Origin of the sequence: Arthrobacter sp. NPDC058288 (assembly GCF_042880995.1) — a bacterium.
Lineage (GTDB): Bacteria > Actinomycetota > Actinomycetes > Actinomycetales > Micrococcaceae > Arthrobacter.
Genome location: NZ_JBHVYH010000014.1, coordinates 1 through 51,913, shown reverse-complemented (window position 1 = coordinate 51,913; position 51,913 = coordinate 1). Strand labels below are relative to the sequence as shown.

Sequence of the window (51,913 nt, the reverse complement as noted above, 5' to 3'; positions counted from 1 at the left end):
ACCTCCGTCATGGCCCTCGCCGTGGTCATGATGCTCCCGCCGGTCATCGTCTTCGCCACCCTGAACAAATACTTCAGCGTCGGCGGCATCGGCGGCTCCCTCGCCGGCCGCTAACCAGCGCCGCACCCTTCTTTAGAACAACCGCAAAGGAACGACATGTCTTACTCACTCCAGCTCTACACCCTGCGCAATGCCATCCAGGAGGACCTGCCCGGCACCATCCGGAAGGTCGCCGAGATCGGCTTCACGCAGGTTGAGCCCTACAACTTCGTTGCGACGGCACCCGAACTCGGTGCCGCGCTCAAGGAGAACGGCCTCACTGCACCGTCCGGGCACGCGCCGCTGCTGAGCCAGGACCAGGACGAGATCTTTGCCGCCGCGAAGGAACTGGGCATCAGCACCGTCATTGACCCGTTCCTGCCGGCCGAGCACTGGCAGAAGGCCGAGGACATCAAAGCCACCGCAGCTAAGCTCAACGCGGCGGCGAAGAAGGGCGCCGAATACGGCATCCGCGTCGGGTACCACAACCATGCCTGGGAGCTGGAGTCCATCATCGAGGGGCGCACGGCACTTGAGTATTTCGCTGACCTCCTGGACCCGGAACTGGTCCTGGAAGTGGACACCTACTGGGTTGCCGTGGGCGGGCAGGACCCCGTGGACATCCTGGCAAAGCTGGGGGACCGGGTGAAGTTCATCCACATCAAGGACGGCCCGGCCACCACCGACACCAAGGCGCAGCAGCCCGCCGGCCAGGGCAAAATCGCGGTCTGGGATGTCATCAGCGCCGCGAAGTCCCTGGAAGTGGGCGTGGTGGAGTTTGACGACTACTCCGGCGACATCTTCGACGGCATCGCCCAGTCCCTGGCGTACCTGAACACCGGAGCCAACACCGGCGCAAGCGAAGGAGCCCGGGCATGAGCACCTCTTCCGCGAAGAAAGGCCCGGTGGGCGTCGCCGTCATCGGTGCCGGCAACATCAGCAAGCAGTACCTGGACAACCTGACGGTGTTCCCGGACCTGAAGGTCCATGTCATCGCCGACCTGTTCGAGGACGCCGCGGCCGCGCGGGCGAAGGAATACGGAATCGCCGAATCCGGCGGGGTGGACGCAGCCCTGAACCATCCCGACGTCGAAATCATCGTCAACCTCACCATCCCGGCCGCGCACGTGGAGGTGGCAACCGCCGCCGTCAACGCGGGCAAGCACGTCTGGACCGAGAAGCCGTTCTCGCTGGACCGGGAATCCGGACTCGGACTGCTGAAGGCGGCGGACGCCGCGGGGCTGCGGCTGGGCTGCGCCCCGGACACGTTCCTCGGCGCCGGGCTGCAGACCGCACGGCGGATCATCGAACGCGGCGACATCGGCACCCCGCTGACGGCCATGACCACGTTCCAGACCCCGGGACCTGAATCCTGGCACCCGAATCCGGCGTTCCTCTTCCAGTACGGCGCAGGGCCCCTGTTCGATATGGGCCCGTATTACCTCACCGCGCTGGTCCAGACCTTCGGGTCCGTGCGCAAGGTGGCGGCGATCGGTTCCAAGGCAAAGGAAGTCCGGGTCATCGGTTCCGGCCCCAAGCTGGGCGAGGAATTCACCGTCGAGGTCCCCACCCACGTGTCCGCGATGGCCCAGTTCGAAGGCGGCCAGTCCTCGCACAGCGTCTTTTCCTTCGAGTCGCCGCGGCAGCGGATGGGCTTCGTGGAGATCACCGGCACGGAAGCCACCATTTCCCTTCCGGATCCCAACTACTTCGACGGCGACGTGCGGCTCTGGCGCGCGGGCGATGAAGAATGGACCGTCATTCCCGCCACCGGCCCGTCCAACGGCCGCGGCATGGGTGTTCTGGACATGGCCCGTTCCATCCGGGCCGGTGTTCCGCACCGCGCCACGGGCAACCTCGCCTACCACGTGCTGGACACCATGGTCTCGATCTCCGAATCCGTGGAATCCGGCACCTTTGTCAACGTCGAAAGCTCCGCCCCCGCGTCCCCGGCCCTCCCCGAGGACTGGGACCCCACCGCTTCCACCCTCTAGGAACCAGGCAATGAACTCCGCAGAAAGCACGGACGGCACCAACCCGGACAACCCGCCGCTGGGTGTGGCGATGATTGGCTACGCGTTTATGGGCAAGGCCCATTCAAACGCGTGGCGGAACGTGGTCAGCTTCTTTGATGTTCCGGCCTTCGAGCAGAAAGTGCTCGTGGGCCGGGACGCCGGGCAGGTCGCGGCGGCCGCCGCGAAATACGGCTGGGAAGAGTCCGCAACGGACTGGCGCTCAGTCCTGGACCGGGACGACATCCACATCGTGGATATCTGCGCACCGGGCTGGATGCACGCCGAGATTGCCGTCGCGGCGCTCGAGGCCGGCAAGCACGTCCTGGTCGAGAAGCCGCTCGCCAACACCCTGGCCGAGGCCGAAGCGATGGCGGACGCTGCCCGGTCCGCCCGGGAACGCGGCGTGCAGTCGATGATCGGTTTCAACTACCGCCGAGTGCCCGCCCTGGCCCTCGCGAAGGAGCTCATCGCTGAAGGCCGGCTGGGCACGGTCCGACACATCCGGGCCGCGTACCTGCAGGACTGGCTGGTGGACGCCGACTCCCCCATGACGTGGCGGCTGAACAAGGAAACCGCCGGGTCCGGGGCGCTGGGCGACATCGCGTCCCACGCGATCGACCAGGTCATGTTCCTCCTCGGCGGCACGGTCACCGAGGTCTCCGGCCGGCTGCACACCTTCGTCTCCCACCGCCCCGGGGCGGAGGGCCCGGAAGAGGTGACGGTCGACGACGCCGCCTGGGCCACGCTGACCCTGGACTCAGGGACCATCGCCTCCGTGGAGGTTTCCCGGATGGCCACCGGACAGAAGAATTCCCTGAAACTGGAGATCTACGGGGACAAGGGCTCCCTGCTGTTCGACCTGGAAGCCATCAACGAACTCGGCTTCCTGGACGCCACCGTCCCGGTCCGGGAGCAGGGGTTCCGGCGCATCCTGGTCAACGAACCCGAGCACCCGTACATGGCCGCCTGGTGGCCGCAGGGCCACGTGATCGGCTGGGAACACACCTTCACGCACGAAATCCGCGACTTCCTCGCCGCGATCGACGGCGGCACCGCGCCGTCGCCGTCGTTCGAGGACGGACTGGCCGTCCAGCGCGTGCTGGCCGCCATCGAAGAATCCGCCAACGCCAAATCCTCCATCATCCAACTGACCGCGTCCCCCGTCCCCGCCACCGAAGGAGCCTGACATGCCCCGCCCGTACACCCTGTTCACCGGCCAGTGGGCTGACCTCCCCTTCGAGGAAGTCGCCCGCCTGGCCTCCGGCTGGGGCTACGACGGCCTCGAAATCGCCGTCTCCGGGGACCACCTGGACGCCTGGCGCTGGGACGAACCCGGCTACGTCGAGTCCAAACTCGCCGTCCTGGAGAAGTACAACCTGAAGGTCTGGGCCATCTCCAACCACCTCAAGGGCCAGGCCGTGTGCGATGACCCCATCGACTTCCGCCACGAAGCCATCGTCGGATCCAAGGTCTGGGGCGACGGCGACCCCGAAGGCGTCCGCACCCGCGCGGCCGAAGAAATGAAACACACCGCCCGGCTCGCCAAAGCCCTCGGCGTGGACACCGTCGTCGGGTTCACCGGCTCCTCGATCTGGCAGTACGTCGCGATGTTCCCGCCCGTCCCGGAGAAAGTCATCGAGGCCGGCTACCAGGACTTCGCGGACCGCTGGAACCCCATCCTGGATGTCTTCGACGAATGCGGGGTCCGCTTCGCCCACGAAGTCCACCCTTCCGAGATCGCCTACGACTACTGGACCACCGTCCGCACCCTCGAAGCGATCGGCCACCGGCCCGCGTTCGGGCTGAACTGGGACCCGTCCCACTTCATGTGGCAGGGCATCGACCCCGTCTCCTTCATCTGGGACTTCAAGGACCGGATCTACCACGTCGACTGCAAGGACACCAAGCTCCGCCCCACCGGCCGGAACACCGTCATGGGCTCCCACCTGCCCTGGGGCGACCCCCGCCGCGGCTGGGACTTCGTCTCTGCCGGACGCGGCGACGTGCCCTGGGAATCGTCCTTCCGCGCCCTCACCGCGATCGGCTACAACGGCCCCATCTCCGTCGAATGGGAAGACGCCGGCATGGACCGCCTCCACGGCGCCCCCGAAGCCCTCGCCGCGCTCAAGAAGTTCGACTTCCCCGCCTCCCAGACCAGCTTCGACGCCGCCTTCAGCAGCAAGGACTAGGTCATGCCAGGAATTGAAACGCCCGACGGCGGCGATGGTTTTGTCCCGCTGTTCGACGGCACCACCTTGGCCGGCTGGCGATCGGTACCCCGTGTCTACGGCACCGAGTATCCGGGCGGTCCGGCCCTCTTGGAACGCTTTGCCGACCTTGGTTTGACCCCGCCTGTGGAACCCGAGAAGCACCCGGCCCGCTGGTTCGTGGAGGACGGCGTCCTGGTCGGCGAGCAGGACTCCCCCGGCAGCGGCTACGGCGGCTACCTGGTGAGCGAGCATGCGTACGGCGACTTCGAACTCGTGCTGGAAATGCGCCCCGACTGGCCGGCAGACACCGGCGTGATGATCCGGCGCCGGCCGGATACGTGGGAAGGTTTCCAGGTCCTGGTGGACCACCGTCCCTCCGGCGGCATCGGCGGGTTCTTCGGCAACGGGCTGGCGAGCTTCTCCGCCGTGCCCTTCGCCGTCAACGTGGCCACGGACGCCGACGGGCGGCCCACCGGTTTGATAGCGGACAACCCGGCCACGTCGGTGGAGCCCGTCACGGAAGAAAAGCGTGCACGCCTGAAGCACGCCGCCGACGTCGAGGACTTCCTCAGCGTCTGGCGCTGGAACGACTGGAACGAACTCCGCATCCGCTGCGTCGGCGCGCTGCCGGTCATCACCACCTGGGTCAACGGCCTTAAGATCGCCGAACTGGACACCGCTACGCTGGACTCGCCGCACTACAACCCGGCGGATGTCCTGGCAGTTCTCGGCGAGCGCGGGCATATCGCGTTGGAAGTCCACGACAACGACTCCATGTTCGGGGAGGCCCGCTGGGGCAAGGGCGCGCAGTGCCGGTGGCGGAACATCCGGATCAAGGAGCTCTGAACATGCTGCGTACCCTTCAGCCCGGCCAGCGCTGCGAGGTGTGGATAGCGTCCGCCACGGGCGAATCCGAACTTGTCTACAGCACCGACGAGCTCCTCCTCGAAGCGCCGAACTGGACCCTCGACGGCTCGGCCCTCATCCTCAACGGGGACGGGAAGCTGTGGAGCTTTGACGTTGCCGGCCGGACAGTCGACCAGGTCCCTCTGACCGGCATCCCCGACCTCAACAACGACCACGTCCTGGCACCCGACGGCCAGGCGATCTACCTGTCGGCCAACGACGGCCACATCTACCGTGCAGCTTTGAGCGGGGATCCGGCGGCGCGGGTCACTCCCGACGACGGTTCGTTCCATTTCCTCCACGGCGTGAGTCCCGACGGCGGCGAACTCGCTTATGTGGGTATCGAGGCGGGCGACTTTACGCAGCCGGGCCGCCTCAGGACCATACCGTCCGACGGCGGCGCTACCGCCGGGGTTGATGTCGGCCCCGGCCATTGCGACGGACCGGAATACTCGCCAGACGGAAAGTGGCTCTACCTGAACACGGAGTCCTTCAGCTCTCTCCCCGGCCACGCCCAGCTTGCCCGCGTGCAGGTTGACGGAAGCGGTTTCGAGCGCCTCCTTGAGAGCGAAACCGTCGACTGGTTTCCCCATCTCTCCCCCGATGGCGAACTGGCCAGCTACATCCGCTTCCCCGGCGGCACGGAGGGGCACCCCGCGGACCTGCCGGTCGCCGTCGTGCTTGTCTCCACGAGCGACTGGACCGCACCGCTTCACATCTGGCCTCTCTTCGGCGGCCAGGGAACCCTCAACGTTAATAGTTGGTCGCCGGATTCCAGGCGCTTTGCGTTTGTGGCGTACCCGCTGGCCAACCCCGACTCGCCAAAGGACAGCGTTCTTGACTAATCAACCCACCGGCACGTCCGACGGAGCAATCCGCTGGGGCATCCTCGGCACCGGATTCATCGCGGGGCTGCAAGCGCAGGACCTGAACGAGAACAGCTTCACGGTACAGGCCGTCGGGTCACGCTCGCTCGACTCCAGCAAGTCGTTTGCAGAGCGGTACGGCGTGGCGACCGCGCACGGCAGCTATGAGGACTTGGTGGCAGACCCGTCGGTTGACGTGGTCTACATCGCCACGCCGCACCCGTTCCACCATGCCAATGCCTTGCTGGCGTTGAATGCCGGCAAGCATGTGCTGGTGGAAAAGTCGTTCACCATGAACGCCCGCGAAGCCCAGGACATTGTTGACCTCGCGGAATCCAAGGGGCTCGTGGCCCTGGAAGCCATGTGGACCCGGTTCCTCCCGCACATGATCCGCCTCCGCGCCATCATCCAGGAAGGCACCATCGGCGAGGTCCGGAAGGTGGTCGCCAGCCACAACCAGAGCCTGCCCAAGGACCCTGCCCACCGGCTGAACGATCCTGCACTGGGTGGCGGAGCGCTGCTGGACCTCGGCATCTACCCGATCTCCTTTGCGTTCGACATCCTGGGCACTCCGGAGACCATTCGCGCCAGTGCCTCCATGACCGCGACGGGTGTGGACCGGCAGACAGCGGCCATCTTTGAATACGCTGGCGGCCGGCAGGCAATTGTGGACTGCGAACTGGACGCCGCCAGCGCCAACCGGGCCATGGTCATCGGGACCGAAGGGTGGATCGACATCGAATCCACCTGGTACAACCCCGTGCCATTCACCGTTCATGCGCTGGATGGCAGCGTTATTGAACGGTACGAGCAGCCCGTCAACAGTCGCGGTATGCAGTACCAGGCTGCAGAACTGGAACGCCTGATCCGCGCGGGCGATACCGCCGGCACCATCCTTCCTCCAAGTGAATCAGTCGCCGTCATGGCCGCCATGGACGAAATCCGCCGCCAGATCGGGCTCAGCTACGACGCCGACGCCACCCCCAACGGGACTTCCCTTGACTGACACCGACTCACCACGAATCACGGAACTGCGCCGGCACGAGGAAGAGCTCGTCTTCCCCGGCTTTGACCATCACGACGCCTGGCGCCTCGGCTCGCTCATCGCCAACCGCGCCATCGCCGAGGGCCATTCCGTGGCCATCGATATCCGGCGCCACAACGTGGTTCTCTTCCGCTGTGTCCTGCCCGGCGCCACCGCCGACCAGGAGGAATGGATCCGCCGCAAGTCGGCAAGCACCCTGCGTTTTGAACGCAGCACGGCCCTGATGTCCGAGGAGTTCGCGGCCAAGCGCTTCGACCCCACGCAGGGAGGGTGGCTCACGCCGGAGGACTACACGCTGGCTGGAGGCTCCTTCCCGATCCGGGTCCGGGGCACGGGCGTCGTCGCTGCAGTCACGGCGTCCGGACTGTCCTCGGACGACGACCACCAGCTGGTGGTCGACAGCATCAGGACCTACCTCGCGGAGGTCGCGGACTAGAGTTTTGGACATGACGCACACCATCCGCAAAGCAACAGCGGACGACGCCGGCCGGCTGGCCGGGCTCGCCGCCGTCACCTTCCCGCTGGCCTGCCCGCCGCAATCCTCCCCGGACGACATCGCTGCGCACCTGGCGAACACCCTCAGCGACGCGAACTTCCGGAGCTATCTGGCGGATCCCGGCATCACGGTCCTGGTGATCGATTCCGACGGCGACCTCCGCGGCTACAGCATGCTCGTGGACCGTCCGGCCGGCGACCAGGACGTAGCGGCCGCACTGACCATCCAGCCGTCAACCGAGCTCAGCAAATGCTATGTGCACCCGGACCATCACGGGCTGGGCGCCGCAGCCGAACTGATGCACGCCACCCTGGAGGAAGCCGCAGCCTCAGGTGCCCGCGGAATGTGGCTGGGGGTCAACAGCCAGAACGCCAAGGCCATCCGCTTCTACGAGAAATCAGGATTCCGGAAGGTCGGCACCAAATCGTTCAACCTGGGTGCCACGGTGGAACACGACTTCGTGATGGAGCGGCCGCTCGGCCACCCACCAGCCCGAACGGACACTTAAGCCCCCTCCCGGCGCGGGCAGTGAGCAAAGCTACATGCCCGCCGGGGAATGGATGGCGCGGGAACAGGGTTGTCGCCAGCATGAAGATTGAGATCTGGTCCGACGTCGCCTGCCCCTGGTGCTACATCGGCAAGCGCCGGTTCGAAGCAGCCCTGGCCGAATTCCCGCACCGCGATTCCGTGGAGGTGCAGTGGCGCAGCTACCAGCTCGATCCCGGCCTGCCCGAGCACTACGACGGCACCGAACTGGACTACCTCAGCACCCGCAAGGGCATGGCACCGGCGCAGGTCTCACAGATGTTCGAACACGTGGCGGAGCAGGCCAGGGGCGAGGGACTCAACTACCGGTTCGACGCCGTCGTGGTTGCCAACAGTTTCACGGCCCACCGGCTGATCCACCTGGCTGCCGCCCACGGCAAGCAGGATGCCGCCAAGGAGCGCCTGCTGAGCGACCACTTCGAGCACGGCAAGGACATCGGCAGCCGCGAGTACCTCACCTCCCTGGGCCTGGACCTGGAGATCGACGCCGGGGAGCTGGACGAGCTGTTCACCACGGACAAGTACGCCGAGGACGTCCGGTTCGACTTCGAAGAGGGCCGCGCCCTGGGCATCAGCGGCGTACCGTTCTTCGTCATCGACCGGAAGTTTGGACTGTCCGGCGCCCAGCCGTCGGCGATGTTCAGCCAGGCGCTCAACCAGGCGTGGCACGAGAAACAGCCCCTCGTCATGGCCGGCACGGCCGCCCAAGGCAGCGAGGGAAGCGAAGGAAGCGCGGGAGCATGCGGCCCGGACGGCTGCGCCGTATGAATAGGTTTACTGACAGATCACTGTAAAGTGTCTGTATGCCTAGGATTTCGGCCGCCACGAATGCTGCCCAACGAGCCGAGACCCAACGCCGCATCCTGACCGGCTTCGGCGAACTCCTCTTCACCCACGGCCTGCCCGGGCTGACCATGACGGATGTTGCCCGCCATGCCGGCATCGGACGCACTGCCGTGTACAACTACTATGCGGACATCGAAGAGTTGCTGATCGCCTACGCGCTGGACGAAACCGAGCGCTTCCTCGATGGCCTGCGGGAGTCCCTGCAGTCATTGGAGAACCCGGTGGAACGCCTGGCGCTCTACGTCCGCGCACAGGTGGAGGACCTCAGCCGCCGCCACCTGCCACCCGGCCCCGCCATGGCCGCCGTGCTCTCGCCCGCATCCTTTTCCAAGCTCGCTGACCATGTGGGCGAACTGAGCCTCCTCCTGCAGGACATCCTGCGCGATGCAATGGCGGAGGGCTACCTGCCCCCGGCTGACATCGCGCAATTGGCGCAGCTCATCCACGGCACGCTGTCCTCCAGTGCCGCCCGCGGGGACGGCACCCCCGAAGCGGTGCTCCGCACCGTCCGTTTCATCCAGCTGGGCGCGGGCGCACGGTTCGACGACGACGGCCGTCCCGTGAGGCTCAGCCAGCCGTAGCCGGCCTGCGGGAACCGGCCCGGCTCAGCCTGCTTTGGGGATCACCGGCCACTTGGCGCTGTCCACGATCCGGCGGCTCTCGCGGGGGCAGCTGAGCTGGCCGGGCGTCTGGTCCACGAGGCCCGGCGCGACTAATTCCTTGAATTCAGTCGTCAGGATCACATCCACGCTGCCGTCCGAACGGCTGTCCTGGAAGTAGTCCGACTTGGGAAGGTTCCGCTGCACGCTGAAGGCGGCCGACTGGCCCGCGGCCCCGGAAACCACCGCGGCCACACCCTTGTAGCCGGACTGGGTGTTATCCACGGCGGCAACTGCGAACTTCCTGGCCAGGAACTCGTCAGCCACGGAACGGGCCAGGCCCGGCCGGTTGGTGGCGTTGTAGACGTTGAGGCTGACCTTTTCGTTCGGGGTGTAGTCGAAAGTGGTGGTGGGACATGCGGAAACGGCAGACTGGCTACGCTCCGCCGTCGGAATCTTGATCTGTCCGTTCATAATCGCCAACGCAACGATGATCGCGGAGATGATCAGCCCCACCAGCAGAACCAGCACCACGCCGTGAAGGATTCGCCGGCGCATCCGCACGGGGTCTTCCGCGGTGTCGTCCGGCTCAACGAAGGTGGCCCTGAGCTCCGGCCCGGAGACGACACGGTGCCCGTGCAGGACGGTGATGTCCTTGGGTTTCCTAGCCATCTATCACCAGCACACGGGCATGGATTGCAGTGCGCTGATGCAGTGCGGTCCGGACGGCACGGTGCAGGCCGTCCTCGAGGTACAGGGTTCCGCGATACTGCACCACGTGGGGAAAAAGGTCGCCGAAGAACGTGGAGTCCTCAGCGAGGAGGGCCTCGAGGTCGAGGGTGCGCTTGGTGGTCACGAGCTCGTCGAGCCGGACGGGCCGCGGCGGCAGGGCAGCCCATTCCTTCGGGGTGTTGTAACCATGGTCGGGGTAAGGGCGTCCCTCGCCCACAGCTTTGAATATCACCCTGCAAGCCTAAGGATGTTGCCCGCCCAAGGGAACGAATGACCCCGCACAGTTCCAAGGTTGTAGCCAAACAGTGACCATTGGCTGCTGCGGCGGCGCAAGGCAACATTCTGCGCCTTGGCAGCCCGGACTGAGAGAATGGAGCCATGACTGCATCCGAGAACCAGGCCGGCGCGTCGCCGTCGGCTCCTCCCCTTGCCCTCCTGCTCGACGTCGACGGCCCCGTGGCGAGCCCGGTCACCCGCAACGTCAAGCCGGAGATCATCGCGGACATGGTGGCCCTGGCCACCGCCGGGATTCCGGTCATCTTCAACACCGGCCGCTCGGACGCGTTCATCCGCGAACAAGTGATGGAGCCCATGATCGCCGCCGGAATGCCCGCGGGAACCATCATCCACGCCATCTGCGAAAAGGGTGCGGTCTGGTTCAGCTACACAGCTGCCGGGCCCGGACCGGTGCACGTGGACCACGACCTCGCCGTTCCCCGCGCCTACGGCGATGACGTCCGCCGGCTGGTGTCCGAGGACTATGCGACACACATGTTCTACGACGAAACCAAGCGCGCCATGGTGTCCGTGGAACAGCATATCGACGTGGCCAGCGAGGATTACCTGGGCGAACAAAAACTGTTCGACGCCGACGCCATGGAGCTCATGGCCCGTCACGGCCTGGGCGTGGTCCGGCTGGACCACCACGCTCCCGATTCGGACGACCAGATCGACTACCGGGTGGACCCCACCATCATTTCCACGGACATCGAATCGGTGCGTCTCGGGAAGGACCTGGGCGCCAGCCGTGCTGTCGAGCTGCTCGCGGCGCAGGGTATCCGTCCCCTGGCGTGGCGGACGGTGGGTGATTCACGCACCGACTACGCCATGGCCGACTGGCTGCACCACAACGACCATGAGGTGAAGCACGTGGACGTCCGCCCGGCGGACGGGGTTCCCGTCAAGCCGTACGCCGTCCTGACGGCCGCCGACCTGGGGCTCGCTGAAGATGTGATCCACGACGACGCCGGCGGCGCGTTCATGCGCAGCTGGCGGGAGGCTCTGGCCGGCTAGGTCCGGATTAGTCGAGTTTTTTTGCGCGGGTTATCATGCAGGTAGGACCTCTATAGACAACAGCTCGGAGAAACACCATTACAGACGCACTCGTTCAGGATGAGATCTACTACGGCGGTCAGGCTTCCGACGACGGCAGGAGCCACGCCGAAGTTACGTCGCCGGCGGCTGTCGCACGGCTGAAGAACCGCCCCGATGTGGTCCGCCACCGAGGGCGCTACGCGCTGATCAACGACACCCGCACGCCTTACCAGGCCATGGTGGAGGACCTGCTGTTCATCCGCAACGTCCTTGCCAACGCCGGCTTGGACTACCTCCTGGTGCGCGGCAACAACCACCGCCCGGTCATCGCCCTGGACTGGGAGAACCGGAAGAAGCTCCGGGCAGCGCTGGTGGAAGCCTGCCGTGACGAGCCCGTCTACTCGATGACAGTTGATGCCAAGAAGAAGTCCTCTGTCCTGGTGGCCGATGGCGAGCTCTCCCCGAACCGTCAGGCCCGGATCTTCCGGCTGTACCGGCCGCGCGTGGAGCCCAACGGCGGTTTCGAATTCGGATCCTCCGCGGGCGTGCAGATCGAACTGTGGAGCTTCGAAGGCAACCAGCTGATCCTGCCGATTGAAAACTCCCTCACCCGCCGGACCATGCTCACCACCGACGCCGTGCGCGGCACCGTGGAGCGTTACGGCCACACCTGGCCCACCATCGAGAACATGTTTGCGGACCACGCCAGCGACATCAGCTTTGACATCGATATGGTGTTTTCCTGGGTGGACGGCAGTTCCCCGGAGTACATCGCCGCTCGGCGGGCCAGGATGGCCGGCATCGTCGTGGGCGAAGGCGATGACCATGAGGCCCGCTACCGCCAGATCGACGAACTGAAGTACGCCCTGCGCTCGGTGTACATGTTCGCTCCCTGGGTGCGGCGGATCTTCATTGCCACGGACTCCCCGGCGCCCGCCTGGCTGGCCGACCACCCCTCGGTGACCATCGTGCGCAGTGAAGAATTCTTCGCGGACCCCTCCGTGCTGCCCACGCACAACTCCCAGGCCGTCGAGTGCCAACTGCACCACATCGAAGGGCTCTCTGAGCACTTCCTGTATTCCAACGACGACATGTTCTTCGGCCGTGCGGTGGGACCGGACATGTTCTTCACACCCGGCGGGGTCACCAAGTTCATTGAGGCGGAAACCCGCATCGGGCTGGGCGACAACGACGCGGAACGCAGTGGTTTCGAGAATGCCGCGAGGGTGAACCGGAAACTCCTGTGGGACCGGTTCGGCCGGATCACCACCCGCCACCTGGAGCACACTGCCGCCCCGCTGCGCCGGAGCGTTGCCGCCACCATGGAGCAGGAATTCCCGCAGGAGTTCGCCAAGACCGCGGCCAGCCGTTTCCGGGCAGCGGACAACATCTCCGTGACAAACTCCTTCTACCACTACTACGCGCTGCTGACCGGGCGCGCGGTTACCCAGACGGCAGCAAAGGTGAGGTACATCGACACCACGATGCGGTCCGGCCTCAATTACCTGCCCAAGCTGCTGTCCAAGCGAAACATGGACTTCTTCTGCCTGAATGACGGCAGCTTCCCCGAGGTGGAAGCCGAGGAACGTGCCCAGTTGGTCACTGACTTCCTGGAGAAGTACTACCCGATCAAGGCGCCCTGGGAAAAGTAGGGCTCCTCAACCCAGGGCAGCGCTCCTCAACCAGCGCAGATCAGCATCCGGAGCCCGGAGCCCGGAGCCCGCACTGATCATCGGGACGCGCTGATCATGGGGATGCTCTGGGTCGGCGGGTGCCCCTGGGTTTTTGCCTGCCTCGGAATACGGATGCCGGCAGCGGCCAGGCGGCGCTGTGTTTCGGCTGCGCTGACGACCTCGCCGACCTCGGCTGCGCTCCCGACGGGCACCACGGAATGCACGATCGTGTGCTCATAAACGTGCACGAGGTTGAAGGCCTGGCCGCCGTCGACAGGGCGGGTACCACCCACGGGTACGTTCAGGTCCTGGGTGTAACAGGTGGCAGAGGCCACCGATACGGGGATGCCGGCGAAGGTGGCGGTGGTGGAGTAATGCAGGTGTCCGGCCAGGATGCTGCGGACGTCCGAGTTGCGCAGGACCGCAGCCAGGGCCGGCTGTCCGCGCAGCTCCACCAGGACTGCGAGGTCCAGGATGGATGGCACCGGAGGATGGTGCAACGCCAGGATGGTGCCGTCCGGCGCGGGAGTGGCGAGTTCCGCGGCGAGCCATTCCAACTGTTCCTGGCTGAGTTCACCATGGTGGAACCCCGGCACCGAAGTGTCCAGGGTAATCACCCTCAGGCCGTTGATGAAGTAGCTGCGGTCCACCGGCGCATTGTTCCCGGGCTGGTCGAACAGGCCGGTGCGGAAGTTTTCCCGGTCATCGTGGTTTCCCATCGCCCAGATGACCTGCGCGTTCATCGACTTGCAGGCGGGTTCAACGATCGCGCGGAGCTTTGCGTAGGCCTCGGGTTCGCCTTGGTCGGCCAGGTCGCCGGTGAAGATCACGGCTTCCGGACGGGCCCCTGAGGCCTTGACTTCCTCAAACAATTGTTTCAGGCGGGCTTCGCTGTCCACTGCGCCATAGAGATGATCCGGACCTCCCAACAGGTGGGGGTCGCTCAGGTGGAGTAGAAAATGACGTGGCCGCGGATGTTCGGCCTCGATGAGCTCCATTACTGCCTTCCTGGTTGGGTGGAGACTGTAGCCCCCAACTTCCCTCTCAGTAATGTCTATCCAACCAGACATTCGGCAAATAGTGTGCAAACTCCAGTGCTCATCTTTGGAAAAACGGCAAGAACAAGTAGTTCGGCGGCCACATACCCGACTACGGATGTGGCCGCCGAACTTGGTTACTCAAGTACTTTGCTGCTAGCTCAGGTAGCCGTTGGGGTTGAGGACGTACTTAGTGGCCGCACCGGCGTCGAACTCGGCATACCCCTTGGGCGCGTCTTCCAGGCTGATCGCCTTGGCGTTGACGTTCTTGGCGATGTGCACCTTGTCGTGCAGGATCGCCATCATGAGCCCGCGGTTGTACTTCATCACGGGGCACTGGCCGGTGGTGAAGCTCAGCGACTTCGCCCAGCCGGTGCCCAGGCTGAGCGAGAGAGCGCCCTTCTTGGCCGCCTCGTCGATGCCGCCCGGGTCGCCGGTGACGTAGAGCCCGGGAATGCCGAGCGCGCCGCCGGCCGCCGTGAGTTCCATCAGCGAATTCAGCACCGTGGCCGGAGCCTCCTTGGCGTCGTGACCGTGGCCCTTGGCCTCGAAACCGACGGCGTCAACGGCACAATCCACTTCGGGGACCCCGAGGATCTGCTCGATCTGCTCTGCCGGGCCGCCCTGGGACAAGTCGACGGTCTCGCAGCCGAAGCTCCGTGCCTGCTTCAGCCGGTCTTCGTTCATGTCGCCCACGATGACTGCCGCAGCGCCAAGCAGGTGGGCACTCGTGGCGGCAGCCAGGCCGACAGGACCGGCACCCGCAATGTAGACCGTGGAGCCCACGCCGACGCCGGCGGTGACGGCGCCATGGAATCCCGTGGGGAAGATATCCGACAGCATGGCCAGGTCGAGGATCTTGTCCATGGCCTGGTCCTTGTCCGGGAACTTCAGCAGGTTCCAGTCGGCGTACGGCACCAGGACGTAGTTGGCCTGGCCGCCCACCCAGCCGCCCATGTCGACGTAGCCGTAGGCGCTTCCCGGCCTGTCGGGATTGACGTTGAGGCAGATGCCGGTCTTGCGTTCCTTGCAGTTCCGGCAGCGGCCGCAGGCAATGTTGAACGGAACGGAGCAGACGTCCCCCACCTTGATGAACTCGACGTCGGGCCCGACTTCCACCACTTCACCGGTGATTTCGTGGCCCAGGACGAGGTCCGGGGGCGCTGTGGTGCGGCCGCGAACCATGTGTTGGTCGGAACCGCAGATGTTGGTGGCAACGGTCTTAAGGATTACGCCATGGCGGACCGAGCGGCCCACGTTGGCTGGGTTGACGCCCGGCCCGTCCTTGAGCTCGAAGGTGGGGTAGTCGATGTCTATCAGTTCGACTTTTCCCGGGCCCTTGTAGGCAACGGCTTTGTTCCCTGTCATCTCTTTCCTCCTGGTTCACGGGCACCGAAACGGGCGCCCAGTGTGATTCACGAAGTTCTGATCCGCCCTCCGAGGCAGGCATGGACCGGCCGTGTCGTCCGGCGATGCTGCAGCTGGAAACGCCGCGGCCGTGCAGGACAGATTGGAGGGTTCGGCCAGTCTAGGCGGTAAGCATACTTAGGGATAGGGGCCGTTGGGCCCTAGCTGCCGCCGTCGTGAATCATTCGCGCGCGTCAGGCGAGGGCTTCCTCAATGGCAGCGATGACCTCCGGCGAGTCCGGTTCCACGGTGGGAGCAAAGCGGGCCACCACCACGCCGTCGCGGTTAATGAGGAACTTTTCAAAGTTCCACTTCACAAGGCCCGGGAGCAATCCGTTCTTGAAACGTGTGAGCTCGGCGTACAGCGGGTGTTGGTTTTTGCCGCGAACATCGGCCTTCGCGGTCAGCGGGAAGGTCACGCCGAAATTCCGCTCGCAGAATTCGGCGATTTCGTCGTCGCTGCCCGGTTCCTGCCCGGCGAACTGGTTGCACGGAACACCCAGGATTTCGAACCCCTGGTCCTTGAACTTTCCGTAGAGCAACTCAAGGCCGCCGTACTGCGGGGTGAAGCCGCATTGGGAAGCTACGTTGACTACCATCACCACGCGCCCCTTGAAGCGGCCAAAATCGGTTTCGGTGCCGTCGTTGAGGGTCAGCGGAATGGAATGGATCGAATTCACGGTGGGCTTCCTTAAGAAACTGGTCATGGCTGCTATTCGTTGACAACGGCCAAGTGTATGGGTTGGTGCCCGGGTGAATTTGGGTGGCGGGATCCTGTCAGGGCGTCGGCGTGGGTGTCGGCGTCGGCGTGGGTGTGGCAGTAGCGGTCGGAGCGGGTGTGGCAGTAGCGGTCGGAGTGGGTTTCGCTGTCATAGTCGGTTCGGGGTCGGCCGTGGGTTCCGGCGAAGGGGTCGCGGTGGCCGTGAACGTGGGTTCCGGCGCCTCCGTGAACGTGGGATCGCTCGTGGGCTCGGCGGTGCCCGTCTCCGTCGGCGACGTTGTCGCAGTGGCCTGCCCGGTCCGGGTCGGCGCTGGCGTCTCCGTCTGCGACGGTGAGGGCGACGAGGTGGCAGTTGAGGTGGCGGTTGGCGAAGGCGTGGCGGTCGCCGTCGAGGTCCCCGGGGCAGTGGCGGATGCGCTCGGCGTCGGAGCCGGAGTGGCCGACGCGGCAGGAGTCGCAGTGGCCGACGGCGTTGCCTGAACGGGTCCCTCCGTCTCCCCGCCCGCCACCGTGTGCGAGTTGTCTCCGGAAACCGGGATCGCCCAGGTGGGATCGCCCTTGGGGGCGTCCCCTCCGGGAACATAGCTGATCATGTCAATGCTCCCCAACTCGTCCAGCTGCCTGGTGGGCAGGAGCGTCCAGTCCAGCGGGTTGACATGGACGCCGTTGAGGATGGTTTCAAAATGCAGGTGGCAACCCGTGGACGAACCCGTGGTGCCCACTTTCGCGATGATCTCGCCCACCTGGACGGAATCGCCCTTCTTGACCGCAATGCCTTCCAAGTGGTTGTACGTGGTGATCAGCCCGTTGCCGTGGTCAATCTCCACACGGTTACCGCCGCCCCAGGGGTGCCAGCCAACGGCCCTGACCACGCCGGCGTCGGCCGCGTACACCCGGGTGCCGCACGCGGCCGCGAAGTCCTGGCCCCAGTGGAACTCCCCCGCAGTGCCGGTCAACGGGCTGACCCTGAGCCCGAAACCGGAGGTTTCGTTCAGCACTTCGAGGGGTGCCATTAGCGAACCTGCGGGAGGCCGCCTCAGCTCCTGGGAGGCAACGTTCAATTCCCGCTTGCCGCTTTTGGAGATGGTCCGGATGTCGCTGCGGCTGTAGGAAACCAGGGCGTTGGCATTGGCTGCAATAGTCCCGGGTGAAGCGCCCAGCGGTTTCATGAAGGCGTCCGGCCACGGCGCAACACGCGGCCCCCTCACCGCTGGTTGCTGCGAGGCTGGGGCAACTACGGCTGATGGCGGCGTGGCGGGTCCCTGGAGGGCAAGTGCCACCACGCCCAGCGTTGAAACGGCGCATACGCCAAGAATCCGTGCAGCGGCCAGGCAAGGCCTGCCGGGCTGTTGGTCGGGTCCATATCCCCAGTGATTTCCCACGCGCTGACTCCTGCGATAGGCCCGCCAGACCCCAATCTCGACGGACTTACGATTCCTATGGGACCACAGCCCACCGCCCCTGTGAACCCCCAACAGGGAGGCCATTGAGCCGCTCCCGCGGGATTCCGCCCTTTCACGCCGGAATTCCCAGCTGGCTCACAGCCGCCGGGCCCGGAAACCTCACGGCCGGGACGTACTTCCGGTGCGGCCCGCGTTCGGTTGCGCAAGAATGGACCATGCGCAATGTCCTCAGGGAGTGGCAGGCCGAGCTCAGGCAAACCTTCACCGGATCACGGGGGGCCGTGCCGGGCTGGGTTCCACTGCTTGAAGAGGGTGACGACGCCGGATACCACCTCCCCGGGTCCGCCGTCTGGGCGGTGCACGGTTCAATGACCACTATTGTGGCGGGCATCCGTGCACTCCTGATGCAGGCCCTACATCCCGGGGCCCTTGCTGGTGTGCACGACCACTCCCGGTTCCGCGAGGATCCGCTGGGCCGGCTGGCCGGAACCATCCGCTGGATCTTCACCGTGTCCTATGGCTCCACGTCCGCGGCGCGTGCAGCATCCGGCTGGGTCCTGCGGCTGCATGAATCGGTGCGGGGCGAGTACGTGGACGCCCACGGGGCCAAAAGAAGCTACGCGGCGAACGACCCCGAGCTGCTCCGTTGGGTGCACATCGCATTCACAGACGCATTCCTCTCAGCCCACAAGATCTGGGGCCGCCCCATCCCGGGCGGCCCGGACGCTTACGTCCGTGAGTGGGCGCACGCGGGACTGCTGATGGGCGTCGACTCGCCGCCGCTGAGCGAGGCGGAAATGCGGCAACAGTTGGACAGGTGGTACGACGACGGCGACCTCCGCTCCGACGAAAGGGTGGCCGAAATTGTGGCCTTCATCCGTAACCCGCCGCTGCATCCTTCACTGCGCCCCGGCTACCGGATGCTGTTTGCCGCCGCTGTTTCCAGCCTCGAACCGAAATACCGGGAACTGCTGGGACTCCGGCCGCCACGGCTGGGGCCTTTGCCGCTGCCGATCCGCTTTGGCACCAAAGTGACCCTCGCCGTCGTCCAATTGGCGCTGGGCGGCGCCGGCCGCGGCGGCAGGGTTGGCCCGAGTGAGCAGGCCGCACGGCGGCGGCTGCGCCGCTTGGGTTTTGCGGCCCAGGTCCCTGTTAACGCAAAAAGGCCCCGGTCCGAAGACCGGGGCCAAACGCGGAGAATGGGGGATTTGAACCCCCGAGGGCGTTAACCCAACACGCGTTCCAGGCGTGCGCCATAGGCCGCTAGGCGAATTCTCCAGTAGCTTCTGAATCAAAAGCAGATACTAGAATACCTGAACTTTTCGGCATCACCCAATTGGGCCAAACGGAACATTACGGCGGCGCAATCAGCGGCCATCTCCGGCCTGCGTATTTCCGGCCAGTTCTAGCGGCCGAACGTGTCATTAACGCAAAAATGGACGCCCCCAATGCGCCCACTCTTCCGGAACACCGTTGAGCTGCCGGGTCCGGCCCTCGCGCCAGGCCCTGCAGCTCACAACCTTGAGTTCAACTTGAGATTGCCCCAATCGGTGTACATATCCATGTTCCGCTTTGTACCGGTGATAAGCAAGGGTTCCTCCCCGATATCGCCGGACCGTTACCTACTTGTGCCGCTGGCCGCGCGCCGAACCCCCTGCTGAAGTACTGCCAAGATGGGCACATGACGCAACTTCACGCCCTGGTGACCTACGTTCCCGCGGACCATGCTGAGGCTGTCCTGACGGCCGTGGGCGATGCTGGAGCCGGGCGGATCGGGAACTATTCGCACTGCGCCTTCACAGCCCCCGGTACCGGAAGGTTTACGCCGCTCGGCGGCTCCCGGCCATTCATCGGATCGGAAGGCCGCAGCGAGCAGGTGCCGGAGATAAGAATCGAGTGCGTTGTTGAGGAAGAAGTGCTCGAGTCCGTGGTGGCCGCTCTTCGCGCAGCCCACCCTTACGAGGAGCCCGCGCTGATGAGCTGGGCAGTCAACGGACATCGCCCGGCCCGGATGCCGGACAGCAGTGAAGCGTAGTCGAGCGCGCCCGAAACGGGCCGCCAGCTGCCGATTCGGGGCACACGAAATCATCGGGTAAACTCATTGACGGCCCCTCATGTGGCGTCATCCTGTTGAACTCCCCCAGGACCGGAAGGTAGCAAGGGTAAATGGGCTCTGGCGGGTGCATGGGGGGTCTTTACTATTCCCCCACAGGGCGGCAAACTGTCAGCCCGGATTGGTAGGGTTTTCTCTGTGAGTGTTACAACCGCCCTTTATCGCAGATACCGTCCAGATTCCTTTGCTGACGTTATCGGGCAGGAACACGTCACGGACCCGCTGATGACGGCGCTGCGGAAAAACCGCGTCAACCATGCCTACCTGTTTTCCGGCCCGCGCGGTTGCGGTAAGACCACGTCGGCCCGCATCCTGGCCCGCTGCCTCAACTGCGCTGAAGGTCCCACTGACACCCCGTGCGGTACGTGCCCCAGCTGTGTCGAGCTTGCGCGCGGCGGCTCCGGGTCCCTCGACGTGATCGAGATCGACGCCGCCAGCCACGGCGGCGTCGATGACGCCCGGGACCTGCGCGAACGCGCCACCTACGCTCCCGTCCGCGACCGGTACAAGATCTTCATCATCGACGAAGCCCACATGGTCACCTCAGCGGGCTTCAACGCCCTGCTCAAGATCGTGGAAGAGCCGCCGGAACACATCAAGTTCATCTTCGCCACCACGGAGCCGGACAAGGTGATCGGCACCATCCGCTCCCGCACCCATCACTACCCGTTCCGGCTGGTCCCGCCCGAGCCCCTCATGGCCTACCTTGAGCTGCTCTGTAACCAGGAAAACGTTCCCGTGGCACCCGGAGTGCTGTCCCTGGTCATCCGGGCCGGCGGCGGTTCCGTCCGGGACTCGCTCTCGGTCCTGGACCAGCTCATGGCGGGCGCCGGTCCCGCCGGGCTGGACTACGAGCTCGCCGTCGCACTGCTGGGCTACACCCACGCCTCCCTGCTGGACGACGTCGTTGAAGCCGTGGCTGCCTCGGATTCCGCCACCGTCTTCCGGGCGGTGGACCGGGTGATCCAGACGGGCCACGATCCGCGCCGCTTCGTGGAGGATCTCCTGGAGCGCTTCCGCGACCTCATCATCGTCCAGGCTATGCCGGAGAGCGCCCAGTCCATCCTGCGCGGGATGCCGGCCGACCAGATCGCCCGCCTGCAGAACCAGGCCCACAACCTTGGCGCGGCCGAGCTGAGCCGGGCTGCGGACGTCACCAACACCGCGCTGACCGAAATGACTGGCGCCACCTCGCCGCGGCTGCACCTGGAACTGCTGTGCGCCCGCATCCTCCTACCCACTTCCGAACAGACCGAACGCGGCATCGCCGCCCGCATCGACCGCGTGGAGCGCCGGCTAAATTACGGCGGGAACGACGTCGGAACTCCCGCCACTGCTGCAACGGCACCTTCCGCCGCAGCACCTGCGGCACCGGCACCTTCGACACCGGCGCCGGCGCCGGCCCCCGCGGCGGCCCCGAGGGCTTCCTCCGAGACGCCCGCACCAGTTTCTGCAGCCTCCGCGCCGCAGCCATCCACAACACAACCAACCGCGCCACAACCAACCCCTCCGCAGCCGCCTGCGGCTTCCCGTCCCGAAGCACCCCGCGAATCCCTTATTCCGCCGCGTGTTTCCACCACCGATTGGCCGGTCGACGAGTCACAAGCAGCGAATCGGGGTGCGTCCGGGCCGGCCCCCTCGCGTCCGGCCGTCCCGCAGGCTGCCGGTCCGCAGGCTGCCGGTCCGCAGGCCCCGGCGGCACCAGCCGCCGCATCGGGCCCCTCGGCGGCAACTCCAATTGAACCCGTCGTGGCAGCGCGGACACCCCTGCGGCCCGAAGCGGACCAGCCGGGGGCGGAGCGCAACGTTCCGGCGTCGAACGCCGGGGGTGACGTCGAAGTGCTCCGCCGTGCCTGGCCTGAAGTCCTGCAAACGCTAAGCAAGATCAAGCGCAGCACGTGGGCGCTCGTGGAGCCGAATGCCCAGGTGGCCCAGTTCGACGGCCAGGTGCTCACCTTGGCGTTCACTACCTCCGGGCTGGCCGGTGCTTTCGGCCGGGCCGACCACTCGGAGAATCTTCGCCAGGCGATCCACAAAACCGTGGGTATTGACTGCCAGATCAATGCAGTGTCCGGCGGCGCCAGCAGCTCAGCGAGCTCTGAGCCAAACCCAAAAGCACCGGCTAGCCCGGCGTCGCCGGAGACGCCCGCCGGCCCGAAAGCGCCGGCGACGCCCGCTCGCCCGGAAACACCGGCGACGCCCGCTGACGTTGCCTGGGGCCTTGCCCCTGCGTCCGCTGCAGCGGTCGCAGATCCCGAGGCGGGCCCGGCCGATGCCCGCCCGGCCGCTACCACGGCGGCCACCGGTGCCGGTGCTGCCGGTGAGCGCAAGCCCGAACAAAGCCCGCAAGCGCCGCCCGCGCCGCGGCAGCAGGACGACGCGTCCGGTTCCTACAGCTACCCGGACGACGACTGGGGCCCGCCGCTGGACGAAGATGCTCCCCCGCTGGATGAAGAGCCCCCCATGGACTGGACTCCTTCATTTCCTGCGCAGTCGCGTCCAGTTCAGCCGGCCGCTGCCTCGTTCGGCGCACCCGAACGTCCCGCACCGGAACGGCCCGCAGCGGACCTTCAGGCTCCGGAGCGTCGCGCACCGGAAAGCCCCGCCTCAAGCGAGCAGCCAGCCGTCATTCCTGCTTCGGTGGGCTCTTCACGCGGCACTGGCGATGCGTCCAACGACGATCCCTGGTCCCGCGCCACGGAAGAGGCACCCGGCGTCTGGACCGTGGGTGCAGAATCGAACGTTGGCAAGTCCGTGGAAGATCCGGACCGGGCAGGCCTGCCTGTGCTTCCGGAGCCCGAGCCGCCGCACTACGAGCCGGCTGCGGCACAGCTCCCCCGGTCCGCGGAGGCCCGGGACGAAGGTCCCGCCCTCCACCCGGGTGATAACGCGCGCCCCGCCGAAGTCCGGCAGCCCGTGGGTGCGCTATCCGGTGCCGGCAGTTCCGCTGGCGCAGGCTGGGCAACGTCCGCGCAGTATGGTCCCGCCACGGCAACAGACCCCTCGCCGGCAATGGCCGGCCCGGATGTCAGGAGCGTCGCGTCACCTGCACCTGCCGCTTACGCATCGCCGCAGCCCCAGCCTGCCCCTGCCCCGGCAGCCGCTCCCGGCGGGACAGCGAAGCAAAGCCTGTACCAACGGCTGTCCAACAGTCCCGAGGCCGAAGCCGGCCGGGCCAAGGCTCCCGCGCGACAGGCCGAGGCCGTCAAGACCTACGTCCAGGACACACCCAGCCCGGACGACGAAACAATTGAGGAATCCGGCGTCTTTGGACGCGCCGCCGTCGAGCGTATTCTGGGCGGAAAGCTGGTGGAGGAACGCTCCTTGGACGGGAGCCCGATCGCACCCCGCTTCTAGCCTGCCCGCCGAAAAAGCACCCCTTGCCAGGACTGCCACCAGCGGTACTCCCCCGCGGGGTGCTGACCATCCCGGCTCACGGGAAGGGAACGGCATGCCTGCGGCCGCCGGCCCACCGATCTACGACCCGAACAAACGATTCGAACGAACGAGGACATTGTGTACGAAGGTGCAGTTCAAGAGCTGATCGACGAGCTTGGCCGCCTTCCCGGCGTGGGGCCCAAGTCCGCCCAGCGGCTGGCATTCCATATCCTCGAGGCGGACCCTCAGGACATGAAACGGCTTGTCGAGGCCATCACCACAGTGAAGGAACGCGTGAAGTTCTGCACGGTATGCGGCAACGTCACGGAGCAGGAATTGTGCAACATCTGCCGCGACCCGCGCCGTGATCCCTCGGTCATTTGCGTTGTGGAGGAATCCAAGGACGTCCTGGCCGTGGAGCGCACCCGTTCCTTCCGTGGCCGTTACCACGTCCTGGGCGGGGCAATTAACCCCATCGCCGGAGTGGGCCCCGAGCAGCTGCGGATCAGGGAGCTCCTGACCCGGCTCAACGACGGCGCCATTCAGGAAATCATCATCGCGACGGACCCCAACCTTGAGGGTGAGGCCACGGCCACGTACCTGGCCAGAATGCTGAAATCCATCGGCATCACTGTGACCAGGCTTGCCTCGGGCCTGCCGGTAGGCGGCGACCTGGAATACGCGGATGAGGTCACCCTGGGGCGCGCATTCGAGGGCCGCCGGAACGCCCTGAGCTGACCGGGCACCGACGACACTCAACGGAACCGCCCGCCTCCACTGGACCGCGCGTCGTGGACGCTCTCCGGAGATGACTGGCCGGGCATGACCGATGGGGCCACCATGCGGTCACAATTCAGCGTCGCGCGGTTCCCGGCGATAAACTGGGCACATCAGTTACGCCGTCGCGCCGTTTTGGTTGCTTGGCCCCGGAACCCCGATTTGATGCAGTGAGGGTGCGCGCATGAGTATGCCCACTACCGAAGTGAAGACAGAGAACCAGCCATACGTGCTGCCCGTCGCTACTGCCCGCACCAAGCAGCTCATCGTGCAGAAGTTCGGCGGCTCCTCGGTTTCTGACGCGGACGGCATCAAACGGGTTGCCAAGCGCGTCGTCGACGCGCAACGGGCAGGCAACGAAGTGGTTGTGGTGGTCTCCGCAATGGGCGATACCACCGACGAACTGCTGGACCTTGCCGCCCAGGTCACCGATTCCGCCCCCGCGCGTGAAATGGACATGCTCCTGTCCTCGGGTGAGCGCATCTCCATGGCCCTGGTAGCCATGGCCATCAACAAGCTCGGCGCTTCAGCCCAGTCCTTCACGGGCTCGCAGGCCGGCATGATCACCGACGGCATCCACGGCAAGGCGCGCATAATCGACGTCGATCCCCACCGGATCCGCACCGCGCTGGACAAGGGACACATCGCCATCGTTGCCGGCTTCCAGGGCATGAGCCGCAGCACTAACGAGATCACCACCCTGGGACGTGGCGGATCCGACACCACCGCAGTGGCCCTGGCCGCCGCCCTGGACGCCGACGTCTGCGAGATCTACACGGATGTGGACGGCATTTACACAGCTGATCCCCGTGTGGTGCCCTCCGCCCAGAAGATCGACCGCATCTCCAGCGAGGAAATGCTGGAACTGGCTGCTTCCGGCGCCAAGATCCTGCACCTGCGCTGCGTGGAATACGCGCGCCGCTTCGGCGTGCCGTTGCACGTTCGTTCTTCATTCAGCCAGAACGAAGGCACTTGGGTTATGCCCGGAGCCGACGACAAGATCACGACTCAAAAGGGAGTTGCCTTGGAGCAGCCAATCATCTCCGGCGTTGCACACGACCGTTCCGAAGCCAAGGTCACCGTTGTGGGCGTGCCCGACATTCCGGGCAAGGCCGCCGCGATCTTCCAGGTCATCGCCGACGCACACTCCAACATCGACATGATCGTGCAGAACGTCTCCACCCACGGCACGGGCCGGACGGACATTTCCTTTACACTCCCCATCGTGGAAGGTGCGGACGCCCTCGCTGCCCTCCGTGCGGCTCAGCCCGAGATCGGCTTCGAAAACATCGAGTACAACGAGCAGATCGGCAAGCTCTCGCTGATCGGTGCGGGCATGCGCTCGCACCCCGGCGTCTCCGCCACGTTCTTCAAGGCGCTGTCCGACGCTGGCATCAACATCAACATGATCTCGACGTCGGAAATCCGCATCTCGGTTGTAACGCACGCCGACCTGCTCGATGATGCAGTCCGGGCCATCCACAAGGCCTTCGACCTGGACAGCGAGGACGAAGCAACGGTCTACGGCGGCACCGGCCGCTGAGGCCCGGCCACCCGGGAACATCCGACGGCACAAAAGGAACGGCACAGCGGACTAAACCGCCGTGCCGTTCCTTTTGTGCCGTTCGTTATGCTTCAACGGCTATTTGATGTCTTCCTTGCGGACCGCGTAGTGGTGCCCCTCAGAATCTGTCTCTACTTCGAAGTGTGCCAGGTCCTCTTCAGAAGCAGCCTCAAAGTCGTCATGCCTGTGAACAACGGGTGCGGTCGGATCACCCCGCGTGGCGGGCCCGAAGAAGAACCGCAGCTTGTCGGTCTTGCTCATGAAGCGCTGTATCGCCTTTGCCACAATTCCCACCCCCTTTCCCTTTTTCGGGTCAAGCAGTGATGCATTGGCCGGTTGGTACCTGTGCCCATATTTTACGCCCGGGAAGAGAAAAAGGCCCCGGACGGCAGGGCCGTTGGCGGCCTAGCGAAGGGATTTGTCGTCCGGGTTCCTGGGCACCACGTAAGTGCTGCCATCCGGCCGTCGCATGGTTTCCCACTGCTGCGTCTCCGCTTCGCGCCGCGCAAGGAGGGCTTTGTTCTCCTCGGTCATCTCATGGCCCAGGGCGCTGCGGTTGGCCGGCCCGAAGATGGCCCGGAGCTTGCCGGTGGCACGCATGAACCTTTGGGCGGAGTTTTCCTTGTTGGCCATTACGGATTCCCTTCAGAACGGTCTCGTCCAACCCAGTGTACGCTAATCATTAGACCACTAACGATTGAGGAGAAGGACATGAATCAGCGCCCGGCGGCGGCCATCGAAGCGCCTGACGACGACCTCCTGCTGGAACACCAGCTCTGCTTCGCCCTCACGGTTGCGTCCCGAAGTGTCGTGGGCGCCTACAAGCCGGTCCTGGACACCCTCGGGCTGACCCACCCGCAATACCTTGTGATGCTCTGCCTCTGGGAGTCCAGCCCGCGCACGGTACGGGACATCAGCGATGCGCTGGCCCAGGAGCCGGCCACCATTTCGCCGCTGTTGCGCCGCCTCGAAGCGGCCGGCTACATCACCCGCGGCCGGGCTGCCGGAAATGAGCGCGCCCTTGCTGTCGGGCTCACCCCGGAAGGCGCGGCTCTCCGGCAGCGGGCGACGGCGGTTCCGGGCACCATGATGGAGCGACTTGGCCTGACACGCGATCAGGTGGGCACACTCCACCGGGCAATGACTGACCTGATCGCTGCCACCAAGGCCGCGGCCGGACGCGATGCCGCCGGAAGGGACTCCGCCGGCGCCTAGCCCGGCCCCGCAGTGAACCGGCGGCGGAACTCACTGCCCCACTCACGGCGCCGTCACGGCCACGTTCAACTGGGTTGACGGGCCCGTGCCGTATTTGATCAGGCCCACCCAGTTGCCGGGTTCCAGTCCGGCCCAGCTGGCAGTCAGCTCGCCAGTGCCACCGTTCTCAATGGAGAGCGGATTTGGGCTGACCGTCAGGTTTCCGGCATTGCCGGCAAGGATCATCGCTTCAACGGAAGCTGCCGTGGCCGCGCCGCCAGGGCTGGCGAACAGGTTGGTGGTCACCTTCCAGTCCCCCGCCACCGGATCCGGAATGGAGACCGCCTCGTTGGCTGCAGGCGTAGCCCCCGGATAGAGCAGGCCGGCCGGCGAAACCACGTACAGGTCGAAGTCCGCGGCCGGGTTGGCGGAATTCACTGCAAACCTCGCCAGGGAAGACCCTGCCGGCACGTTCACGATCTGGACGTCGTTCGCGGCATCCTTGACCCCGGTGTATGGCCCGGGAACCAAGCTGATCGCCGTCGAATTCGCCTTGGCAAGCCCGTTCACGGTCACGTCGATTGGCTCGGGACTGCCTGACGTGACCGGAATGACGACACTGCCGCTTCCGCCGGCGGACGAGGCGTTGACGACGGCCGGTGCAACAGCGGTCACCGAACGGATGGCCACCGGCGAGCGGACCACGGTCTTATCCGAAGTCCAGGTGAGCGAGCCGCCGACAAAGGCGTCCAGGGTAGCCCCGGAGTTGGTGAACTGTACCGTGAACGTGGCTTTCTCTCCCTCTGCCAGGGTCAGTTCATCCGGCGTCACCTCAGCCGTGATCCCGGGAACGTCGACTTCCGCCCGGTAGCTCCCGGCCGTCAACGCCGTCACGGTCCGGGTGACGGTCTGGGTGCCGGTAAGGCCGCCGAGGGCGATGGACGGCAAGTTGACGTCTTTAGCGGCCACCGGAGCAACGCCCAGCTGGTAGCCCAGCCCCTGCAGGAAAGCGAGCCAGTCGCCGGGGCCGGCGTCGTACACCAGTCCGGGCGTTGCGATCCTGGCCGGGTCAACCTCTCCGGCGCCTTGGGCAAAGACGTCATGGACCGGGGACCCCTGGGCGTCCACCAGGTCGTAGGCCGTGGTCATCATCGCCGACTTCACTGCAGCCGGGGACCACAACGGGTTCTTACCCAGCAGCAGTGCGCCGACGCCCGCAATATGCGGCGCGGCCATGGACGTACCTGACAGGAACCCGAAGTTCTGGCCGTTGGAACCGGCGGGCGAGACAGCTGCCAGCACGGCTACCCCCGGAGCTGCAATGTCCGGTTTCAGGAGGTCACCGTTGGCTGCAAGGGTGGGTCCGCGGGAGGAGAACCCCGCGATTTGCGGGACCGGCGGCGGGTCCAGGCCGGAGGTGTCAGTCGCCACCAGGCTCGCAGTCAATGCCGTATCCGCGCCCACCGCATCCTTAATGGCGGGATCGTCGAGGTGGACGGTAGGAACGCTGTGCAGGTCCGCGTCCAGCGAGTTCGGCGTCAGGTTGACCAGGACCATGCCGACGCCGCCTGCCTGGGCCACGGTCAGGCTCTTGGCCGTCCGGTCCACCACACCCCGGTCGCAGACCACGATCTTGCCGGCGGTTTTGGCCGGGTCCAAGGTGCCGGGCGCGCACAGGGCAGCGTTGGCATCGAGGGCGTCTGCAGCCTTCACGGCCACCGCAAGGGAAATGGGCGCGTTCGCAACTTCCGTGGACATGATGCTGGCACCGGCGAACTTCTCGCCGCTGGACAGTTCCACTGTGCCGCGGAGGCTGCTGCTGTGGGTGGAGGCTGCGACGCTGGTCATCCAGGGAGCCGCGTGGTTCACGGTGCTGGCAGCCGGGCCGGAGTTGCCGGCCGACGCGGCCACAACGATCCCTGCGGCCGCTGCATTAAGGAAGGCGATGGACACCGGGTCCACCGTCGAGTTGTTGGTGCCGGAAATGGAGTAGCTGAGGACATCGACGCCGTCCTTGATGGCATCCTCGATGGCTTCCACGCCGCTGGAAGCGAAACAGCCCGTGGTTGCCGGGCTGACGCCCTCCCAGCAGACCTTGTAGATGGCGAGCTTCGCCGCGGGGGCCACGCCTGATCCTTTGCCGAAATCCCGGCCGCCCACAGCCTGGCTGACATTACTGTTGCCGGCGGCGGTGCTGGCGGTATGGGAGCCGTGGTTGTTGATGTCCACGGGCGAGTACGCTTCCTTCGGCGAGCGCAGGCCCGGAGGAACGGCTGCCTTGAACGCCGCGTCGTAGTAGCGGGCGCCGATGACCTTGCTGTTGCATTCGGTTCCGGCGAATTGGTCGCCTGCCTGACAGACGCCTGCGAACGTGCTGCCGTCCGCCTTCAGCATGGTGATCTGGTTTCCGGCCGACAGGTACGGCTCGCCCACGCGGGGAGTTCCGGAAAGCGGCTTCACCTGTTCCCCGGCAAAGAAGGGATTGCCCGGGGCGTAGCCCGTATCGAGTACGCCTACAACCGTGCCCTTGCCGGCGTTGGTGTCACCGCCAAACTGTTCCGCCCAGACTCCCCCGGGACCCGGCAGGCCCAGGAATTCGGTGCTGGAGTAGTCGATCTTGTACTGGCTGTCCTTAACGACAGCAAGGACGTTGCCGTCCTTGGTTAAGGCAGTTGCCTGCTCCGCGGTCAGCTCCGCACTAAAGCCGTTCACCGCCACCGTGTAACTGTCGTCGATGGCCACGCCTTCCGCCGCGGCCAGCCTGCTTTGCTCTGACTCCAGGTGTGCCGAGTAGCGCCGGGACTCGGCGCTGCCGGCGTCGAGTTTCCTGCCGCTGGACGCTGCGGTCCCCGGGATGCCTTCGACACCGCCGGTGTAGGCGGCAACGGGCCTGTCCTTCAGCATGACGATGTAGCGGCCGCCGGCCAAAGACGGCGTTTCTGCGGCCGCCGGGTCGGCGGCTGCCCACGCGGGGGCTGCCAGCCCCTGGCCGATCATCAGGGAAATACCCAGGGCGACGACGGCGGCGAGGCGGGTGGCCGGATTTCTACTGTGAACGCGGGAGCCGACAGGCGGATAAGTCATGACGAACTGCCTCCTAGGTTGCCGGACCGGTGGCGTAGCCGGTCCCACCTCCTGGATGCATCCGTCCACATCGGCGCAACGTGGGCGTGAGGCCATACATCCAGTGATGGGAGAAACATACCGGAGTGGGGCTTCGGAATCGAGATGTTCCGGACAGATTTAATCTCCGCCCCGCCGGTTCCCGGTTCCGCGGCGGGTCGCAGCCCGGGACCTCCGGGCCGAACGGCAGGGTTCCTGGTGGGGCTCCGGCGATAGAATGGACCAAAATGAGGAGGACCGGTAATGCGTAAGGCATGGATTCACGCACTCGTTCTGGTATCCGTTGCCGGTCTTGCCGCCTGCTCGCCGGGCGGTGCCGGAGGCGGCCCGGCTCCTTCCTCGTCGGCCACTTCGAGCAGCGCCAGTCCAACGGCCACACAGTCGCCGGACACTGAAACAACCGTCCCGGCACCCTCGCCTCCGCCGACCGCCGCGCCAGCCACGTCCGGTCCGGGCAAGGGAAACGCCGAGCTCGCCATCATGGTCAAGCCGGCGGAATCGGAAGCGGCCCTGAACTACACCCTGGTCTGCAAGGACGGCGTTCCGACGGCTGAAAGCAGCCATCCCTCGGCCGCCGCTGCCTGCACCGCGTTGAAGGAGAACCCTGCCGTGCTGAGCCCTGCGCCCCGCGCCACGGACCAGGCCTGCACCCAGCAGTACGGCGGCCCGCAGCAGGCCACGGTCACCGGGATCGTGGATGATTCGCCGGTGGATGCATCCTTTGCCCGCAGGGACGGCTGCGAGATCGGCCTGTGGAATGCGGCCAAGGACATCCTCGGCTCCGCGGGCGGAGCTTCGTAGGCAGATGCAGATTCTGAAGCACGGCCGCCAGACGGTGCTGCCGGCGGACACCTGGACAGACCTCGAAGCAGACCACCAGGCCAGGGTCAGGCGCTACGCCGACCCCTACCTCGCCCGACGCTCCGCCGGCAGGAAACACCCCGTTGAGGATTTCCTCTTCACTTACTACACGCAAAAGCCGGGCCAGCTCCTGCGCTGGCACCCTGGCGCCGGCGTGGTCCTCACAGGACCTGAGGCCGCCGCCCGCTCCGATTGGAAGTATTACCGAATGCTCGACGACGGCGAGCTCGCCGCCGCCGGTCTGTCGCCCGGGGCCACCGCGGCAACCGTTGACCTCACAGCCTTTCTGGCCGGGCGCAGGGAGGCACTGCAGTTCGCCGAAATCATCCTGCGCGGCACAGCGTTGCGGCCTGCCCAGTTTGGCTGCTTCGGCCTGCACGAATGGGCGATGGTGTACCACCAGGACAAATTTGAGCTGCGCCACGAATACCTGCAGCTGCGCCTCGGGTCACAGGGCACTGACCGTGTGGTGGAGGACAACCGGATCCGCTGCTCGCACTTTGACGCCTTCCGCTTTTACACGCCGGATGCCACACCCCTGAACGAGCTCACTCCGAGCCGGGACAATCAGCGCGCCATGGAGCAGCCGGGATGCCTGCACGCCAACATGGACCTCTACAAATGGGCCTACAAGCTGGCGCCAGCCCTGCCCAGCGAGCTCGTCATGGACTGCTTCGAACTGTCCTGGCGGGTCCGCGCCATGGACATGCAGGCCTCCCCGTACGACCTCGAGGAGTGGGGTTACCCGCCCATCCAGATCGAAACGGCCGCCGGCAAGGCGGAGTACGTTGAACACCAGCGGGCGTTCTCCCTGGAGGCGCAGGTGCTGCGGGGGCGGCTACTCGAGGCCTTGGCACCACTGATTGACGAGGTCCGGGGCAGCTGATGACCGCCGACGTGGATCTTACCGTTCGGTTGACCGAGGCGCCGGGGGCCCCGGAGCACGAGTTCCGCCTCGTCGTGCGCCACGGGATTACGCCGCAGGCCGCCGCAATGCAAGGGTCAACGCTGCCGGACCCCGCTGCGGCGCTGGCTGCCGTCGAGCGGTTCGGCCACGAAGTGTTCTTCGTTCCCCGGCGGCGGGACATGATGTGCACCCAGCAGTACGGCGGCCCGCAGGTGGCCATGGTTACGGGGACGTTCCACGGCCGTCCTGTCCACAGCCGCTTCAGCCTGACCGATGGCTGCGAGATTGCCCGGTGGCGCTCACTGGCCCCGTTGTTCGGCGGCACGCCCGGATCCACCGGCCAGACCTGACAGGCCAGCCACAACACAGGAACGTCCCGGCAGCCTTGCGGCTGCCGGGACGTTCCTGGTGACGCTGTTTACTGATGGTGTTCCGGGCTAGGTTCCCGGAACCGCGTCAACGGGCGTGACCGCCGGGGCACCGGCAGGTGCCGGCGCCGTGTCGGCGCCCACCTTGACGTTGATCCACGTCCTGATCCCGTTTCCGCCCAGGCTCAGCCGGCCCAGGTAGGTTCCCGATGCCAGGCCGGTCCAGTTGGCTGTGGCCGTGGTGGCCGTGCCGTTGGGGGCAACGATCGGGTTCGGGCTGACAGTCAGGTTCCCGGAATTGCCGAGGAACGAGACGGCCTGGATGTGCGCGGAGGCGGGCCCGTTGTCCGGGGTGGAGTACAGGTTCGCCACGATGTAGTACGTGCCCGCCCGGGGCGATTCGAGGTTCAGGAACTCGCTGGCCGACGCCGTTGCCACCTGGGTGGCCACGAGGCCTCCGCTTCCGTTGGGTGCGTAAACCACCATGTCCCAGTCGACGTCGTCCGTTTCGGCCTGGATGCCCAGGCGCGCGAAGGTCGCGCCCGCCGGCACTTCCACTTTGACGACGGCGTTGTGTTCGTCATTCTTTGCGGCGTATGCGCCGGGTGTCTTGGTGACGCCCGTCTCGGACAGTGGTGCAAGCCCTTCAACACCCACCGCGATGGGCGAATCCGAGCCGGAGACCAGGTCCATGGTTCCGCTGCCCGTGCCGGTAGCGGAGCTGAAGGAGAACGACGGCGCAATCTGGGCGTCCACCGGGCGGACCGCAAGGGGCGAGCTGACGGTGCGGGGCCCCTTCCACGTCAGCGTGCCCGTGGTGAACTTGCCCACCGGAGCGCTGACGTTCTTGATGGTGATGGTGACCTCACGGGTCTGGCCCGCCTTGGCGAAGTTCAGCACCTGCGGCTCCACATGGACGCTGACACCGGGCATGTCCACTGCGGGCCGGTAGCTGCCCGGGACCAGCGCGGTGAGCTGGCGCTTGACCTGGATCTCGCCCACGAGGCTGCCCAGGGCAATGGAGGGCAGGTTGAGGTCGCGCGCGGCAATGCTGCCGGCCTGGGGTGCTCCGGTCTCCACGCCCTGGCCGTTCAGGAAGGCCAGCCACTGCTTGATGTCGGAGTTGTACACGAGCCCCGGATCCAGCACCCGCGTGGCGTCAATGTGCCCTGCGCCGCCCTCGAACGGGTTGCGGTTCGGAGTGCCGTCCGCGTTGACCAGCGGGTAGGCGGTGGTCATCATGGCGGACTTGACCATGGCAGGCGACCACGTGGGCTGCTTGCTGAGGACCAGGGCTCCGAATCCCGCAATGTGCGGGGCAGCCATGGAGGTTCCGGACATGAAGCCGAACTGTGCACCGTTGTTGCCGATCGTGGAAACGCCCGCGAGGACGTTCACGCCGGGTGCGGAGATGTCCGGCTTCAGGAGGTCCCCGCCGGAGGCCAGACTCGGGCCTCGGGAGGAGAAGCCGGCAACCTGGGGGGCCGGAGGCAATGGCTCGCCGGTGAGGTCGCCTTTGACGAGGCTCACCGTGAGCGCCGGGTTGGCGGAAAGCTTGGACTTCAGTTCCAGGCTCTTGGGGGCATTGACGTGCACGGTGGGCACCACGTGGTTGTCCGCGTCCTCGGAGCTGGAGGTCAGGTTGACCAGGATCATCCCAACGCCGCCCTTCGCCTGGACCTCAAGGCTCTTGGCCGTGCGGTCCACGACACCGCGGTCACAGACTACGACCTTGCCGGTGACCTTGGCGGCGTCCAGCGTTCCCGGCCCGCAGAGGTTCGCGGCAGTAGGCGCATCCGGCGCAGCAGCGTCGGCTGCCACTACAACGGCTGCGTCCTTGACTTCGGACTTCATGATGGACGCGCCCCGGAACATGCTGCCGTCGGATACCTTCACCGTGCCCAGCAGGTCACTGGGGAAAGTCGAGGCCGCCACGGTGGTCAGCCACGGCGAGGCGTGGTTCACGGTGGACACGGTGGGGCCGGAGTTTCCTGCCGATGCCGAAACAAACACGCCGGCAGCCGCTGCGTTGAGGAACGCCAGCGCAACCGGATCCGTCGTGCTGTTGGTGTTGCCGGAGATGGAGTAATTGAGGACGTCCACGCCGTCCTTGATGGCAGCGTCAACTGCTTCGACCGAGGCGGACGAGTAGCAGCCGCCGGTATTGGGGTTGTCGTCTTCCCAGCAGACCTTGTAGACGGAGACCTTGGCGGCCGGGGCAACACCGGAGCTCTTACCGAAGCTGGCGCCGTCGATCACCTGTTCCACGTTGGCGTTGCCGGCGGCGGTGGTGGCCGTGTGCGTGCCGTGGCTGCCCACGTCCACCGGCGAGATCAGTTCCTCCGGGGCACGGTGTTCGGGTGTCACGTACTGAAGGAAGGAGTCGGCGAAGTAGCGGGCGCTGACCACCTTGGAATTGCAGAGGGTTCCGTCGAAGGATGCCCCTGATTCGACGCCCTTCTGGCATTCGCCCTGGAAGGTCGTCCCGTCCGACTTCAGCATGGCGATCTTGCCGTCAGCCGTGAGGTACGGGACACCCACCTGCGCGTTGCCCTTGAGCGGCTGCACGGGATCCCCCTGCAGGAAGGGATTGTCCGGGGCATAGCCGGAGTCGATCACGCCGACCACCACGCCCTTGCCGGCGCCGGATTCGCCGCCGAACTGCTTGGCCCAGGCGCCGTCGCTGCCCGTGAGCTTCAGGAAGTCGGTGGTGGTGTAATCCGGGGCGTTCTCAACGTCCGGTGCCACCACCAGCACCCTGCTGTCCTTGGCAAGCTCGGCTGCCTGTACCGCGGTGAGCTCGGCCACGAAGCCGTTGAGCGCGCCCGTGAACTGCTTGGACGGGGTGACGCCCTGCTTGGCGGCGACGTCCCGCTGAGCTTTGCGAAGGTGCGCGTCGTAGGCCTTGTAGTTCTGGCTGCCGGAATCGAGTTTGCGGCCCTGCTGCGGTTTGGTGGCCGGTATGCCGGCTGTTCCGCCGTCGTAGGCCGCCGCGGCTTTCTCGGCGAGGACCACGATGTAGCGGCCGTCTTTGTAATCTGTCGGGTTGACGTTTTTGGCCTGTTCGACTCCGCTGGGTGCGGCAGGCGCCGCGGTGGCGGGTCCCACTGCGACGGAGGAGAGAAGCAGCGGGAAGCCTACAGCCAGGGCTGCAACCTTCCGGAGTCCCCCGCCCCGGACAAGGCTTGTTCCTTTTGATTTCACGAGCGACTGAAACCTTTCATGAGGTACGGGTCCGGCGGTGCGGCCGGTCTCGGTCAGCTGGGAAAGAGGCAGCCGGACTGACAGATCCTGTCATCCGGCGACACCAGCCGAGTCAAACAGTACAGAGTGAGAGCCGAATATGACATAGGACACAACAGTCGTTGTACTTTTGTCACTCGAGCTCCGGCGGGCACCACCGGAAGCCCCAGAAGGGAAAACCGCGGCGGCGGGGGGGGGGGGGGGGCGCCCCCCCCCCCCCCCCCCAGGAGTCACGACGCTGTCACCATGCTTGCGCGACGTCAGCCGATGGACCCTTTCGGCGTGACCTGAAGTCGGTCAAAGGAAACCTGCTTCCCTTCGGAATCCAGGACCACCACGTCGTCCCGCCCGTTCTGCACGGTGGACGGCAGCAGGAACTCCACGGTGTCCGCCGTGGTGGGAAAGATCCAGCCGAGGCGGAAGCCGTGCTTGTTGAGGTAGACGTAATACCACTGGCCGTAGGGAAGGCCGCGGAGCGTCACCTTCTCGCCGTTACGGTATTTTTCATTGGTGCCCAGATCGAGGGGCGGAACCTGCCCGTCGAAATCCTGGACCGTCAACGCCGGAACGGCCGCCGGCTTGGCCGGCTGGAGCCGCAAGGCCACCGCTTCGGCCTGCACGTCAACGCGCACGTTCCGCGACCCGTTGGATGCAGACGCGGTAAACGGAGAGGCAGGCAACTGGCCGGCCGCGATATCTGCGGGGGTCAGGATGTGCACCCGGGTTGCCGTTGCTGTTTCCCCGACGCCCAGCCTGTCCACTGAAATGCCGGCATCCGGAGCCGTGACGCCGGTCAGCGCGACGTTGCCGGCGTTTCCGACGCCATAGGTGTAGGTGACGGAATCCCCGGCACTCGCGTAGCGGTCGCCGTCGACATCGGCCCATTCAGCCGATACCGTGCCGTCCAGTTTCGGGTTCCGGACCGCGAGGTCCACTTCGCCGCCGTCCACACGGTATTCCCTGCTGCTCTGCCCGGACGCAGCAACTGTCCATGTGGAGTCGGCACGGAAGAATCCTTCCTCCGCCTCTTCCCGGGTCACGGCGTGCCGCGGCGTGGAGCACGCGTAGGATCCTGCCGCGGCAAGGTTGAGCCATCGGCAGTTTCCCGCGCCCGGGGGTACGAGGGGTGAGAAATTGCCGGCAGTCGGTACAAAGTCCGCGGCCAGGGGGCCGGTGTTGCTGACGGTAAACGTGTAGGGCACCTGCTCGCCGGCTGCGTACGGCTGCACGGCGAGGTCGCGTCCGGCATCATTCCGGGCACCGCTGATCGATCCGGCCAGCAGGCCATCCCGCAACGGTACGGCCAATCCCTTGAAGGACACTGCCTTCGTCAGTGCCGTATTGCCGGAGGCCGTGACGGTGAACTCAGCCACAGGGACGAGGTAGCCGCGCGCGATGTCCTCAGCGGTGAGTGTGTGTTTCGCGGTGGTGCAGTTGTAGCTGGCACCGGAGGCAAGGTTGTTGTACCGGCAGTTAGGGGCCGACGGCGGCAGGAACCCGGTCTCGAAGGTCCCGGAAAGGGGGACTGCATTGGACGTCACGGTCGATGTGCTCTTGACCGCGAAGGTGTAGGACAGCACTTCGCCTTCCTTGTACGGGTTCGCCGCCACGTCCCGTGCCGGCGCTGAGCCGGCGATGCTCAGGCCAACCTGGGGGGCTACCGGGCTGTTGGCAACGAAGGTGTACTGGGACACCTTTCCGTCGGCCGTGGTGAAAGCCGCATTGAGGGATGTTGGCCCCGAAGCTCCGGCCGGCGGCGTGAGCTGGACGTTCACCGTGGCCGAGCTACCCGGTGCGAGATCAGGAACGTCCACCGTGGCGGCGGACCATCCCGTTGGCGTATAGATACTGGCACGGGCGCCCGATAGGACATGGGCTTCCTGGTTGGTAACCGTCACCGGAACCTGCTGCGCAACACCGGGCGCAACGGTTTGTGCGGGCACGTTCACGGGAGCGCAGACATAGTTCAGCCATGCGTCGTCGAAACTGGCGAATTGCATGTTGTCCGTGTAGTTCGCCTCGTACAGGACGCCGAACTTGCCGTCGGCCAGGCGGGTAATCGTTGAATACGCGGAGAAGCCGGGACGGATGGTGCGGACACCGGGCCACGTTGCTCCGTCGTCACAGGACACGCGCGCCGAGACGTTTTCCCTGGCGGTCTTGGAGTTGGAATTGGTGAAGATCAGCTTCCTTGCCTCCGCAGAGCCCTCCGGTGCGGCCGGGTACATCCGGGAGATTGACCCGTTGTTGGCAGGGTCCGGCAGTTCAGTGTCCTGCGTAACCGGTCCGTAGCTGGCGCCGCCGTCGGTGGACACGGCCACTTTTCGGTAGCCTCCGTTAGCGCTGTCCCTCGAATTCAGCAGAACCCTGCCGTCGGAGAGTTCCACGGTCTTGTTCTCATCCATGCAGTCGCCGACCGGGGCCCCTTTGTGCCACGTTGCGCCGTGGTCATCCGAGTAGACGCTGTAGGCCTGGAAGAGTTCCGAGCCGTTGGCTTGACGCACGTAACCCGAGTACTGCTGAATCAACCGGCCTTTGTGGGCGCCGTATTTGAGCTGGATCCCCTCACCGGATGCCGCGAAGTTGGTGCGTACGTCCCCCGTTTGCGGGCTGGTCTTACTGCTTCCGGGTTTAGTGATGCTTGTGATAAACCGGGGCTCGCTCCAGGTGCGGCCTCCGTCGGCGGACTCCACCACGGCAGAAGAAATGACGTTCCTGTCGGCGTCGTCGTTGCCGTAGGTGCTGGCAGAGAAGCCGGCGTCCTTTGAGTAGACGAACAGGGCGAACACTTTGCCCGCCTCAGCGTCGTAAATGTACGACGGATCACTGAACCCGTATTTGGGGCCGCTGGCGTCCGCCACATGGCCCGCAGCGATGACGGTCAAAGGACCCCACGTTGCACCGCCGTCGATGCTGCGGCGCTGCACGATCGAGTTCGGGTTCGGCGCGTCGGCCGAGCTCCCGGGCCTGCCGTCCCACGCTGCGAGTACAACGTCGTTCCCGAGGTAGGTGAGCGCGGGAATACGGTAGAAGAAATTGTCGGCCGTCCGGTCTGCGGCAATGTTCGCTTCGACGAAGGTGCCAGGGGCGGCTGCCGGATTGGAGGGTGGAGCCGGCTCGGCCCTGGCCGGCAACCCGGGCCCCGCGATCAGCGCCATCCCAAGGAGCCCTGCGGCGGCTACCCGGCCCACGGAGCCGGCCTTGCCGGCCGGCTGCCTCTTTTTGAGTTTCAAATCCACTGTCCTTTCAGGTCGCCGCCCTGGGGCAGCAGTGCGGAAACGTACGGGTCATGTTGGCTTGTCCCACATGCCACATACAACGTCCTACAACCTTAGAGTGCAGTGAATCACATTGACCAGAGGTGTCACGTGACTATTTTGCGGCCCTCATGCCGCCGGGCATGAGGCTACTGGCGGGGCGTACGGACCACTTCGCTGATCCAGGCGCGGGTCTTCTCATCAATGGGGCCGGCCACATTTGTTTCCTTGGCGGCACGATCGGCTTTGATCTTCTGCATCACCATTCGACCCAGCCCAGCAAAGACTGCGGCGGCCATGACCGGAAGTAGTACGGATTTGGGTTTCTGAGCCATGCCGCAATCCTACTGAGCGTGCCAGCGCGCCACCAGAGCCGGCGTCGTGCTTCACCCTCCGGAGAGTGCCCCATTTCACAGTCAACCCGCGAATGCGGCCTGACGCATTCCGCCCGGTAGAATAGGCAAGCAAGCTCGCGGAGCGCTCGTTCCCGCTGTCTTATGTTTGGAGTCCGCAGTGGCTGTAAATACAGCAGCAGACCAGCGTGAGACGGCACCACTCCGCTGCGCCCTTACCCAACGCTCACGCACAGGAGTTACCGGATGCCCCGGATCGTTGTCGACGTCATGCCCAAGCCCGAGATTTTGGACCCGCAGGGGAAGGCCATCGTGGGTGCACTCCCCCGGCTGGGATTCACTGCTTTTAGCTCTGTCCGCCAGGGCAAGCGCTTTGAACTCACTGTCGACGGCGAGGTGACCGAGGAGATCCTGGCCCAGGCCCGGAACGCCGCAGAAACCCTGCTGTCCAACCCCGTCATCGAAGATGTCGTCAACGTCGAGGTCGTCGAGGCCTGAAATGACTGAACTCCCCCTGATTGGCGAGGCGGTTGCCGTTGCGGCCAACCCGCGGCTCGCCGGCGCCCGCATCGGCGTCGTGACCTTCCCTGGCACTCTGGATGACCGCGACGCCGCCCGCGCGGTCCGCCTGGCAGGCGCCACCCCGGTGGAACTCTGGCACGCGGACACCACCCTCGGTGACGTTGACGCCGTCGTGATTCCCGGCGGTTTCTCCTACGGCGACTATCTCCGCGCCGGTGCCATCGCACGCTTCGCGCCGCTGATGGCAAAGATTATCGACGCCGCCAACTCGGACGCCAAGCTGCCGGTCCTGGGCATTTGCAACGGCTTCCAGATCCTCACCGAGTCGCACCTGCTGCCCGGCTCGATGATCAAGAACGACCACCTGAAGTTCATGTGCCGCGACCAGGTCCTGCGCGTGGAAAACAACACCACCGCCTGGACCAGCGACTACGCCGCCGGCCAGGAAATTACTGTGCCGCTGAAGAACCAGGACGGCCAGTACATCGCAGATGAGAAGGTCCTGGACGCCCTTGAGGCCGAAGGCCGCGTGGTGTTCCGTTACGTGGGCTTCAACCCGAACGGCTCCCGCCGCGACATCGCCGGCATCTCCAACGCCGCCGGCAACGTGGTGGGCCTCATGCCCCACCCGGAGCACGCCGTGGAAGTCGGCTTCGGCCCCGAGTCCCTGGATGGCATCGGCGGGTCCGATACCGATGGCCTCGGTTTCTTCACCTCCGTATTGAACAAGATTGTGGGAGGCGCAAAGTGAGTACCTCAGCTGAAACCGTCAGCAAGAAGTTCAACATCGACACCGTGGAGAACGCGGCCAAGACCCCCGACGTCGAACTCCCCTGGGCCGAACTTGGCCTGAAGCAGAACGAGTTCGACGAAGTCGTCAAGGTCCTGGGCCGCCGCCCGACCGGCGCCGAGCTCGCCATGTACTCCGTGATGTGGAGCGAGCACTGCTCCTACAAGTCCTCGAAGAACCACCTGCGCCAGTTCGGCGAAAAGGTGACGGACGAGATGAAGAAGGACATGCTGGTGGGCATCGGCGAAAACGCCGGTGTGACCAACCTGGGCGACGGCTGGGCCGTGACGTTCAAGATCGAGTCCCACAATTCGCCGTCGTTCGTGGAGCCCTACCAGGGCGCCGCAACGGGCATCGGCGGCATTGTCCGCGACATTATCTCCATGGGCGCCCGCCCGGTGGCCGTCATGGATCCGCTGCGCTTCGGCGCCATCGACCACCCGGACACCGCCCGCGTCATGCACGGTGCCGTGGCCGGTATCGGCGGCTACGGCAACTCCCTGGGCCTGCCCAACATCGGCGGCGAAATGGTCTTCGACTCCGTGTACCAGGGCAACCCGCTAGTGAACGCGCTGGCCGTCGGCGTTATGCGCCACGAGGACATCCGCCTGGCCAACGCCTCCGGCAAGGGCAACAAGGTAGTGCTGTTCGGTGCACGCACCGGCGGCGACGGCATCGGCGGCGCCTCCGTGCTGGCCTCCGAGTCCTTCGACGACACCAAGCCGTCCAAGCGTCCCGCGGTCCAGGTGGGCGACCCGTTCGCCGAGAAGGTCCTGATCGAGTGCTGCCTCGAACTGTTCAAGGGTTCCCTCGTTGAGGGCATCCAGGACCTCGGCGCCGCGGGCATTTCCTGCGCCACCTCCGAGCTCGCCTCCAACGGCGACGGCGGCATGCAGGTCGAGCTGACCTCCGTGCTGCTGCGCGACCCCACCCTGACACCGGGCGAAATCCTGATGTCCGAGTCGCAGGAACGCATGATGGCAGTGGTGACCCCCGAGAACGTGGCCGCCTTCGAAGCCGTCATGGACAAGTGGGCCGTGGAGTACTCCTGGCTGGGCGAGGTGACCGACACCGGCCGCCTGATCATCACGTGGGAGGGCGAGGTCATTGTCGACGTCGACCCGCGCACCGTGGCCCACGACGGTCCGGTCTACGACCGCCCGTTCGCCCGACCGGAATGGCAGGACGCCGTCCAGGCCGATGCCTTCACCGGGTCCGTGCAGGATGCCGGCCGGCCTTCCGCCCCGAAGGAACTGGCTGCCGCAGTCACCGAGCTCATTTCCTCGCCGAACATGTGCGACAAGTCCTGGATTACCAACCAGTACGACCGCTACGTCGGCGGCAACACCGCCATGGCTTTCCCGGACGATGCCGGCGTGGTCCGCGTTGACGAGGAAACCGGCCTGGGCGTGGCCCTCGCCACCGACGCCAACGGCCGCTACACCTACCTCGACCCGTACCACGGCGCACAGCTCGCCCTGGCCGAGGCGTACCGCAACGTCGCCACCTCCGGCGCCGTGCCAATGGCCGTCAGCGACTGCCTGAACTTCGGTTCCCCCGAGGACCCGGACGTGATGTGGCAGCTCGCCGAGGCCATCCGCGGCCTGTCCGACGCCTGCATGGTGCTGGGCATCCCGGTCACCGGCGGCAACGTCTCGCTGTACAACCAGACGGGCACAACCCCGATCCACCCCTCCCCCGTGGTGGCAGTGCTGGGCAAGCTCGACGACGTCGCCCGCCGCACGCCGTCGGGCTGGAAGGAAGACGGCCAGGCCATCTACCTCCTGGGCACCACGGCGGCAGAACTGGACGGCTCCGAGTGGGCCAACCTGCGCGGCCACCTTGGCGGCCAGCCGCCGAAGGTTGACCTCGCCGCTGAACGGGCACTGGGTGAAATCCTGATCAACGCCTCCCGCGACGGCATGGTGGACTCCGCGCACGACCTCTCCGAGGGCGGCCTCGCTGCAGCGCTCGTGGAGTCCGCCCTGCGCTACGGGGTCGGTGCACGGATTGCCCTGCAGGACGTCATGGACCGTGACGGCGTGGACCTGTTCACGGCACTGTTCTCCGAGACCCAGGGCCGCGCCATTGTTGGCGTGCCGCGCTCCGAGGAAGTCCGCTTCACGGACATGTGCACCGCCCGCGGATTCGCCCACACCCGCATCGGCGTGGTGGACGCAGCGAGCGGCCAACTGGAGATCAACGGCGTGGACACCCTGTCCCTCGACGCCCTCCGCGAAGCCCACGAGGCCACCCTGCCGAAGTACTTCGGCTAGGCCCTCCCTCCACGCGCGAACGGACACTTAGGGCCCCCGGCCGGGGGGCTTAAGTGTCCGTTCGCGCTTAAAGGCGAGGTCAGTCGTCGCTGCGGAGCTCCCGTTGCCGGGCGCTGAGGAGTTCCAGTTCGGGGCGGTTGGCAACGAAGCGTTCGACGGCGGTGAGCACCTCCACGAGGTGGGCCCGGTCGGCGGCCACCAGGCCGGCGCCAAGTTGCGTCCGCCGGTACTGCTCGTGGTCACCCACTTCGGCCACTGAAACCTCGAAGCGCCGTTTGAGCTCCGCCAGCAGCGGCCGCACCACGGAACGTTTTTCCTTGAGGCTGTGAACGTCGCCCAGGAGAATGTCGAACTCAATCCATCCGATCCACATGGCGTGTTCCTTCCCGGGCGGGCTAGGCGATGGTGAGTTCGCCCATGCGGTCCCAGCCGTCGCCGTCGAGCTGGCGGCTGATGATGCGGGGCGTCTCAGCGAGGGCCTGCGGCATGTCCGCCATGGCCTTCTGGAAGTGTGCGCTGTTGACGTGGTCGCCGGCGGCATCGTCCTTGAAGGCCTCCACGAGGACAAACTCGTTGGGGTCCTCCACGCTGCGGGACCAGTCAAACCACAGGTTGCCGGGCTCCTGCCGCGTTGCCCGGGTGAAGTCCTCCACCAGGCCCAGCCATTTCTCCGACCAGTCCGGCTTGACCTTGAACTTGACGACAATAAAGATCACGGGGTTATCCCTTTCGTTGTGGTTCTACGATTGGCCCGGCGGCGAGGGAATTCTGGCACTCCTCAATCGCCTCACGGGCCCATTCCTGCTGCCGGGGAGTTCCGACGCGTTCCGCCCACTGCTCGGCCAGCTGGAACTCCACCAATGCTTCGGTGAAGCGGCCGGCCTGGTGCAGGGTCCAGCCCAGGTTATTGTGCAGCGAGACCAGCCAACGCCTGGTCCGCGGATCGTGCACCGTGGAAGCATACTCGAGGGCGCTGCGGGTCCAGGACTCGGCATGCTCCGGATCAGCGATCGCCAGCATGTGCAGCGCGTCCACGGCCAGGAATTCCTCACTAAGGTGATCTGCCAGTTCCGCGGCCTGTTCAAACAACGGCACGGCCATCGCGGCGTGCCCGCTGGAGTTCAGCAGGCGGCCCCGCTCCAGGAGCACGCGCACCGCCACGGTGGGCTCGTCGGCATCGATCGCGTCCAGGAGGGCGTCGGCTTCCTCGTAGCGGCCCTGCAGTCCGATGGCCCGCCCCACCTGGGTGGCGAGCTCGGCCCGTTCGTCGGCGTCGTAATTTTCGTCTGTAGCAGCCTTCCGGAAACGGGCTTCCGATCCTGCGGGGTCATCGAAGTTCCACAATTGGTCAAGGGTTTTCTGTTCCAGCATCCACCTGCTCCTGATCAGCTTTCACCTGCGGCCAGTTCGTGCGCACTCCCAATGTATCGGGAAGTGACGTGTCTTTGTGCGCGTGCCGTGACGGCGCTGCCGGCCGCGTAAAACCAGTTGGAGGGCCGGCTGAAGGCAGTGATCTTCAGGAACACCTTCCCTTGCCCGTCCATTTCCACTTCAAAAGCTTCCTCGCCGCGCACTGGATGGCCGGGGAGCGTGCCGTACCCGAAACCGGCGCTTTGCGGGCCGTCGCCGGGCACCGGCCGGCGCACCCACACCACCTCGCAGGGCGCGTTGATCCGGAAAGGCCCGACGCCGAATCCGCTCACGACGCGGGCGCCGGGCACCACGACGTCGGAGTCGGCGCGGACCCGCAGCCCGGACCGTTTCTGCAGCTGCCAGGCCAGGATCCCGTGGGCCACCCGCCGGTAGAGTGCCGCACCCTCGCCGAGGTACGCCTGGGTCACCAGCCAGGGGATGCCGTCCGGCGGCCGTCCGTGTTCAGTGGAACCAACGCCAGGGTAATTCAGGTTGCCCCTGGCGACGCGGCTGACGCGGCCGGCACCGCGACGGCTCTTCATGCGCCTTCACCCCGGGCGAGCCCGGCCCATCCCAGCTGTTCGCGCTGCTTCCGGCTCAGTGTGGCCACCACCAGGTCGTAGGAGTCCTCCACCATGTCCCGGATCATGTCATCCGGCAGCGATCCGTCCAGCCGGACCCCGTTCCAGTGCGTCTTGTTCATGTGCCAGGCGCCGGTGATTTCAGGGTGGAGCGCCCGCAGCTGTTCGGCCAGCACCGGTTCACACTTGAGGCTCACGGACCAGTCAGCCGGATCCATCGCGGACGCGGCGAACATCTTGGCCCGGGGCTCGCCGGAGGAGGCGGCCCGGACCTTGAAGACGGAGGTCTCGGGACCGAAGGGAAAGTCCTCGAAGGCACCGGGAAACCCGAGGCAAAGCGCCCGGAGTGCAGCTGCATCCATGCTTCGAGCCTACTGCCCGGCGCCGACGTCTTGGACCCGACACTTCGCGGGAGGCCGAGCGGACGCCGCCCCCCGCACCGTTCCGCATCATCGGGCCATAGCGGCAGTCCCCGAGCGCTCAGGCGACGCCGAGGAATTTTTCCAGGAGAACGACGTCGAGCCCGGCGGAGAGCTGGGCTTCCCGGAAGGCGGCAAGGTCGGCAGCGAACTCCGGCCGAAAATGCATGAGCACGATATCTCCGGGACGCAGCGAGTTTCCGTACTGATAGTCCATCTGACCGCGGTTGGCTTTGGCCTCCCATGTCACGATGGCCTTCATTCCGGCGGCTGCGACGGCCTGCCGCATGGCGTTGGAGTAGTCTCCGCCGGGCGGCCTGAAGAGCGTGGGCCGGCGCCCGAACTGCTGCTGTGCGTAGTCCTGCATGCCGGTGATCTCGGCAAGCTGCTGCCCGTAGCTCAGCTGCCGGGACATGTTCACGTTGTGGCTGATGGTGTGGTTTTCCACCAGGCTTCCCTGTGCCTCGAACTGTTTGAAGAATCCGGGATCGTTCTGCACGAAGTTCCGGGTCAGAAACAGGCTCGCGGGGTAGTCGTATTCATCCAGCAACTGGGCCATCTGGGGAGTCTTTGTCACGCCGTCGTCGATGGTCAGGAACACAACAGGCTGCTTGGTCAGGACCCGCGTCAGGACCGGTGCCATCCCTCCTTGGACCGGGGGAAGGCGGAAATCGGAGGCATACGTGGGCCGGGGTCGCCTGTCTGGACGGCGCAGGTCATCGGGGATAGTGGAGTCGACTCCGCCGAGTGCCAGAACGGAAGGCATCGGCTGTCCTCGGCTCGCCGAAAGACCGGGCGAGGCTGCGGTGCCGGGAGCCGGCGCCCCCGGCACGGCGCAACCACCCAACCCGCCGACCACCGAAGCGCCCAGCAGGCCCAGAAGTGCCCGCCGGCCAAGGGTCGAGGAAGGTTCAGGGGCCGCCGCTGGAGGCAGCGTGGGGTGTTGCTCGCACATGGCTGCTCCTTGCGTCTCGGGGAAGGCCCGGTGAAGGGTAGCAGGCAAGAATGACAACGTAGGGCCTGGTTACGGAGAGGCTACAGGGTACAGAGGCTACAAGCCGAAGCGCACGGCGTCCTGCGCCGGACACGCATTCATGATCACATCGAGGCCGGCGGCCGTTGCACGCTCGGCGGCCGCCTCGTCAATGACGCCCAGTTGCATCCAGATGGCTTTGGCGCCGACCGCGATTGCCTGGTCCACGACAGCGCCCACCTTCTGCGAATTCACGAAGCAGTCCACGACGTCGATGGGCCGTTTGCTGTCCGGGATGTCGGCGAGCCTTGCGTAGCCCGTTTCGCCGTGCACGGGATCGCCCGGCAGGTTCACCGGGATGATCTCCATGCCCAGCCGGTCGCGGATGAACAGAGAGGTGTCGTAGGCGGCGCGCCATTCGTTGGTGGAAAGGCCAACGATGGCCCACCGCCCCTTGGTGCGCAACAGCCGTTCGAGGACTGCAGGATCGTTGACATGGGGCATGGGCCCAGCCTACGCGCAGTACCCGCGAGCGCGCCGGACAGCTGGCAGCCGCGGCGCCGACGTCGAAGAAATAACCGCCAAAAGGGCACAAAATTCTGCAGAGCCGAATATTACGTGGCATAGGACGGCAATTTAGCGATCGGGACGCGCATCCGTTTAGTGTGAAGTACAACCATCCCGAGCGGCCAAGAGACCTGGATCGATGCAGCCGCAGCAACCCTGACCATCAGCAGGGTGCTACCGCCAGGACCGATGGAGCACACCTATGACTGTCTATTCCTGTTCCACGCCCGAGACCATGACGCCCGCCCTCACGTCCGAGGCGGAGCGGATCGCCTTTTGGGAGGAAGCTGCCCTCCGGCTCGACTGGGCGGACTTTTCCGGCGACGTCGCCGCCGGCTCTGCCCGTGAAGCCTCCGGTGGCGATGCTTCCGGAGGCAAGCCCTGGCACACGGCCCACCGGCGGATTCCTGCCGACGTCGAAGCCGGGCTCGGCCCGCAGACCACCTGGTTCGAGGGCGGCAAACTCAACGTCGCCTACAACTGCGTGGACCGCCATGTTGCCGCCGGCCGCGGCGACAAGGTGGCGCTTCACTTCGAGGGCGAACCGGGCGACCGCAGGGCCATCACCTACGCCGAACTGCAGCGCGAAGTGTCCAAGGCCGCCAACGCGCTCCTGGCCCTGGGCATCACCAAGGGCGACCGTGTGGTCATCTACCTTCCGGTCATCCCCGAAACCGTCATCATCACCCTCGCCGTGGCGCGCATCGGCGCCATCCATTCCCTGGTGTTCGGGGGTTTCTCCGCCGAGGCGCTGAAATTCCGCGTCGAGGACACCCGGGCCAAGCTCCTGGTCACCACGGACGGACAGTTCCGCCGCGGCGTGGCAGTGCCCGTCAAGGACAATGCGGACGCAGCAGTTGCCGGGGACAACGCCGTCGAGCACGTCCTGGTGGTCAACCGCACCACCCCTGCGGACCAGCTGGCGACGGTCCCCATGACCGCGGGCCGCGACGTCTGGTGGCACGACGCCGTCGGGCAGGCCTCCGAGGCGCACGAACCGGAAGCGTTCGACGCCGAGACCCCCCTGTTCATCATGTATACCTCCGGGACCACCGGTAAGCCCAAGGGCCTGGTGCACACGTCCGGCGGCTACCTGACGCAGGCGTCGTGGAGCTTCGAGCACCTCTTCAGCAACCCGGACCCGGCCCTCCGTGACCAGGACGTGCACTGGTGCACCGCGGACCTCGCCTGGGTCACCGCACACACCTACGAGATCTACGGCCCGCTCTCCAACGGCGCCACCCAGGTGATCTTCGAAGGCACGCCGAACACCCCGCATCCGGGACGGCACTTCGAGATCATCGAACGCTACGGCGTGACGCAGTACTACACCGCACCCACCCTGGTCCGCTCGCTCATGGGCTGGTTCCCGGACGGCGTCCCGGACACCTACGACCTCTCCTCCATCCGGATGCTCGGCACCGTGGGTGAAGCCGTGAACCCCGAGGCGTGGCGCTGGCTGCGCCACAACGTCGGCGCCGGCACCGCACCCGTGGTGGACACCTGGTGGCAGTCCGAGACCGGTGCCACCATCCTCTCCCCTGCGCCGACCGACACGGACTTCAAGCCGGGCTGCGCCGCCCGCCCGCTGCCGGGCGTCAGCACCCGGATCGTGGACGACGCCGGCAACACGGTGCCGCCGGGCGTCCAGGGATTCATCGTGGTGGACTCCCCCGGACCCGCGATTGCCCGCACCGTCTGGGGCAACCCGCAGCGCTACTTCGATTCGTACTGGCGCAAATACGCCGAGCAGGGCTGGTTCCTCGCCGGGGACGGCGCCAAATACGACGACGACGGCGACATCTGGATCCTGGGGCGGGTGGATGACACCCTCAACGTCTCCGGCCACCTGCTGTCCACCATCGAAATCGAGTCGGCCCTCGTCTCCCATCCAGCCGTGGTGGAAGCCGGCGTCTGCCCGGTGGCTGACCCGAAGACAGGCCACGCCATCGTCGCGTTTGTGGTGCTGAAGGGCGGGGTTTCGACCGAAGTGGCCGCCGAACTCCGGAACCACGTCGCGAAGGAGATCGGACCGATAGCCAAGCCGCGCGACGTCGTCGTGGTTCCCGATGTGCCCAAGACGCGCAGCGGCAAGATCATGCGCCGGCTCCTCACCCAGCTATTCGAGGGCACCGCCCTCGGTGACACCACATCGCTCCAGAACGAACCGGCAATCGCCGGCATCCAGGAATCCCTGGCCGGCTACGCCGCCTCCCTCATTGGGCAGAAGCAGTCTCCCGCCAACGGACAGAAGTAAAGGAACAATCATGAACGACATCAGCAGCGTTGCCCGTCTTTCGGAGCCCCTCAAGTTCGCCTACTGGGTACCCAACGTCTCCGGCGGCCTGGTGGTCTCCACCATCGAACAGCGCACCGGCTGGGACTTCGCCTACAACAAGAAGCTGGCCCGCATCGCCGAGGAATCCGGCTTCGAGTACGCCCTGACCCAGACCCGCTACGCCGCCTCCTACGGCGCGGACAAACAGCATGAAGCCACGTCCTTCAGCCTCGCCCTGCTGGCGGCCACGGAGCGGCTGAAAGTCATTTCGGCGGTCCACCCGGGCATGTGGCACCCCGGCGTGCTGGCCAAGTACATCATCACCGCGGACCACATCTCCAACGGCCGTGCGGCCGTCAATATCGTCTCCGGCTGGCTCAAGAACGAGTTCACCAACTTCGGCCTCGAGTGGCTGGAACACGACGAACGCTACGTGCGCACCGAGGAATTCATCAAGGTCCTGCGCGGCCTGTGGACGGAGCAGGAGTACAGCCAGTCCGGCAAGTACTACAACATCACCGACTTCACCCTGAACCCGGCGCCCCTGGACGTTCCGGGCCGGGCGCACCCGGAGATCTTCTTCGGCGGCAACTCCACCGCGGCCCAGGCAACCGCCGGCCGTGTGGCCGACTGGTACTTCTCCAACGGCAAGGACCTTGAAGGCTTCAAGGAGAACATCGCCGGTGTTGTTGCAGCGTCCGGGGAGACGCTGCGAGGCACGTCCGGCCAGCTGGCCGCACCCCGCTTTGGCCTCAACGGCTTCGTTATCGCCCGCGATTCGGAGAAGGAAGCCCGCGACACCCTCCGCGAAATCGTGGAGAAAGCACACAAGCCCGCGGTCGAGGGTTTCCGCGCCGCAGTCCAGGAAGCCGGGGCGTCCACCAAGGACGGCAAGGGCATGTGGGCCGACTCGAGCTTCGAGGACCTGGTCCAGTACAACGACGGCTTCAAGACCCAGCTGATCGGCACCCCGGAACAGATCGCGGAGCGGATCGTGGAGTACAAGAAGATCGGCGTGAACCTTTTCCTTACGGGCTACCTGCACTTCCAGGAGGAAGTGGCCGCGTTCGGCCAGGAGATCCTGCCGATCGTCCGCGAACTCGAGGCTGACCTGGCCCGCAAGCACGGCACCGAGTTGGACCTGTCCGGCACCCCGGTGGCAAACGCCGGCACTACCAGCAAGCTGGTGAACGCGTAATGGCGGACCGCAAGTTCGGCTTCCGCACCCGCGCCCTGCACGCCGGCGGCACACCCGACGCCGAGCACGGCGCGCGGGCCGTCCCGATCTACCAGACCACGTCCTTCGTCTTCAAGGACACCCAGGACGCCGCCAACCTCTTCGCCCTGCAGAAGTACGGCAACATCTACTCCCGGATCGGCAACCCCACGGTCGCCGCGTTCGAGGAGCGGATCGCCTCCCTCGAGGGCGGCATCGGAGCCGTTGCGACGTCGTCGGGCATGGCCGCGGAATTCATCACCTTCGCTGCACTCACCCAGTCCGGCGACCACATCGTGGCGGCCTCCCAGCTGTACGGCGGAACGGTCACCCAGTTGGACGTCACGCTGCGCCGCTTCGGGGTGGACACCACGTTCGTCCCCGGCACCGACCCCGCGGACTACGCCGCGGCCGTCCGGGACAACACCAAGGCGATTTTCGTCGAGGTGGTGGCCAACCCGTCGTCGGAAGTCCAGGACCTTGAGGGGCTGGCAAAGGTAGCGCACGACGCCGGCATCCCGCTGGTTGTCGACGCCACCTTGAGCACGCCGTACCTGGTGCGGCCGATCGAGCACGGGGCGGACATCGTGATCCACTCCGCCACCAAGTTCCTCGGCGGACACGGCACCACCCTGGGCGGAGTAATCGTCGAGAGCGGCCGGTTCAACTGGGGCAACGGTAAGTTCCCCACCATGACCGAGCCCGTGGCCTCCTACGGCAACGTCTCCTGGTGGGGGAACTTCGGCGAATACGGCTTCCTGACCAAGCTGCGCTGCGAGCAGTTGCGCGACATCGGCCCCGCACTCTCTCCGCAATCCGCGTTCCAGCTGCTGCAGGGTGTCGAAACCCTTCCGCAGCGCCTGGACGAGCACCTGAAGAATGCCCAGGCCGTGGCCGAATGGCTTGAAGCGGACGAGCGCGTGGCCTATGTGAACTTCTCCGGGCTGCCGTCCCACCCGCACTTCGAGCGGGCGCGGAAGTACCTGCCGCTGGGCCCGGGATCGGTGTTCTCCTTCGGCGTCAAGGGCGGCCGTTCCGCGGGCCGGAAGTTCATCGAAGCGCTCCAGCTGGCCTCGCACCTGGCCAACGTCGGCGACTCGCGCACCCTCGTGATCCACCCCGGCTCCACCACCCACCAGCAGCTGAGCCCGGCCCAGCTCGAATCCGCCGGCGTCCCCGAGGACCTGGTCCGCATCTCCGTGGGCCTGGAGGACATCGAGGACATTCTGTGGGACCTGGACCAGGCGCTGGCTGAAGCGCAGAACGCCACGGTGGTTGAGCCTGTCGAAACCGTCGCTGGCGAAACCTGCACGATCGGAGCAAACGCATGAGCGCAGCAGAAACCAGGACCTGGGAAGGTCCTACCGCTCCGGAGCGGCTGGCATTACTCCGGCAGGCGAAGTCCATCGCCATTGTGGGCGCCTCAGACAAGCCGTCCCGGGCCAGCTACTTCGTGGCAACCTACCTGCAGTCCTCCACCCGTTACAAGGTGTACTTCGTGAACCCGGTAGTCAAGGAAATCCTGGGGCAGCCCACCTACGCGTCCCTGGCCGACCTCCCGGAGAGCCCCGACATCGTGGATGTGTTCCGCAAGCATGATGACCTGCCCGGCGTTCTTGACGAAGCCATCGCCGCCGGTGCCAAGACGCTGTGGCTGCAGCTCGGTTCCTGGCATGAGGACGTGGCGAAGGAAGCGGAAGCTGCCGGGCTCGACGTCGTCATGGACCGGTGCGTCAAGATCGAGCACGCACGCTTCCACGGCGGACTCCACCTTGCCGGTTTCGACACCGGGGTCATTTCCTCCAAGCGGCAGGTCCTGGCCTAACCAGGCCCTTACAGCGCGAACGGACACTTGAGGCCCCGCACGGCGGGGCCTCAAGTGTCC

The 51,913-nt window shown here is 65.9% G+C and carries 48 protein-coding genes, 1 tRNA gene, 1 other RNA gene and 1 pseudogene; 31 read left to right on the top strand and 20 right to left on the bottom strand.

The window, feature by feature from the left end:
- The 12 genes and pseudogenes from ACFVWT_RS22390 to ACFVWT_RS22335 form a co-directional block, all read left to right on the top strand.
- A pseudogene (locus ACFVWT_RS22390) lies at nt 1-114 on the top strand (carbohydrate ABC transporter permease); the annotation flags it as partial.
- Nucleotides 115-156: 42 nt separating this feature from the next.
- The gene (locus ACFVWT_RS22385) at nt 157-918 is read left to right on the top strand and encodes a sugar phosphate isomerase/epimerase family protein (RefSeq protein ID WP_390251821.1); all 762 of its coding nucleotides are present in this window, start codon (nt 157-159) and stop codon (nt 916-918) included.
- Nucleotides 915-2,033, top strand: coding sequence for a Gfo/Idh/MocA family protein (locus ACFVWT_RS22380; protein ID WP_390251819.1), 1,119 nt, complete (start codon nt 915-917; stop codon nt 2,031-2,033). The genes ACFVWT_RS22385 and ACFVWT_RS22380 overlap by 4 nt, the downstream gene beginning before the upstream one ends.
- A 10-nt stretch (nt 2,034-2,043) precedes the next feature.
- Nucleotides 2,044-3,240, top strand: coding sequence for a Gfo/Idh/MocA family protein (locus ACFVWT_RS22375; RefSeq protein ID WP_390251817.1), 1,197 nt, complete (start codon nt 2,044-2,046; stop codon nt 3,238-3,240).
- A 1-nt stretch (nt 3,241) separates the two neighbouring features.
- On the top strand, nt 3,242-4,243 hold the full coding sequence (locus tag ACFVWT_RS22370) for a sugar phosphate isomerase/epimerase family protein (protein ID WP_390251815.1): 1,002 nt from the start codon (nt 3,242-3,244) through the stop codon (nt 4,241-4,243).
- Nucleotides 4,244-4,246: 3 nt separating this feature from the next.
- On the top strand, nt 4,247-5,110 hold the full coding sequence (locus ACFVWT_RS22365) for a DUF1080 domain-containing protein (protein WP_390251813.1): 864 nt from the start codon (nt 4,247-4,249) through the stop codon (nt 5,108-5,110).
- Between the two features lie 2 nt (nt 5,111-5,112).
- The gene (locus tag ACFVWT_RS22360; RefSeq protein WP_390251811.1) at nt 5,113-6,015 is read left to right on the top strand and encodes a TolB family protein; all 903 of its coding nucleotides are present in this window, start codon (nt 5,113-5,115) and stop codon (nt 6,013-6,015) included.
- A complete protein-coding gene (locus ACFVWT_RS22355; RefSeq protein ID WP_390251809.1) occupies nt 6,008-7,042 on the top strand; it encodes a Gfo/Idh/MocA family protein in 1,035 nt (344 codons plus the stop codon). The genes ACFVWT_RS22360 and ACFVWT_RS22355 overlap by 8 nt, the downstream gene beginning before the upstream one ends.
- Nucleotides 7,035-7,517, top strand: a complete 483-nt coding sequence (locus tag ACFVWT_RS22350; protein WP_390251807.1) for a heme-degrading domain-containing protein — start codon at nt 7,035-7,037, stop codon at nt 7,515-7,517. Before ACFVWT_RS22355 ends, ACFVWT_RS22350 begins: the two co-directional genes overlap by 8 nt.
- Nucleotides 7,518-7,527: 10 nt before the next feature.
- Nucleotides 7,528-8,085 carry a GNAT family N-acetyltransferase gene (locus ACFVWT_RS22345; RefSeq protein ID WP_390251805.1) on the top strand — a complete coding sequence of 186 codons (558 nt, stop codon included), beginning with the start codon at nt 7,528-7,530 and terminating at the stop codon, nt 8,083-8,085.
- An 80-nt stretch (nt 8,086-8,165) separates the two neighbouring features.
- Nucleotides 8,166-8,891, top strand: a complete 726-nt coding sequence (locus tag ACFVWT_RS22340) for a DsbA family oxidoreductase (RefSeq protein ID WP_390251803.1) — start codon at nt 8,166-8,168, stop codon at nt 8,889-8,891.
- A 35-nt stretch (nt 8,892-8,926) separates the two neighbouring features.
- Nucleotides 8,927-9,550 carry a TetR/AcrR family transcriptional regulator gene (locus ACFVWT_RS22335; RefSeq protein WP_390251801.1) on the top strand — a complete coding sequence of 208 codons (624 nt, stop codon included), beginning with the start codon at nt 8,927-8,929 and terminating at the stop codon, nt 9,548-9,550.
- 24 nt (nt 9,551-9,574) lie between these two features.
- On the opposite strand, the gene ACFVWT_RS22330 is transcribed toward ACFVWT_RS22335, so the two are convergent.
- Together ACFVWT_RS22330 and ACFVWT_RS22325 are read right to left on the bottom strand one after the other, a co-directional pair.
- A complete protein-coding gene (locus ACFVWT_RS22330) occupies nt 9,575-10,240 on the bottom strand; it encodes a LytR C-terminal domain-containing protein (protein WP_390251799.1) in 666 nt (221 codons plus the stop codon).
- On the bottom strand, nt 10,233-10,532 hold the full coding sequence (locus tag ACFVWT_RS22325; RefSeq protein ID WP_028272925.1) for a type II toxin-antitoxin system VapB family antitoxin: 300 nt from the start codon (nt 10,530-10,532) through the stop codon (nt 10,233-10,235). Before ACFVWT_RS22325 ends, ACFVWT_RS22330 begins: the two co-directional genes overlap by 8 nt.
- Before the next feature lie 146 nt (nt 10,533-10,678).
- Between ACFVWT_RS22325 and ACFVWT_RS22320 the strand changes: the two genes are divergently transcribed.
- Nucleotides 10,679-11,593 carry a hypothetical protein gene (locus ACFVWT_RS22320; RefSeq protein WP_390251797.1) on the top strand — a complete coding sequence of 305 codons (915 nt, stop codon included), beginning with the start codon at nt 10,679-10,681 and terminating at the stop codon, nt 11,591-11,593.
- 197 nt (nt 11,594-11,790) lie between these two features.
- Entirely contained in the window at nt 11,791-13,266 is a 1,476-nt protein-coding gene (locus ACFVWT_RS22315) for a stealth family protein (RefSeq protein ID WP_390251795.1), read from the top strand.
- A gap of 77 nt (nt 13,267-13,343) precedes the next feature.
- Here the strand turns inward: ACFVWT_RS22315 and ACFVWT_RS22310 are convergent, their stop codons facing one another.
- The 4 genes from ACFVWT_RS22310 to ACFVWT_RS22295 all read right to left on the bottom strand — a co-directional run bounded on the left by ACFVWT_RS22310 (nt 13,344) and on the right by ACFVWT_RS22295 (nt 17,621).
- A complete protein-coding gene (locus tag ACFVWT_RS22310; RefSeq protein WP_390251793.1) occupies nt 13,344-14,285 on the bottom strand; it encodes a phosphodiesterase in 942 nt (313 codons plus the stop codon).
- 195 nt (nt 14,286-14,480) lie between these two features.
- Nucleotides 14,481-15,692 (bottom strand): formaldehyde dehydrogenase, glutathione-independent, encoded by a 1,212-nt coding sequence (fdhA, locus tag ACFVWT_RS22305; protein WP_390251791.1) that lies wholly within the window; start codon nt 15,690-15,692, stop codon nt 14,481-14,483.
- 233 nt (nt 15,693-15,925) lie between these two features.
- A complete protein-coding gene (locus tag ACFVWT_RS22300) occupies nt 15,926-16,411 on the bottom strand; it encodes a glutathione peroxidase (RefSeq protein ID WP_390251789.1) in 486 nt (161 codons plus the stop codon).
- A 97-nt stretch (nt 16,412-16,508) separates the two neighbouring features.
- Entirely contained in the window at nt 16,509-17,621 is a 1,113-nt protein-coding gene (locus ACFVWT_RS22295; protein ID WP_390251786.1) for a peptidoglycan DD-metalloendopeptidase family protein, read from the bottom strand.
- Nucleotides 17,622-18,070: 449 nt separating this feature from the next.
- On the opposite strand from ACFVWT_RS22295, the gene ACFVWT_RS22290 reads away from it, so the two are divergent.
- The gene (locus tag ACFVWT_RS22290) at nt 18,071-19,084 is read left to right on the top strand and encodes an oxygenase MpaB family protein (protein ID WP_390251783.1); all 1,014 of its coding nucleotides are present in this window, start codon (nt 18,071-18,073) and stop codon (nt 19,082-19,084) included.
- On the opposite strand, the gene ACFVWT_RS22285 is transcribed toward ACFVWT_RS22290, so the two are convergent.
- Nucleotides 19,049-19,133, bottom strand: a tRNA-Ser gene (locus tag ACFVWT_RS22285). The two genes, ACFVWT_RS22290 and ACFVWT_RS22285, sit on opposite strands and share 36 nt — an antisense overlap.
- A 403-nt stretch (nt 19,134-19,536) precedes the next feature.
- Between ACFVWT_RS22285 and ACFVWT_RS22280 the strand changes: the two genes are divergently transcribed.
- From ACFVWT_RS22280 to ACFVWT_RS22260, 5 genes are all read left to right on the top strand, one after another.
- A complete protein-coding gene (locus ACFVWT_RS22280; protein WP_390251781.1) occupies nt 19,537-19,890 on the top strand; it encodes a hypothetical protein in 354 nt (117 codons plus the stop codon).
- 68 nt (nt 19,891-19,958) lie between these two features.
- Nucleotides 19,959-20,055, top strand: an RNA gene (ffs, locus tag ACFVWT_RS22275) — signal recognition particle sRNA small type.
- 51 nt (nt 20,056-20,106) lie between these two features.
- Complete coding sequence (locus ACFVWT_RS22270) at nt 20,107-23,325, top strand: DNA polymerase III subunit gamma and tau (protein ID WP_390251779.1); 3,219 nt, start codon at nt 20,107-20,109, stop codon at nt 23,323-23,325.
- A gap of 159 nt (nt 23,326-23,484) precedes the next feature.
- Nucleotides 23,485-24,084, top strand: coding sequence for a recombination mediator RecR (gene recR / locus ACFVWT_RS22265; protein WP_028272227.1), 600 nt, complete (start codon nt 23,485-23,487; stop codon nt 24,082-24,084).
- 223 nt (nt 24,085-24,307) lie between these two features.
- The gene (locus ACFVWT_RS22260) at nt 24,308-25,666 is read left to right on the top strand and encodes an aspartate kinase (protein ID WP_390251776.1); all 1,359 of its coding nucleotides are present in this window, start codon (nt 24,308-24,310) and stop codon (nt 25,664-25,666) included.
- Nucleotides 25,667-25,765: 99 nt separating this feature from the next.
- Here ACFVWT_RS22260 and ACFVWT_RS22255 read toward each other — a convergent pair whose 3' ends face one another.
- Nucleotides 25,766-25,948: a hypothetical protein gene (locus ACFVWT_RS22255; protein WP_156810605.1), complete on the bottom strand. Its 183-nt coding sequence runs from the start codon at nt 25,946-25,948 to the stop codon at nt 25,766-25,768.
- 144 nt (nt 25,949-26,092) lie between these two features.
- Nucleotides 26,093-26,320 carry a hypothetical protein gene (locus tag ACFVWT_RS22250; protein ID WP_390251774.1) on the bottom strand — a complete coding sequence of 76 codons (228 nt, stop codon included), beginning with the start codon at nt 26,318-26,320 and terminating at the stop codon, nt 26,093-26,095.
- 78 nt (nt 26,321-26,398) lie between these two features.
- Between ACFVWT_RS22250 and ACFVWT_RS22245 the strand changes: the two genes are divergently transcribed.
- A complete protein-coding gene (locus ACFVWT_RS22245; protein ID WP_390251772.1) occupies nt 26,399-26,902 on the top strand; it encodes a MarR family winged helix-turn-helix transcriptional regulator in 504 nt (167 codons plus the stop codon).
- A gap of 42 nt (nt 26,903-26,944) precedes the next feature.
- Here the strand turns inward: ACFVWT_RS22245 and ACFVWT_RS22240 are convergent, their stop codons facing one another.
- Entirely contained in the window at nt 26,945-29,965 is a 3,021-nt protein-coding gene (locus ACFVWT_RS22240; RefSeq protein ID WP_390251770.1) for a S8 family serine peptidase, read from the bottom strand.
- Nucleotides 29,966-30,247: 282 nt separating this feature from the next.
- On the opposite strand from ACFVWT_RS22240, the gene ACFVWT_RS22235 reads away from it, so the two are divergent.
- Genes ACFVWT_RS22235 through ACFVWT_RS22225 form a run of 3 tightly spaced genes read left to right on the top strand, consistent with a single transcriptional unit; the run spans nt 30,248 to nt 32,122 of the window.
- Nucleotides 30,248-30,805 carry an SSI family serine proteinase inhibitor gene (locus tag ACFVWT_RS22235; RefSeq protein WP_390251768.1) on the top strand — a complete coding sequence of 186 codons (558 nt, stop codon included), beginning with the start codon at nt 30,248-30,250 and terminating at the stop codon, nt 30,803-30,805.
- Nucleotides 30,806-30,809: 4 nt separating this feature from the next.
- Nucleotides 30,810-31,751 carry a 3-methyladenine DNA glycosylase gene (locus tag ACFVWT_RS22230; protein ID WP_390251766.1) on the top strand — a complete coding sequence of 314 codons (942 nt, stop codon included), beginning with the start codon at nt 30,810-30,812 and terminating at the stop codon, nt 31,749-31,751.
- Complete coding sequence (locus ACFVWT_RS22225; RefSeq protein WP_390251764.1) at nt 31,751-32,122, top strand: serine protease inhibitor; 372 nt, start codon at nt 31,751-31,753, stop codon at nt 32,120-32,122. Before ACFVWT_RS22230 ends, ACFVWT_RS22225 begins: the two co-directional genes overlap by 1 nt.
- Nucleotides 32,123-32,209: 87 nt before the next feature.
- On the opposite strand, the gene ACFVWT_RS22220 is transcribed toward ACFVWT_RS22225, so the two are convergent.
- From ACFVWT_RS22220 to ACFVWT_RS22210, 3 genes are all read right to left on the bottom strand, one after another.
- Nucleotides 32,210-35,344 carry a S8 family serine peptidase gene (locus ACFVWT_RS22220; protein ID WP_390251762.1) on the bottom strand — a complete coding sequence of 1,045 codons (3,135 nt, stop codon included), beginning with the start codon at nt 35,342-35,344 and terminating at the stop codon, nt 32,210-32,212.
- 299 nt (nt 35,345-35,643) lie between these two features.
- Entirely contained in the window at nt 35,644-38,541 is a 2,898-nt protein-coding gene (locus ACFVWT_RS22215) for an exo-alpha-sialidase (protein ID WP_390251823.1), read from the bottom strand.
- 248 nt (nt 38,542-38,789) lie between these two features.
- Nucleotides 38,790-38,975 carry a hypothetical protein gene (locus tag ACFVWT_RS22210; RefSeq protein WP_390251760.1) on the bottom strand — a complete coding sequence of 62 codons (186 nt, stop codon included), beginning with the start codon at nt 38,973-38,975 and terminating at the stop codon, nt 38,790-38,792.
- Between the two features lie 264 nt (nt 38,976-39,239).
- Between ACFVWT_RS22210 and purS the strand changes: the two genes are divergently transcribed.
- Genes purS through purL form a run of 3 tightly spaced genes read left to right on the top strand, consistent with a single transcriptional unit; the run spans nt 39,240 to nt 42,581 of the window.
- A complete protein-coding gene (purS, locus tag ACFVWT_RS22205) occupies nt 39,240-39,491 on the top strand; it encodes a phosphoribosylformylglycinamidine synthase subunit PurS (protein ID WP_011690410.1) in 252 nt (83 codons plus the stop codon).
- Between the two features lies 1 nt (nt 39,492).
- Nucleotides 39,493-40,266 (top strand): phosphoribosylformylglycinamidine synthase subunit PurQ, encoded by a 774-nt coding sequence (gene purQ, locus ACFVWT_RS22200; RefSeq protein WP_390251758.1) that lies wholly within the window; start codon nt 39,493-39,495, stop codon nt 40,264-40,266.
- Entirely contained in the window at nt 40,263-42,581 is a 2,319-nt protein-coding gene (gene purL / locus ACFVWT_RS22195) for a phosphoribosylformylglycinamidine synthase subunit PurL (RefSeq protein ID WP_390251756.1), read from the top strand. The genes purQ and purL overlap by 4 nt, the downstream gene beginning before the upstream one ends.
- A gap of 79 nt (nt 42,582-42,660) precedes the next feature.
- Here purL and ACFVWT_RS22190 read toward each other — a convergent pair whose 3' ends face one another.
- The 7 genes from ACFVWT_RS22190 to ACFVWT_RS22160 form a co-directional block, all read right to left on the bottom strand.
- Nucleotides 42,661-42,954 (bottom strand): DUF503 domain-containing protein, encoded by a 294-nt coding sequence (locus ACFVWT_RS22190; protein ID WP_011690407.1) that lies wholly within the window; start codon nt 42,952-42,954, stop codon nt 42,661-42,663.
- 22 nt (nt 42,955-42,976) lie between these two features.
- Nucleotides 42,977-43,297, bottom strand: a complete 321-nt coding sequence (locus tag ACFVWT_RS22185) for a putative quinol monooxygenase (protein ID WP_390251754.1) — start codon at nt 43,295-43,297, stop codon at nt 42,977-42,979.
- A 4-nt stretch (nt 43,298-43,301) separates the two neighbouring features.
- On the bottom strand, nt 43,302-43,952 hold the full coding sequence (locus ACFVWT_RS22180; RefSeq protein ID WP_390251752.1) for a hypothetical protein: 651 nt from the start codon (nt 43,950-43,952) through the stop codon (nt 43,302-43,304).
- A gap of 14 nt (nt 43,953-43,966) precedes the next feature.
- Nucleotides 43,967-44,536 carry a DUF1990 family protein gene (locus ACFVWT_RS22175; protein WP_390251750.1) on the bottom strand — a complete coding sequence of 190 codons (570 nt, stop codon included), beginning with the start codon at nt 44,534-44,536 and terminating at the stop codon, nt 43,967-43,969.
- Nucleotides 44,533-44,937, bottom strand: coding sequence for an MmcQ/YjbR family DNA-binding protein (locus ACFVWT_RS22170; RefSeq protein ID WP_390251748.1), 405 nt, complete (start codon nt 44,935-44,937; stop codon nt 44,533-44,535). Before ACFVWT_RS22170 ends, ACFVWT_RS22175 begins: the two co-directional genes overlap by 4 nt.
- A 118-nt stretch (nt 44,938-45,055) precedes the next feature.
- Entirely contained in the window at nt 45,056-45,637 is a 582-nt protein-coding gene (locus ACFVWT_RS22165) for a polysaccharide deacetylase family protein (RefSeq protein ID WP_390251746.1), read from the bottom strand.
- A 408-nt stretch (nt 45,638-46,045) separates the two neighbouring features.
- Complete coding sequence (locus tag ACFVWT_RS22160) at nt 46,046-46,471, bottom strand: CoA-binding protein (protein WP_390251744.1); 426 nt, start codon at nt 46,469-46,471, stop codon at nt 46,046-46,048.
- A 265-nt stretch (nt 46,472-46,736) separates the two neighbouring features.
- Here ACFVWT_RS22160 and acs point away from each other — a divergent pair, with 265 nt between their 5' ends.
- Genes acs through ACFVWT_RS22140 form a run of 4 tightly spaced genes read left to right on the top strand, consistent with a single transcriptional unit; the run spans nt 46,737 to nt 51,853 of the window.
- Nucleotides 46,737-48,791 (top strand): acetate--CoA ligase, encoded by a 2,055-nt coding sequence (gene acs / locus ACFVWT_RS22155; protein WP_390251742.1) that lies wholly within the window; start codon nt 46,737-46,739, stop codon nt 48,789-48,791.
- Nucleotides 48,792-48,801: 10 nt separating this feature from the next.
- Nucleotides 48,802-50,010, top strand: coding sequence for a dimethylsulfone monooxygenase SfnG (gene sfnG, locus ACFVWT_RS22150; protein ID WP_390251740.1), 1,209 nt, complete (start codon nt 48,802-48,804; stop codon nt 50,008-50,010).
- On the top strand, nt 50,010-51,359 hold the full coding sequence (locus ACFVWT_RS22145) for an O-acetylhomoserine aminocarboxypropyltransferase/cysteine synthase family protein (RefSeq protein ID WP_390251738.1): 1,350 nt from the start codon (nt 50,010-50,012) through the stop codon (nt 51,357-51,359). Before sfnG ends, ACFVWT_RS22145 begins: the two co-directional genes overlap by 1 nt.
- Nucleotides 51,356-51,853, top strand: a complete 498-nt coding sequence (locus ACFVWT_RS22140) for a CoA-binding protein (RefSeq protein ID WP_390251736.1) — start codon at nt 51,356-51,358, stop codon at nt 51,851-51,853. The genes ACFVWT_RS22145 and ACFVWT_RS22140 overlap by 4 nt, the downstream gene beginning before the upstream one ends.
- Nucleotides 51,854-51,913: the final 60 nt, after the last annotated feature.

Coding starts and splice junctions, on each gene's coding strand:
- ACFVWT_RS22190 (WP_011690407.1), bottom strand. CDS start 42,954: ATGTGGATCGGATGGATTGAGTTCGACATTCTCCTGGGCGACGTTCAC.
- sfnG (WP_390251740.1), top strand. CDS start 48,802: ATGAACGACATCAGCAGCGTTGCCCGTCTTTCGGAGCCCCTCAAGTTC.
- ACFVWT_RS22225 (WP_390251764.1), top strand. CDS start 31,751: ATGACCGCCGACGTGGATCTTACCGTTCGGTTGACCGAGGCGCCGGGG.
- ACFVWT_RS22365 (WP_390251813.1), top strand. CDS start 4,247: ATGCCAGGAATTGAAACGCCCGACGGCGGCGATGGTTTTGTCCCGCTG.
- ACFVWT_RS22310 (WP_390251793.1), bottom strand. CDS start 14,285: ATGGAGCTCATCGAGGCCGAACATCCGCGGCCACGTCATTTTCTACTC.
- ACFVWT_RS22255 (WP_156810605.1), bottom strand. CDS start 25,948: ATGAGCAAGACCGACAAGCTGCGGTTCTTCTTCGGGCCCGCCACGCGG.
- ACFVWT_RS22335 (WP_390251801.1), top strand. CDS start 8,927: ATGCCTAGGATTTCGGCCGCCACGAATGCTGCCCAACGAGCCGAGACC.
- ACFVWT_RS22320 (WP_390251797.1), top strand. CDS start 10,679: ATGACTGCATCCGAGAACCAGGCCGGCGCGTCGCCGTCGGCTCCTCCC.
- acs (WP_390251742.1), top strand. CDS start 46,737: ATGACTGTCTATTCCTGTTCCACGCCCGAGACCATGACGCCCGCCCTC.
- ACFVWT_RS22210 (WP_390251760.1), bottom strand. CDS start 38,975: ATGGCTCAGAAACCCAAATCCGTACTACTTCCGGTCATGGCCGCCGCA.
- ACFVWT_RS22215 (WP_390251823.1), bottom strand. CDS start 38,541: ATGGCGCTGATCGCGGGGCCCGGGTTGCCGGCCAGGGCCGAGCCGGCT.
- ACFVWT_RS22360 (WP_390251811.1), top strand. CDS start 5,113: ATGCTGCGTACCCTTCAGCCCGGCCAGCGCTGCGAGGTGTGGATAGCG.
- fdhA (WP_390251791.1), bottom strand. CDS start 15,692: ATGACAGGGAACAAAGCCGTTGCCTACAAGGGCCCGGGAAAAGTCGAA.
- ACFVWT_RS22260 (WP_390251776.1), top strand. CDS start 24,308: ATGAGTATGCCCACTACCGAAGTGAAGACAGAGAACCAGCCATACGTG.
- ACFVWT_RS22380 (WP_390251819.1), top strand. CDS start 915: ATGAGCACCTCTTCCGCGAAGAAAGGCCCGGTGGGCGTCGCCGTCATC.
- ACFVWT_RS22160 (WP_390251744.1), bottom strand. CDS start 46,471: ATGCCCCATGTCAACGATCCTGCAGTCCTCGAACGGCTGTTGCGCACC.
- ACFVWT_RS22165 (WP_390251746.1), bottom strand. CDS start 45,637: ATGGCACCGGTCCTGACGCGGGTCCTGACCAAGCAGCCTGTTGTGTTC.
- ACFVWT_RS22370 (WP_390251815.1), top strand. CDS start 3,242: ATGCCCCGCCCGTACACCCTGTTCACCGGCCAGTGGGCTGACCTCCCC.
- ACFVWT_RS22245 (WP_390251772.1), top strand. CDS start 26,399: ATGAATCAGCGCCCGGCGGCGGCCATCGAAGCGCCTGACGACGACCTC.
- purQ (WP_390251758.1), top strand. CDS start 39,493: ATGACTGAACTCCCCCTGATTGGCGAGGCGGTTGCCGTTGCGGCCAAC.
- ACFVWT_RS22345 (WP_390251805.1), top strand. CDS start 7,528: ATGACGCACACCATCCGCAAAGCAACAGCGGACGACGCCGGCCGGCTG.
- ACFVWT_RS22180 (WP_390251752.1), bottom strand. CDS start 43,952: ATGCTGGAACAGAAAACCCTTGACCAATTGTGGAACTTCGATGACCCC.
- ACFVWT_RS22250 (WP_390251774.1), bottom strand. CDS start 26,320: ATGGCCAACAAGGAAAACTCCGCCCAAAGGTTCATGCGTGCCACCGGC.
- ACFVWT_RS22375 (WP_390251817.1), top strand. CDS start 2,044: ATGAACTCCGCAGAAAGCACGGACGGCACCAACCCGGACAACCCGCCG.
- ACFVWT_RS22295 (WP_390251786.1), bottom strand. CDS start 17,621: ATGAAACCGCTGGGCGCTTCACCCGGGACTATTGCAGCCAATGCCAAC.
- ACFVWT_RS22385 (WP_390251821.1), top strand. CDS start 157: ATGTCTTACTCACTCCAGCTCTACACCCTGCGCAATGCCATCCAGGAG.
- ACFVWT_RS22290 (WP_390251783.1), top strand. CDS start 18,071: ATGCGCAATGTCCTCAGGGAGTGGCAGGCCGAGCTCAGGCAAACCTTC.
- ACFVWT_RS22230 (WP_390251766.1), top strand. CDS start 30,810: ATGCAGATTCTGAAGCACGGCCGCCAGACGGTGCTGCCGGCGGACACC.
- ACFVWT_RS22280 (WP_390251781.1), top strand. CDS start 19,537: ATGACGCAACTTCACGCCCTGGTGACCTACGTTCCCGCGGACCATGCT.
- ACFVWT_RS22340 (WP_390251803.1), top strand. CDS start 8,166: ATGAAGATTGAGATCTGGTCCGACGTCGCCTGCCCCTGGTGCTACATC.
- ACFVWT_RS22235 (WP_390251768.1), top strand. CDS start 30,248: ATGCGTAAGGCATGGATTCACGCACTCGTTCTGGTATCCGTTGCCGGT.
- ACFVWT_RS22330 (WP_390251799.1), bottom strand. CDS start 10,240: ATGGCTAGGAAACCCAAGGACATCACCGTCCTGCACGGGCACCGTGTC.
- ACFVWT_RS22145 (WP_390251738.1), top strand. CDS start 50,010: ATGGCGGACCGCAAGTTCGGCTTCCGCACCCGCGCCCTGCACGCCGGC.
- purS (WP_011690410.1), top strand. CDS start 39,240: ATGCCCCGGATCGTTGTCGACGTCATGCCCAAGCCCGAGATTTTGGAC.
- ACFVWT_RS22175 (WP_390251750.1), bottom strand. CDS start 44,536: ATGAAGAGCCGTCGCGGTGCCGGCCGCGTCAGCCGCGTCGCCAGGGGC.
- ACFVWT_RS22140 (WP_390251736.1), top strand. CDS start 51,356: ATGAGCGCAGCAGAAACCAGGACCTGGGAAGGTCCTACCGCTCCGGAG.
- ACFVWT_RS22240 (WP_390251770.1), bottom strand. CDS start 29,965: ATGACTTATCCGCCTGTCGGCTCCCGCGTTCACAGTAGAAATCCGGCC.
- ACFVWT_RS22170 (WP_390251748.1), bottom strand. CDS start 44,937: ATGGATGCAGCTGCACTCCGGGCGCTTTGCCTCGGGTTTCCCGGTGCC.